Origin of the sequence: Mesorhizobium sp. M1E.F.Ca.ET.045.02.1.1, from assembly GCF_003952485.1 — a bacterium.
In the GTDB taxonomy this organism is placed as follows: Bacteria; Pseudomonadota; Alphaproteobacteria; order Rhizobiales; family Rhizobiaceae; genus Mesorhizobium.
The window spans coordinates 518042-575712 of record NZ_CP034447.1 but is presented as its reverse complement, the minus strand read 5'-3'; the positions used below and the strand labels follow the sequence as shown (position 1 = coordinate 575712).

General features: G+C 60.5%; 49 protein-coding genes and 6 pseudogenes (2 of these 55 running past the window's edge). 37 read left to right on the top strand and 18 right to left on the bottom strand.

Features of this window, described 5'->3' with window-relative positions; all coding sequences use genetic code 11:
• The 3 genes from EJ070_RS02670 to EJ070_RS02660 form a co-directional block, all read right to left on the bottom strand.
• Nucleotides 1-679: the 5' portion of a hypothetical protein gene (locus tag EJ070_RS02670; RefSeq protein ID WP_091600493.1), read on the bottom strand. 89 nt of this gene lie to the left of the window's left edge; the window shows 679 of its 768 coding nt (coding positions 1-679); it begins with the start codon at nucleotides 677-679; its stop codon lies off the left edge, out of view.
• 97 nt (nucleotides 680-776) lie between these two features.
• Entirely contained in the window at nucleotides 777-1625 is an 849-nt protein-coding gene (locus EJ070_RS02665; RefSeq protein WP_126089953.1) for a hypothetical protein, read from the bottom strand.
• Complete coding sequence (locus EJ070_RS02660; protein ID WP_091600491.1) at nucleotides 1626-1958, bottom strand: hypothetical protein; 333 nt, start codon at nucleotides 1956-1958, stop codon at nucleotides 1626-1628.
• Nucleotides 1959-2582: 624 nt separating this feature from the next.
• On the opposite strand from EJ070_RS02660, the gene EJ070_RS02655 reads away from it, so the two are divergent.
• The 7 genes from EJ070_RS02655 (at nucleotide 2583) to EJ070_RS02625 (ending at nucleotide 11464) form a co-directional block, all read left to right on the top strand.
• Nucleotides 2583-4484 (top strand): hypothetical protein, encoded by a 1902-nt coding sequence (locus EJ070_RS02655; RefSeq protein WP_091600490.1) that lies wholly within the window; start codon nucleotides 2583-2585, stop codon nucleotides 4482-4484.
• A 32-nt stretch (nucleotides 4485-4516) separates the two neighbouring features.
• Complete coding sequence (locus EJ070_RS02650) at nucleotides 4517-6028, top strand: hypothetical protein (RefSeq protein ID WP_126089952.1); 1512 nt, start codon at nucleotides 4517-4519, stop codon at nucleotides 6026-6028.
• 46 nt (nucleotides 6029-6074) lie between these two features.
• Nucleotides 6075-7103 carry a patatin-like phospholipase family protein gene (locus EJ070_RS02645; protein WP_091600488.1) on the top strand — a complete coding sequence of 343 codons (1029 nt, stop codon included), beginning with the start codon at nucleotides 6075-6077 and terminating at the stop codon, nucleotides 7101-7103.
• A 676-nt stretch (nucleotides 7104-7779) separates the two neighbouring features.
• Nucleotides 7780-8967 carry a DUF2235 domain-containing protein gene (locus EJ070_RS02640; RefSeq protein ID WP_091600486.1) on the top strand — a complete coding sequence of 396 codons (1188 nt, stop codon included), beginning with the start codon at nucleotides 7780-7782 and terminating at the stop codon, nucleotides 8965-8967.
• 679 nt (nucleotides 8968-9646) lie between these two features.
• Complete coding sequence (locus tag EJ070_RS02635; RefSeq protein ID WP_091600484.1) at nucleotides 9647-10036, top strand: hypothetical protein; 390 nt, start codon at nucleotides 9647-9649, stop codon at nucleotides 10034-10036.
• Nucleotides 10009-10500 (top strand): hypothetical protein, encoded by a 492-nt coding sequence (locus tag EJ070_RS02630; protein WP_091600483.1) that lies wholly within the window; start codon nucleotides 10009-10011, stop codon nucleotides 10498-10500. Before EJ070_RS02635 ends, EJ070_RS02630 begins: the two co-directional genes overlap by 28 nt.
• A gap of 565 nt (nucleotides 10501-11065) precedes the next feature.
• Nucleotides 11066-11464, top strand: coding sequence for a hypothetical protein (locus EJ070_RS02625; RefSeq protein WP_091600482.1), 399 nt, complete (start codon nucleotides 11066-11068; stop codon nucleotides 11462-11464).
• A gap of 1032 nt (nucleotides 11465-12496) precedes the next feature.
• On the opposite strand, the gene EJ070_RS02620 is transcribed toward EJ070_RS02625, so the two are convergent.
• Nucleotides 12497-14644 (bottom strand): S46 family peptidase, encoded by a 2148-nt coding sequence (locus EJ070_RS02620; protein ID WP_091600481.1) that lies wholly within the window; start codon nucleotides 14642-14644, stop codon nucleotides 12497-12499.
• Between the two features lie 602 nt (nucleotides 14645-15246).
• Between EJ070_RS02620 and EJ070_RS02615 the strand changes: the two genes are divergently transcribed.
• The 11 genes and pseudogenes from EJ070_RS02615 (at nucleotide 15247) to EJ070_RS02565 (ending at nucleotide 27032) form a co-directional block, all read left to right on the top strand.
• The gene (locus EJ070_RS02615) at nucleotides 15247-15744 is read left to right on the top strand and encodes an amidohydrolase family protein (RefSeq protein ID WP_342028483.1); all 498 of its coding nucleotides are present in this window, start codon (nucleotides 15247-15249) and stop codon (nucleotides 15742-15744) included.
• Between the two features lie 565 nt (nucleotides 15745-16309).
• Nucleotides 16310-16879 carry an FMN reductase gene (gene msuE, locus EJ070_RS02610; RefSeq protein WP_236473434.1) on the top strand — a complete coding sequence of 190 codons (570 nt, stop codon included), beginning with the start codon at nucleotides 16310-16312 and terminating at the stop codon, nucleotides 16877-16879.
• 25 nt (nucleotides 16880-16904) lie between these two features.
• Nucleotides 16905-18005: a dimethylsulfone monooxygenase SfnG gene (gene sfnG, locus EJ070_RS02605; RefSeq protein WP_091600500.1), complete on the top strand. Its 1101-nt coding sequence runs from the start codon at nucleotides 16905-16907 to the stop codon at nucleotides 18003-18005.
• Nucleotides 18006-18061: 56 nt separating this feature from the next.
• Entirely contained in the window at nucleotides 18062-18964 is a 903-nt protein-coding gene (locus EJ070_RS02600) for an ABC transporter ATP-binding protein (RefSeq protein ID WP_091600479.1), read from the top strand.
• Nucleotides 18964-19858 (top strand): annotated as a pseudogene (locus EJ070_RS02595) (branched-chain amino acid ABC transporter permease). The gene EJ070_RS02600 and the pseudogene EJ070_RS02595 overlap by 1 nt, the downstream one beginning before the upstream one ends.
• Before the next feature lie 3 nt (nucleotides 19859-19861).
• Nucleotides 19862-20910, top strand: a pseudogene (locus tag EJ070_RS02590) (branched-chain amino acid ABC transporter permease).
• Nucleotides 20911-20963: 53 nt separating this feature from the next.
• Nucleotides 20964-22295 (top strand): ABC transporter substrate-binding protein, encoded by a 1332-nt coding sequence (locus EJ070_RS02585; protein ID WP_126089951.1) that lies wholly within the window; start codon nucleotides 20964-20966, stop codon nucleotides 22293-22295.
• Between the two features lie 66 nt (nucleotides 22296-22361).
• Nucleotides 22362-23153, top strand: a complete 792-nt coding sequence (locus tag EJ070_RS02580; protein WP_091600476.1) for an ABC transporter ATP-binding protein — start codon at nucleotides 22362-22364, stop codon at nucleotides 23151-23153.
• Complete coding sequence (locus EJ070_RS02575; protein ID WP_095517101.1) at nucleotides 23150-24397, top strand: SfnB family sulfur acquisition oxidoreductase; 1248 nt, start codon at nucleotides 23150-23152, stop codon at nucleotides 24395-24397. Before EJ070_RS02580 ends, EJ070_RS02575 begins: the two co-directional genes overlap by 4 nt.
• A gap of 32 nt (nucleotides 24398-24429) precedes the next feature.
• Nucleotides 24430-25605 (top strand): annotated as a pseudogene (gene ssuD, locus EJ070_RS02570) (FMNH2-dependent alkanesulfonate monooxygenase).
• On the top strand, nucleotides 25602-27032 hold the full coding sequence (locus tag EJ070_RS02565; RefSeq protein ID WP_126089950.1) for an FAD/NAD(P)-binding protein: 1431 nt from the start codon (nucleotides 25602-25604) through the stop codon (nucleotides 27030-27032). Before ssuD ends, EJ070_RS02565 begins: the two are co-directional and overlap by 4 nt.
• A 440-nt stretch (nucleotides 27033-27472) precedes the next feature.
• Here the strand turns inward: EJ070_RS02565 and EJ070_RS02560 are convergent.
• Nucleotides 27473-28295: pseudogene (locus EJ070_RS02560) on the bottom strand (class I SAM-dependent methyltransferase); the annotation flags it as partial.
• An 811-nt stretch (nucleotides 28296-29106) separates the two neighbouring features.
• Here EJ070_RS02560 and EJ070_RS02550 point away from each other — a divergent pair.
• The gene (locus tag EJ070_RS02550; protein ID WP_236473435.1) at nucleotides 29107-29415 is read left to right on the top strand and encodes a helix-turn-helix domain-containing protein; all 309 of its coding nucleotides are present in this window, start codon (nucleotides 29107-29109) and stop codon (nucleotides 29413-29415) included.
• A gap of 377 nt (nucleotides 29416-29792) precedes the next feature.
• Here EJ070_RS02550 and EJ070_RS02545 read toward each other — a convergent pair whose 3' ends face one another.
• Nucleotides 29793-30389 carry an omptin family outer membrane protease gene (locus tag EJ070_RS02545; protein ID WP_091600473.1) on the bottom strand — a complete coding sequence of 199 codons (597 nt, stop codon included), beginning with the start codon at nucleotides 30387-30389 and terminating at the stop codon, nucleotides 29793-29795.
• 276 nt (nucleotides 30390-30665) lie between these two features.
• Here EJ070_RS02545 and EJ070_RS36915 point away from each other — a divergent pair.
• Nucleotides 30666-30910: pseudogene (locus EJ070_RS36915) on the top strand (hypothetical protein); the annotation flags it as partial.
• 15 nt (nucleotides 30911-30925) lie between these two features.
• On the opposite strand, the gene EJ070_RS02535 reads toward EJ070_RS36915, so the two are convergent.
• From EJ070_RS02535 to EJ070_RS02515, 5 genes and pseudogenes are all read right to left on the bottom strand, one after another.
• On the bottom strand, nucleotides 30926-32380 hold the full coding sequence (locus tag EJ070_RS02535) for a glutamate synthase subunit beta (RefSeq protein WP_023798073.1): 1455 nt from the start codon (nucleotides 32378-32380) through the stop codon (nucleotides 30926-30928).
• A gap of 143 nt (nucleotides 32381-32523) precedes the next feature.
• Nucleotides 32524-37272 carry a glutamate synthase large subunit gene (gene gltB / locus EJ070_RS02530; protein WP_126089949.1) on the bottom strand — a complete coding sequence of 1583 codons (4749 nt, stop codon included), beginning with the start codon at nucleotides 37270-37272 and terminating at the stop codon, nucleotides 32524-32526.
• Nucleotides 37273-37628: 356 nt separating this feature from the next.
• A complete protein-coding gene (locus EJ070_RS02525; protein WP_126095612.1) occupies nucleotides 37629-38741 on the bottom strand; it encodes a TlpA disulfide reductase family protein in 1113 nt (370 codons plus the stop codon).
• Between the two features lie 293 nt (nucleotides 38742-39034).
• Nucleotides 39035-39307 (bottom strand): annotated as a pseudogene (locus tag EJ070_RS02520) (pyridoxal-phosphate dependent enzyme); the annotation flags it as partial.
• Between the two features lie 8 nt (nucleotides 39308-39315).
• On the bottom strand, nucleotides 39316-39573 hold the full coding sequence (locus EJ070_RS02515) for a hypothetical protein (protein ID WP_091600625.1): 258 nt from the start codon (nucleotides 39571-39573) through the stop codon (nucleotides 39316-39318).
• Nucleotides 39574-40184: 611 nt separating this feature from the next.
• Here EJ070_RS02515 and EJ070_RS02510 point away from each other — a divergent pair.
• Nucleotides 40185-41114 (top strand): TauD/TfdA family dioxygenase, encoded by a 930-nt coding sequence (locus EJ070_RS02510; protein WP_091600626.1) that lies wholly within the window; start codon nucleotides 40185-40187, stop codon nucleotides 41112-41114.
• Nucleotides 41115-41994: 880 nt separating this feature from the next.
• Nucleotides 41995-42201, top strand: a complete 207-nt coding sequence (locus EJ070_RS02505; protein WP_091600627.1) for a hypothetical protein — start codon at nucleotides 41995-41997, stop codon at nucleotides 42199-42201.
• Between the two features lie 152 nt (nucleotides 42202-42353).
• Here EJ070_RS02505 and EJ070_RS36110 read toward each other — a convergent pair whose 3' ends face one another.
• Entirely contained in the window at nucleotides 42354-42542 is a 189-nt protein-coding gene (locus EJ070_RS36110; RefSeq protein WP_158302651.1) for a hypothetical protein, read from the bottom strand.
• A 482-nt stretch (nucleotides 42543-43024) separates the two neighbouring features.
• Here EJ070_RS36110 and EJ070_RS36910 point away from each other — a divergent pair, with 482 nt between their 5' ends.
• From EJ070_RS36910 to EJ070_RS37590, 5 genes are all read left to right on the top strand, one after another.
• Nucleotides 43025-43312, top strand: a complete 288-nt coding sequence (locus EJ070_RS36910; protein ID WP_236473615.1) for a multicopper oxidase domain-containing protein — start codon at nucleotides 43025-43027, stop codon at nucleotides 43310-43312.
• Between the two features lie 260 nt (nucleotides 43313-43572).
• Nucleotides 43573-43869, top strand: a complete 297-nt coding sequence (locus EJ070_RS36905) for a hypothetical protein (protein ID WP_236473614.1) — start codon at nucleotides 43573-43575, stop codon at nucleotides 43867-43869.
• A gap of 9 nt (nucleotides 43870-43878) precedes the next feature.
• Nucleotides 43879-44421, top strand: a complete 543-nt coding sequence (locus EJ070_RS36900; RefSeq protein ID WP_236473613.1) for a multicopper oxidase domain-containing protein — start codon at nucleotides 43879-43881, stop codon at nucleotides 44419-44421.
• Nucleotides 44418-44642: a DUF411 domain-containing protein gene (locus tag EJ070_RS36895; RefSeq protein ID WP_236372580.1), complete on the top strand. Its 225-nt coding sequence runs from the start codon at nucleotides 44418-44420 to the stop codon at nucleotides 44640-44642. Before EJ070_RS36900 ends, EJ070_RS36895 begins: the two co-directional genes overlap by 4 nt.
• Nucleotides 44643-44682: 40 nt before the next feature.
• A complete protein-coding gene (locus tag EJ070_RS37590; RefSeq protein ID WP_244529185.1) occupies nucleotides 44683-45465 on the top strand; it encodes a redoxin domain-containing protein in 783 nt (260 codons plus the stop codon).
• 250 nt (nucleotides 45466-45715) lie between these two features.
• Here EJ070_RS37590 and EJ070_RS02470 read toward each other — a convergent pair whose 3' ends face one another.
• From EJ070_RS02470 to EJ070_RS36885, 3 genes are all read right to left on the bottom strand, one after another.
• Nucleotides 45716-46132 (bottom strand): hypothetical protein, encoded by a 417-nt coding sequence (locus tag EJ070_RS02470; protein ID WP_063169404.1) that lies wholly within the window; start codon nucleotides 46130-46132, stop codon nucleotides 45716-45718.
• Between the two features lie 1055 nt (nucleotides 46133-47187).
• Nucleotides 47188-47316, bottom strand: coding sequence for a hypothetical protein (locus tag EJ070_RS37400; RefSeq protein WP_259980032.1), 129 nt, complete (start codon nucleotides 47314-47316; stop codon nucleotides 47188-47190).
• 93 nt (nucleotides 47317-47409) lie between these two features.
• Complete coding sequence (locus EJ070_RS36885; protein WP_245464791.1) at nucleotides 47410-47853, bottom strand: hypothetical protein; 444 nt, start codon at nucleotides 47851-47853, stop codon at nucleotides 47410-47412.
• A gap of 170 nt (nucleotides 47854-48023) precedes the next feature.
• Between EJ070_RS36885 and EJ070_RS36880 the strand changes: the two genes are divergently transcribed.
• A complete protein-coding gene (locus EJ070_RS36880; protein WP_236372574.1) occupies nucleotides 48024-48272 on the top strand; it encodes a tyrosine-type recombinase/integrase in 249 nt (82 codons plus the stop codon).
• A gap of 46 nt (nucleotides 48273-48318) precedes the next feature.
• Here EJ070_RS36880 and tnpB read toward each other — a convergent pair whose 3' ends face one another.
• From tnpB to EJ070_RS02450, 3 genes are read right to left on the bottom strand one after another with little or no spacing between them, the layout of a single operon-like run.
• Nucleotides 48319-48474, bottom strand: coding sequence for an IS66 family insertion sequence element accessory protein TnpB (gene tnpB / locus EJ070_RS37395; protein WP_084831567.1), 156 nt, complete (start codon nucleotides 48472-48474; stop codon nucleotides 48319-48321).
• Nucleotides 48471-48719 (bottom strand): transposase, encoded by a 249-nt coding sequence (locus EJ070_RS36870; RefSeq protein ID WP_236473611.1) that lies wholly within the window; start codon nucleotides 48717-48719, stop codon nucleotides 48471-48473. The genes tnpB and EJ070_RS36870 overlap by 4 nt, the downstream gene beginning before the upstream one ends.
• Before the next feature lie 54 nt (nucleotides 48720-48773).
• Nucleotides 48774-49247: a transposase gene (locus EJ070_RS02450; RefSeq protein WP_091600632.1), complete on the bottom strand. Its 474-nt coding sequence runs from the start codon at nucleotides 49245-49247 to the stop codon at nucleotides 48774-48776.
• Between the two features lie 409 nt (nucleotides 49248-49656).
• Here EJ070_RS02450 and EJ070_RS02445 point away from each other — a divergent pair, with 409 nt between their 5' ends.
• From EJ070_RS02445 to EJ070_RS02405, 9 genes are all read left to right on the top strand, one after another.
• On the top strand, nucleotides 49657-49932 hold the full coding sequence (locus EJ070_RS02445) for a hypothetical protein (protein ID WP_091600633.1): 276 nt from the start codon (nucleotides 49657-49659) through the stop codon (nucleotides 49930-49932).
• Between the two features lie 573 nt (nucleotides 49933-50505).
• Complete coding sequence (locus EJ070_RS02440; RefSeq protein WP_236372582.1) at nucleotides 50506-50673, top strand: hypothetical protein; 168 nt, start codon at nucleotides 50506-50508, stop codon at nucleotides 50671-50673.
• Nucleotides 50674-50784: 111 nt separating this feature from the next.
• Nucleotides 50785-51066, top strand: a complete 282-nt coding sequence (locus tag EJ070_RS02435; RefSeq protein ID WP_095517116.1) for an acyl carrier protein — start codon at nucleotides 50785-50787, stop codon at nucleotides 51064-51066.
• Nucleotides 51067-52275 (top strand): beta-ketoacyl-[acyl-carrier-protein] synthase family protein, encoded by a 1209-nt coding sequence (locus EJ070_RS02430; protein ID WP_126089948.1) that lies wholly within the window; start codon nucleotides 51067-51069, stop codon nucleotides 52273-52275.
• Nucleotides 52276-53129: 854 nt separating this feature from the next.
• The gene (locus EJ070_RS02425; protein WP_063169401.1) at nucleotides 53130-53720 is read left to right on the top strand and encodes a NodA family N-acyltransferase; all 591 of its coding nucleotides are present in this window, start codon (nucleotides 53130-53132) and stop codon (nucleotides 53718-53720) included.
• Nucleotides 53717-54376: a chitooligosaccharide deacetylase NodB gene (gene nodB / locus EJ070_RS02420; protein WP_091600617.1), complete on the top strand. Its 660-nt coding sequence runs from the start codon at nucleotides 53717-53719 to the stop codon at nucleotides 54374-54376. The genes EJ070_RS02425 and nodB overlap by 4 nt, the downstream gene beginning before the upstream one ends.
• 15 nt (nucleotides 54377-54391) lie before the next feature.
• Nucleotides 54392-55717 carry a chitooligosaccharide synthase NodC gene (gene nodC, locus EJ070_RS02415; RefSeq protein ID WP_091600618.1) on the top strand — a complete coding sequence of 442 codons (1326 nt, stop codon included), beginning with the start codon at nucleotides 54392-54394 and terminating at the stop codon, nucleotides 55715-55717.
• Between the two features lie 261 nt (nucleotides 55718-55978).
• Nucleotides 55979-56893: a nodulation factor ABC transporter ATP-binding protein NodI gene (gene nodI / locus EJ070_RS02410; protein ID WP_091600619.1), complete on the top strand. Its 915-nt coding sequence runs from the start codon at nucleotides 55979-55981 to the stop codon at nucleotides 56891-56893.
• Between the two features lie 3 nt (nucleotides 56894-56896).
• Nucleotides 56897-57671, top strand: partial view of an ABC transporter permease gene (locus EJ070_RS02405; protein ID WP_091600620.1) — the 5' portion only. The gene runs 14 nt beyond the window's last position; the window shows 775 of its 789 coding nt (coding positions 1-775); its start codon is at nucleotides 56897-56899; its stop codon lies off the right edge, out of view.

The window sequence follows — 57671 nt, the reverse complement described above, 5'->3', positions numbered from 1 at the left end:
TTTCCCCCAAGGCGAAGACACGAATACGCAAGTCTCTTTTGATTTTGATCGTCGCGCCCTTTTCAAAGTACTGGTTCTTGTGAACCTCGATCTCTTCCCCGTCGCTGACGGTAGAACATTTCAAACGGGGCAACTTCAGGCTAAGGGCCCCCGCGCCTTCGTCGCAGTCAATATGACCTACAACGCCATTGCGATGTTCCAGACAGTTCCGAGCCCTCTGAAGCGAGCGGTACTCCTCAAAGAAATCGAGCTTCGTCGCCAATTGCGCCTGCACGGCCAGCAGCAAATCTGGAAAATTGAGACTCGACGCCTTCTTTTCCGCCGCGAGATAAATGTCCTCGAACTCGCCCCAGGTCTCGACCTTGCGTCCTTCCCTCAAACCAAGCGTGTAGATGTAGGCTTGCTCGAGCGTAGCCCTCAGCCCCCTGGCCAGTTCCTGAAACGCCTTCCCCAATATCCACGCGCGATAAGCTAGCTTGGCCTTGGCTTGATCGGCGTGAGGCACGAAGCTCAGCCCGGAAAACCCGTCCCGAGGTAGATCGTTGAGATCTGTAGCCTCGATCGCTGACGTGCATACGGCCACCATTTCAGTCGCCAAGCGGATGGCCTGAAGCGCCGGCGCGATCACGCCGTCGCCGTTGAGGGTGACCGTTACACTGGGTTTGTCTTCTTCCGTCACGGCGTCAATGAATCCGTGTCGGCGATGCCGTCGCCCGTGTCGTGATGCCAAGGTAGGCTAATCTGCATGGGGCCATTTGTGCTCCATGGATTTAGCTTCACCACCTTAATTTTAGCTTTTGCACCCTTTTTCGGGCCGCAACTGCAGCCGCTTTTGTACTCCAGGTGAGTTGCTCGGCGGGGCCAAATGATTCACCGATTGGGGTCTGGGGTAAACGATCCCCTCCAGGCATTTTGCTGGTAACGACCCTTATTCTTTCACCCTGTTCGAGCGCCGCGATGTTGTCCAAAGCCGCACCCAGGCGAAATTCCATGACGTTCAGCATGTGCTTAACCCGCTCTTTGTCCGTGGTAGAGGGGAATGTCCGGCGGCCTTCGGAAAACGCTTGAGTTATGTCATCAAATTTCGCGTCTGTAGCCATCGCAAATAAGTCCTGTAGGAAGATGCGGTTGCGCCGTCCGGCCTGTAACAATCCGGGGGCACGGCGAGCATAGATCTTCTCGACCAAATCTGAGCAAAATGACGTTCGACTTGCCGCGTATTGCGAAAAACCCAGCAGGTAGTCATATCGCTGATAGCAAAAATAGAAGAAGTCATAAAACCAAGCACTTTGCTTGCTGATTTCGTGCTGGAGGGCGTCCAACGCGTTCTTGAATGACGGCTTTGGCCTCGCTCTCGGAAGTATGGAGGGTCGACGTAGGATGCGGAACTCTCCGGGAGCTAAGCTGTCGAAAATAGCTGACTCGGCGGCAATCATCACGCCGCTTTCTGGCGTTGCATCGGCCCAAATCCCGGAACCGACACAGACCATAACATGGGAGAATCGGGCCCCGTGCCTTCCAAGCGCTTTCTGCCCGATAACAATCAGCCGGCTCAACCAATCATGTTGATGAACGAACGCTATGTCGCCCACCTCGGAAAATGTGACGCCGGGAGGGATCGCCATTTAACGCCAATACGAGCGGCTTATGTAGGTGAGTGCAAGGCTTGTGAGAAACGCCACCAGCGCAACTGTCGCATAGATGAGGGCAGGGCTGGAAGTCGCGGCCGCTTCCGGCTTCAGGAGGGCGATGACCAGAGGATCGATTTTGCTGAACGCGTATCCGCTCAGAAATCCGTAAACGAGCTTTCCTAAGCTGGCAAACGCTTCGCGTTCACCATCCCCGTAAGGTGATATGAATATTCCGGCTGCCCATCCAAGGGATGCCCCGAGGGTGCCGCTGAGGAGACATGGGTAAAACAGTTCAGGCCTACTCGCATCGTAGTTCTTGGCGAACATAAAGAGGCATCCAAAAATCAGGATACTGGCGATCAAACCGACTATAAGATCTGAGCCATCGCCCCATTTTCCCCTTTCACGCCTGGCGCGCCGCTGATTGTCTGAGATCCTGGCGCGCTCATCTTCTGACAGTTGAGATGTCGACGGACTCGATAACTCAGCCATGACCCCCCTACGTCGTCTCCCGGTGGCCAGGCTTGCCTTGATCCAGCAATCAACGGCCTTGCTGCGTCACCCGCCGACGGAGCAGCTAGGGAAGACGATGCCTGCGGTTTCGGGGATTGATAAAGCGGCTTGAACGTCCTGAACAAGCGTTCAGATGGGATGCTACAGGTCAGCCCAGGAGTGCGAACGGTTTAGAAGAAGTGTGCGGACGGGCGGCGACGCGCTAGCCCGGTGATGACGACCCGAAAGCGACCGTTCTTCAGAAAGTAAACCGGCAGGGTCTGGTGATCGAGTGCTCCGGTTATTCCGATACGGCAAGAACATTTTCCGTTTTTTATGCCTGTAAGCGCGCCGGCCATTGACCCGATGTTTCGAGCATGTTTCTAATAGAGTGAGGGTGTAATCTCGGTAAGTATTTCAATCGGTAGTGTTTGAAATACTAGGGATGGGGGAAATGCCATGTCGGGGCAATATACGGCTCCGCCTGTTCGCCGGTTGCGGGTCTATGCCTTCGACCCGCAGGCTTCTACGTCGGCTGCGACTGCAGGCGTTAATGTTGCAACAATTAAAATACCTTGGGAGCAGAGCTGGGAGGAAGAAATTCAGCCCGGCCCCATCAATGACTACCTTGAAGTTATTGATATCGATCCGGTCAGCGGCCAATTTTATGAGCCGGTGGACCTCAATCACCCCTACCTCCTGGCTCAGGACGGCTTGGCCCCCTCGGAAGGCGATCCCCGCTTTCACCAGCAGATGGTGTTCGCCGTTGCAATGAAGACTATTCGAACTTTCGAACGGGCGCTTGGCAGGAGAGTCTTCTGGGCTCCGCGTCGCGTTCCCAACGGGCGAAAATACGAGCCGGTCTATAAATTGCGTATCTATCCCCATGCCCTTCGCGAGCCCAATGCTTATTACAGCCGGGAAAAGAAGGCCCTCCTGTTCGGCTATTTTCAGACGTCCGCGCACAGCGCCGGCGCCAAATGGGTGTTTACCGCGCTTTCGCATGACATCATCGTTCACGAGGTCACGCATGCTATCCTGGATGGACTTCACCGGCGGTTTGCTGAACCGACCAGCGTAGACAGCTTGGCGTTCCACGAAGCCTTTGCCGATATCGTCGCTCTGTTCTCACATTTTTCGCTTGAGGAAGCAGTCAGCGCCCAGATTGCGAAAGACGGCGGTAGCCTCGACAACCGCTCCCTCCTCAGCGGCCTCGCCCGGCAGTTCGGCGAGGCTACCGGCCGGGACGGAGCCCTTCGCGAGGCGATTGACGATCACAGTGGCGCTGCGCCCGTGATCTTGCGCGACGACATGACGGAGCCTCACGAACGCGGCGCGGTCCTGGTGGCGGCCGTTTTCGATGCTTTTCTGTCGATCTATGAGAACCGCACCGCTGATCTGCTCAGAATCGCCGGCATCAGACCCGGCATTGGTCCCGACCAGAACCTCCATCCAGACCTGGTCAAACGATTAACCCGGGAGGCGAGCAAGGCGGCGGAACACGTGATGCGAATGTGCATCCGCGCCCTCGACTACCTGCCGCCAGTAGACGTCCGCTTTGGCGATTTTCTCCGGGCAATCATAACGGCGGACTATGACCTGGTGCCCGATGACGTGCTTAATTATCGGCTCGCCATCATAGAAGGGTTTCGGCGGCGCGGTATCATCCCGGAGGGCTGTCTCTCTTTGGCTGTCGACAGTTTGTTGTGGGAGGCGCCGGTCCATCATCTGGCGGCCGATTATGACGATTTGGACCTGGATTTGGAGCCAAAATTCGATCGGACGACGGCAATCAAGGCCGCTGAGGAGAACGCGGAGAGCGTGCATTGGTGGATCCTGGGATCGGAGAGCTTTCGGACCACCGAGGATAAGCCATGGCAAGAGGTGTGCGGAGTAGTCTTCCGACGAGGTTTGATCTCGTATGACGACCGCGAGACGATACTGAGCCGGCCAGGGGACCCGAAGGGATTTGCTCCGCCCGTGGAAATTCATTCTGTAAGAACCTCCCGGCGAACAGGACCCGACGGCCAGGATCTCCGCCAACTTATCATTGAAATTGTACAGCAGCGGCGCGGCTTCTACGATCAGAACGAACAGGAGCTTCAAGACAAGCACGGCGATAACCCGTCGGGCGCGGACTTTGTGTTCCGCGGTGGTGCCACACTCATCTTCGACCTTCGGGAGGGTCACCTGCGTTACGCAGTCCGAAAGCGAATTAGTGACGATGCCCGGCTGGAGCAACAACGCGATTTCCTTGCGGGTTACCGCTTCGGCTCGACTGCGTTCGGTTATGGACTGCAAGGGGGATCGACCGGCACTGCGTTGGACGAACCGTTCGCTCTGGTGCACCGGGGAGGTTAGGTGTGGGGATATTGAAGCTCTTGAGGATCAGGATGTATCGCGGCATCTTGGGCGATTGCTTCCTCATTCGCACCACGTTGGACGACGGCGGCGCGGAGTTGGAGCGATCCATACTTATAGATTGTGGGGTCCTCCAGAACGTTGCCGCTGGAGCCGATCTGATCGCCAAACTTGACCCGAAGGTCGTGAACCGGATCGGTAAAAAGCGCCTGTCCGAAGTTGAGGCAGGCCCGGCCCGCATTTCAGCGATCGCGAAAGACGTCCTGAAGACCGTCGGCAACCGGATCGACCTGCTGGTCATAACCCACGAGCACTACGACCATCTGTCCGGGTTTGCGTTCGAAAAAGGCGCATTCCTTGACGGTGCGGTTTCCATCGGCCGGCTTTGGATGGCTTGGACCGAAAACCTGAAAGATCCGCAGGCTCAGGTCCTAAGGGCACGATTTTCGAAGGGAAAGCAGGCTTTGGCGGCGGCGGCCACGCTGGCGCAAGGCGATGCGCATCCCGGCTTGCGAACGGCAGCGGCGCTTGCCGCTTTCGCCGGGCCAGTCGCCATAAACGGGCTAGGTGCATCGGGCGTCTTCGGGACGGCCGAAATCATGCAAATGCTGAAGGATAAAGCTGGTGCCGATTCAACATCTTATCTTGAGCCTGGACAGGTCATTGACCTCGACGAGTTCAATATCAAGGCCTTTGTTCTTGGCCCGCCTCGAGATGAAGTTTTGCTGCGAAAAGACACCCCATCCAAGGGACAGGCGAAGGAGGTATATCTGACGCGTCTGGACGCCGCCGCGGCGGCGGAAAGCACAGTAAATGCCCAGCTCTCGCTTCTTGCCAATCGAACCGACACAGTCCTGCCTTTCTCGGCCGTTTACCAAAGACCCCTGAAAGAGAAAACCCGTCGCAAGAAGGCGACCAAGTCGGGGGTCCGCAAACTGTATGACGCTCCGGCCGAAAAGTGGCGTAGGATTGACAGCGACTGGACAGGCTCCATCGAAGCTTTGGCCCTGAAGATGGATTCGGATACAAACAACACCAGCCTGGCACTGGCGTTTGAACTCCCCGATGGCCAGGTATTGCTGTTTCCCGGAGACGCCCAGGTGGGGAATTGGCTGTCTTGGAATGACCAGACCTATCCTCCCGCCGCGAAGACTATGTCCTCGGGCAAACCTGTCACCGCAGAGGACCTGTTGCGCCGGACAACCTTTTACAAGGTCGGACACCATGGGAGTCATAATGCCACGGTCAAAGCGCTCGGTCTGGAGCGCATGGTCGACCCACGACTAGTAGCCGCGATACCGGTCGTAGAGGCGGTCGCGGCCATTCAAGGTAAGGGTCGAGCGGAACCTGGAAGCGGGTGGAGGATGCCGTTCGAGGAGCTTTACAAGGCGTTGCAGGAAAAGACCAAGGGACGCATCGTTCAGGGCGACGGTAATCCAACCGTCGAAAAACGAGCTTTCCGAAACAACCCGACGTCAGCAAAGCGGCCGGTCAAGATCGAACACAGCGATCTTTTTGTTGAGATGACGTTCGACCTTTCATGATGCCAGCTGCTCGGGTCGGCGGGGAATTCTCAATGGGGGGTATACGATGGTCGTTCTAATCAACGGCGAAACCAAGAAACTTGGAATTGCGCTCTCGGGGGGCGGGTTTCGTGCTGCCGCGTTCCATGTAGGGACGTTTACGGCTCTCCAGGAACTCGACTTACTCGACAAGCTTGATCTCATCAGCTGCGTGAGCGGCGGGAGCGTGGCAGGCGCCTACTTGGCGCTGAATTGGGGCAAACAGGATGTGCTGAAGGGCCTTTCGGACTATCTGCTGACAAAGTCGATCGCCGTCTCTTCGATCATCGGAGGTATCCTGGACCCCTTCGAAACACGCCTGGAGAAGCTTGGCGCAAGCTACGATCGGGATCTGTTCGCGGGTGCACGGCTATCCGCTCTCAGAGATGGTCCACGAATCTATCTCAACGCCACCAACCTGGCCACCGGCAACATGTTTTTCTTTGTTGCAGGCAAGGCATTGGCGCCCGGAGAAGACGCTGGAGAAACGATGGGGGAGCACGAGAGCGGCACCGCGAATGCGAGTAACTATCCAATCAGCTTGGCCGTGGCAGCATCCTCGGCTTTCCCGCCCGTGTTTCCCCCGCTACGGCTCAATGCCGACATCTATCCCAATTCCCTGAGCGAATACGCGACGCTGAGCGATGGAGGCATTTACGATAATCTGGGCGTGAACCCGTTGATGCGAGCGCGGCGCAATCCCGTCGATGTGTGTTTTGTAAGTGATGGCGGCAAGCCGTTCGCCGTGTCCCCTCATCCGACGGAGTCCGGGACAATCGTGCTCAAGGAGGCGATCAACATCATGATGGAGCAGGTAAGAGGTCTTCAATTTGCTCGTCTGCAATTGTCGTACGACGCGAAAAAGGGCCCGAAACCCATCTGGTTTTCAATCGACAGCCGGGTAGGCGAGGAACGGCCTGGCGACGCCGCTTTCGCCTCGCTGGTGGCAACAGATTTAAAGAGATTGGAGGCCGAAGAGCATGAGGTTTTGGTGCGACATGGTCGGGCCCTCACGATGGCACGCGTCAAATCCTATGCACCGGAACTCCTTAAGTAGCAAAGTGTCAAACGCGCCGCCTTGCCGCTTACCCGACACGGACTGCAAGGACGTTATCGTTGGATATATCGCCTCATATTCTATCCAGGACAAGCAGTCCTCAACGCCAAGTGCCTGCCGCGGCGAGATTTGTACCCTCAGTCTCTACATCAGGGACAGCAAGCTCGACTGGGACATCCAGAAGCAAATTTCAGGCACTGGCAAGGCCATCTTCGTGAAGACCTTTGGTGAGCCCGACCCCGAGACCAAGTGATGCGCCATAGTGCCTCCAAATGGCCGCTGCTCTGGGCTGTCGGCGCCGCCATTCTCATATCTGCTCCGGCAAGGGCCCAGGAAGAACCAACGCAACCGAACCCGACACTGAGGTTCAAGCTCGACCGGCGCGACGGGTGCTTCCGCTACATAGGCGATGCCTGTCGAATTCATCGGCCGCTTCAAGACCGGGAGCTACGTCGGCGTGTCCATGATCACCATCGGCCGGCCCACGACCAGCAGCCGCGACTACTCGATCTTGTTCGCGCCTCGTGCCGCTTGGGGCAGTTCAGCCTTTGTCACCATCTGTGGCCGCGTTACCCCACCTTCTTAGCAACCGGACAGAATCTCCGGAGGGCGCTGACTTAGGACCGCTGGACAGCCGCCATATGTCGTGGTCTGTCTTCCTTTTCAAGGAAGCGAAATGGAATCATTATCGGCAGCGGGACCGGGTAAGAAGCGGCTGGCGGTTTTCCTTGATGGAACCTGGAATTCCGTGTCGGACAACACCAATGTCTGGCGCTTGCGCGCCCTGTGTTCAACGAAAGACACCGGAAACCCAGCCCAGCTCGCCTACTATGATATCGGGGTGAACGGAGTCATTGGCGGAGCCTTTGGGAAGGGGCTGCTCAGGAATATCCTTGATGCCTATGAGTGGCTGGTCGAAAACTACAACGATGGTGACGACATCTTCGTGTTCGGCTTCAGCCGTGGCGCCTTCACTGCGCGTTCTCTGACAGGCTTTATCACCAAGTGTGGCCTGTTGAGGCCGGGTGCCCCGTTAAGCGTCAACCAGTTGTTCGCCCGGTACCGCCGACGCGACGCGCTGACCGTGTGGAAGCTTCATGACGACTTGGTCGCAGGCCCGCTGAAGGCCTCTGCCCTGGAAGAACGCTGGATGCTGAAATACTCCCGCCGCGTGCCGATCAAGCTGGTGGCCGTCTGGGACACTGTCGGCGCGCTCGGCATTCCCGCGTTCAGCTGGGAAGGCATCAGTCGGACCAGTTTCCGATTTCTGGACACGGGCTTGAGGGTGCCAATCGAGAATGCGTTTCACGCCCTTGCCCTCGATGAGCATCGCAACAGCTTCATGCCGACGTTATGGACGAAGAGAATCCCTACCGATCCCCAGGCGGTGATCGCACCGCCGCGTCCCTACAGCAGTGTCGAGCAGCGTTGGTTTGCTGGCGCCCACGGTAATGTGGGCGGCGGATACCCGAATGATCTGCTTGCACAGGCTCCTCTCAGCTGGATCATCGAAAAGGCCCGGTCCCACGGTCTCGCGTTCAGGAGCGACATCGAGGTGGACGACGGGGCCCTCGACGCTCCGATTTCAGACTCTTACCGGGAGTTCATGCGCGGCTCCTACGCCATCCTCAGCAAGAGGCATCTTCGGCCCATTGCATCCCCTCCCGGCCGGGACCCGGATGCGACGTACATCAATGTCAATGAGACGATTGATGGCTCGGTCTTCGAGCGGTATCGCCATTCGTCAAGCTACCGGCCCGCCAATTTGGTTGAGTGGTCGACTCGCAAGGGCGTCGATCTTGACGCGGTGATGGGTTGGGTCGATGCCGAACAGCCTGGAAAGGCGGTTGGCGAGATCCACTGACCGCTGAGTGGCGTGCAGTGCCGCCGTCTGCTTCCAGGATCTGGCCGTTCCGGCTGACATGCAGAGCGCGAAAGATGCGCCGTGGGCGGAAATGGAGTAAACGTCGTCCACCTAGATAGTAGATGCTTTGCGCTCTGCCTCAGACGGGAGGGGGAGCGCGAGGGGCGGGCCAGGGGCACGCTCGCCTGGCCTTGGCGGGTTCGATACCGGCTCGAAAGACATTCCGGACGCATTCAAGGTCGGGGCATCGCTGCCCTGACCTTGAATGCGAACCGTGCTTAGTCGGCGGCGATTGCCATACTTTCGCTTTCTACTTTGACCGTCGCCCGCAACGCTGCGGGAAGCCAGCCCTTGCCGTCCAGTTCCTTCTCGGCCTGCAAGAAGCTTCGGGTTTCGGGGCGCGTTCCACCGTCGGCCCACGACTTGCAAAAATGTTTGAGGATGCCTTCTCGCAAAAAGGAACGTCGGCTGGCAGGCCCGTGGCCCGGGACTGGGTGGCTGCCTTGGCCGAACTTGAAGCGAACCTCAAGCAGTGCTCCGCCAATTCCAGCCACTGGTCACTTGGCTCATCGCCGTGCCCTTGGTGCAAAATGGAAGGCGCCACTGGCGTCCCGCTGTTCTCAACCGTTGTTCCCGCCAGCGGGGCGACGCTTTTCGATATCGCCGGATTCCAGCGCAGGTGGACGCCATCCCGCATCCCGGGCCGGTGCCGACCGTCCCCGAGAAGAATGTGACACCAGATCCCAACGCCTTGAAGCTCAAGGGGCACGCGCGCCGCACCAACTTCCGGGCAGGAGTAGCGGCCGCAGTAGTCGGCGTCGCTGGCTTGATGATGGCGCAGATCTGGGTGCTGGGCATTGCCTTGGGGGTTTTTCTGGGGTTGAGAGGTTTCTTGAACAGGGACAGTGAGGCTGCGGAATACCGGCGCATCGCCGGCGAGGCCGCCACCCAGTGGAAAAACGCGCAAACCACGTGGATGCAGAGAGCCGGGCCGGATGCCTTCGACAGGCAAAAAACGGTGCTCGCCGGGCTCAGGCGCGAATGGGACATCTTACCTTCCAAACGGTAGCCAGGATCTCGGAGCTCGAGCGCAACCGCCGTCAGGCGCAACTGCACCGGTTCCTGGACAACTTTGAAATCTCATCGGCAAAGATCGAGAGCATCGGACCGGGAAAGAAACAGGTCCTGGAGTCGTATGGCGTCGAAACAGCGCTCGATGTCGAGAGGAACAAGCTCTACAGCGTGTCCGGATTCGAACCCAAAACGGCGCAGAAGTTGTTAAATTGGCGAAGGTCCGTCGAAGCCCGCTTTGTCTTCGATCCCTCACGCGCGATCGATCCACGCGATATCGCGCAGATTGACCAGGATATTCTCGGCGACCGCAAGCGGCTGCAGGGCGCCTTGGTTCTCGGTCTTGAGCAACTCAAGCAGACAAGAGCCCAGATTCTTGCCGCCCGTGAACACAGTCGCCCGGAAATGGAGCGGTTGGCATTGGATCAGTCGTCGGCAAACGTTGCCGCGATTTCAGGTTGAGACGGCTAACGCTGGATCGCCAATCAGGCTCGGTGGGTTTTGGCATACCTTCATCACCCCGGGTTGCGCGTCAGTGTGAAATACCCATTTCACCTTGTTGGAGGCCTCGACGATTTTGGCCGGTCGGAGCGCTGACTCGAAGGAGAGGTGAACGGCGGCTTTGCGCCTCATTCCAGCCGCTCGAATTGCCCAAGCCATTTCCTGAAAGCTGCCGATCCAGGGGATCCGTCTGGACGTCGATGGCAAGGGTGGTGGACGTACGGCTTCGCCACCAAGCAGGCCGCAACGGATTTCAGGATGTTACGGGTTAGGCGGTGACCCTTGGGCCACTCATGCAGCCATGTCTCATGCTGTCTCGAATCACGTTGTTGACGGTGCAAGCATCGCCGTCAAATCGCTCAGTCCGAGCGTGGCGGGCGCGCAACACTCAATCAGGTATAGCAGTCGCTAGGGCTATATGCATTTAGTGACACGGCCACCCGATCTTTGCGGTCGCAAGTCTTTACCAAGTGTCGTTTCTCGGCAAGGCTGATCATTGAGGCACTCACGCCGCGAGGATTGAAGAATGCTTAACCAGGCAGAAACACTCTACCCATCTCTGACCCCTCTTGCGGTCCAGGTCCGCTGGAAGGTTCCAACCGAATTTCCGGCGTGCCCGGACGAATTCACCGACGACGCCCTTCTTCTTTATGAATCGCGCCTCTCTTTCGGAAGTATCTTCGCGCGCAACCAGCTCTCCACGAGCCTCGTCGTCGACCGGAATCTCAAGGACGATGACCTGATCGTACTCACTCATTTTGCCGGCGACGCCATAAAGAATTGGGCAGTGGCCCACATTTCAATCCATGATGGCCTTTTCCATCACCGAAGCGAATTCACCTTCTTCAGTCTCAAGGGCGCTCTGAAGCACTTCTGCGAACTAGCTGGAGAGGACCTTGGCGACTCGATCGATGACTATTGCTGATGACGTATCAGCTGATGTCGATGCAGAAATGTTGCTGCATATTGACGATTCCGGTTGAGCGTGGGTGTCGAGTGTGAGCGATGACCTTGTGACGTCGGTCAGGTTCGAAGTCATGGTGCCAAGCAGTATCAATAAGGATGATGCCGGAGGGGCCAAGATGGAACATGAGAACCTGCTAGTCGTCGGTGCCGACTTCTCGAAAATGCGCACGCGCTGAATACGACGTGGTGATCTGCAGACCGGAGGTGCGTTTGAGTTCCATATAGACCTAAACTCGCTATAAGATACGCATCATGCGTTGGAGTTGCACCTCCGGGCTGTGCGCAACGTCGTGGCGGATGACTCCTTTCTACCCAGTGGTCCGCAAAGCCGCCTGTCAGCTTGCGGGCCCAACGCGGTCATTTCGGAACATGCAAGCAGACTAAATAGCGATTGGAACTCAATAACCACGCGGCCACAGCGTTCATGGTTTGTACTTCTAAAGTCGCATAATTGGCAGACTGGAACATGGAACTTGGGTCGCGAGGTGGATCAAATGCGTTACGCAGGGTCGCAGAACGCGCAAGAGACATTGCAGGTCATCTATAATCGAGCTGTCGGCCCAGCCGACTTCCTATTCGTGCCAGTGAGCAATGGCAATCGTACCAGCGACAGCACCCATTGCTCGCTGCTGCTCGTTGATGGCCGCAACCCGGAGCGGGTCGCCTATCACCACGACTCCTCCCGGACAGGGCCACAACGACGAGCCTGCAAACCAGCTCGCAAGGGTGCTGAACGGCACCTTCGAGGCAGCCCCCATGACCCGACAGCCGAATGCTTATGACTGCGGCGTGTTTGTGTTGGCACGTGGGCGCCGATTGGACAATTGATGGCCGGGCAGCGGCGCCGGGTCGCTGCGACGACCTCGTCGCCGACCGGCAGGCGCTGCAAGACCGGCTGAGGCGGCGCTTCCACACGGGATTTGTCTAAAATTCCAAGGGGGATTTGTGGAGGTATGACGCCGACAGGCCGCCTACCGCCAGACTACCCCGCTCATGAACGCGACGCCGGCAGCACTCCCATCTCCTTGAGCAACCAGGCAGCGCCGTCAATCTTGTCCATGGTCCAAAGCATGAAGCGACTGTCGACATGGATGCTTCGACTGCGGTCTGCGGCATATGCCCAATCGGAGATCACTCCATCGAGCGTGCCATCAAAGGCGAGACCGACGAACTCGCCGCGCCCATTCAGCGTGGCCGAGCCGCTATTGCCATTGGTAATGTCGACCGTGGACATGAAGTCGACCGGCAAAGTGCCCAGCTCCGGCGCGACATAGGGGCCATAATTCTTGGCCCGGATCGCAGCGACGGCGGCGGCGGGCGCATCAAACTCGCCCTTGCCAGTGTGCTTGGCCAGAAGTCCCTCAGCCGTGGTGAATGGCGTCCAGATCTGCCCGTCGCGTGTTCGCCCCGACACCTTGCCCCAGGTGATGCGCAGCGATCCATTCGCGTCGGGATACACCGGCCGGCCAATCGCCTGCCAGTAGGCGCGCAGGCCCTGCATATAAGTCGCGCGCGCCGCCTGCGCTCGGCCAGCGCGGTCCTTCGCCGCGCGCTCCGCAGCTATGTCGCCGGGATAGAGCGCGACCGCCAGCTTGATGAAAGGATCGTCCGACGCCTCGAAGGCAGCAGCCCGCTTGTCGAGCCAGCCGAGCCGCGTGGCCGTGTCGGCGAGTTTGGTTTCTGCATAAAGTCGGTCAAGGCCGATTTGGTCCAGAGCCGTTTCGAACGCAGTATCGCGGTCCTTTGCGTCTAGCCGGCGATATTCATCGAGCGCGGCCTCAAATAGCTTGCGATCGATGTCGGGCAGGTAACCGCGTTCGATCTGCGTCAGTTGATCCACGGTCTGGTTACGGTCACGATCCTGAAAGCCGCGTTCGCGGTCTTCATCGAGCTTCTCGTGCTCCTTGGCCCAGCGATACAGAGTGCGCGCGGATGAGAGCATTTGCGCGCGGTTCAGCAGCGCCTGGCGCAGCCCCTCGAGCGAGGCCTGGCTATTCTCGTCCACCATGGCGCCCAGTTCGCCGATCGCTGCGCCATAGCGCGCCTGCCGCGCGGGATCGTCGGCGACCCAGTCGAGATAAGCTTTCTCCTCGATAGCCTTGCGCACGTCGAGCCCGATCGCATTGGCCCCGGCGAGATCGCCCGCCAACTTCTTCTTGTAGTTTTCCACGCCTTGCAGGATGGAGGCGTAGCGGATCTGCGCTTCTCGATTGCCTGCCGTGGTTTGGTTTATCTGGGCCGCATAATCCGACAGCAAATGCTGCAACAGCGGTTCGTACCGCGCGAAATTGAACCGTACTTCATCCGCCGTGCGGAACCGATTGGTTTCTCCGGGAAAGCCGACGACCATGACGAAATCGCCGTCTTGCACGCCTTTAGAGGCAATGCGCAGCCAGCTCTTCGGCCGGTAGGGCACGTTGTCGCGCGCATAAGGCCGGGAGGAACCATCAGGAGCGACATAAGCGCGGTAAAAACCGAAGTCGCCTGTGTGGCGCGGCCACGTCCAATTGTCCGTTTCGCCGCCGAAGTTACCGATGCCGAGCGCGGGCGCATAGACTAGGCGCACGTCCTGAATTTCGAGCTTCTGCTGGAGATAGTAGGAGGCGCCGCCATAATAGGACTCCACGTCGCAGCGGCGATTGGGCTGTTCTTCACATGCGGCGATCAGCGCCTTCCGGTTCCTGTCGAGCCGCTCATAGCGGGCAAAGCCGTTCAGCTTGTCCGATACGCCCTTGAGCATGTCGGCGGTCACATCACGGATATCCTCGATCACATAGATGCGGCTGCCGGGCACCGCGGGTAATTCTTCACCAAGGCTTTTCGCTAGAAATCCCTTGGTGAGATAGTCTTGACTCTCCTTGCTGTTGTACTGGATCGATTCCAGCACGCAGTGACGGTTGGTCGCAACCAGTCCTTGCGGACTGACGAAGGAAGCTGAACATCCGCCCAGTGATACGATCGCGTTGAGCGGGGCAGTGTCTAGACGGCTGAGCTGCGCGGGATCAAGCTGGAGTCCATTCGCGCGCATGGCCGCGCCAAGTTCCGTAATCTGGGCCGGCATCCACATGCCTTCGTTCGCCGACGTCCAGAGCAAGTTCATAGCGGTGGCTTGGGCCAAACGACTAAAATTCGAGTTCATGCTGATCTCGTTCCCATTCTGTGTATTGTTCTCCGCTGATCTGGATCGATGAGCTATCGGGCTGACCGGCGTCCGCAAGCGCCTGCGCGGCAGCCACTGGGTGAAGAGTGAGTGGACGGTCAACACAAAAATCTGGGTGACGCTCCCCTCACATTGTATCGGCAACGTTTGCGGATCATCCGTTGCACTAATCGTGCCAAAGGATGCCTGAGACGCCCTTCGGGTCCCGCGGAGAAGTCATTCGAGACGCCTCTAACAATATCTCCCGCATTGCGGGCCGGCCATTGGAGCGCCTCGTCAATAAAGCTTTCAATCACCTACGTGGTAAGGGCCTTGCGTGTCCGACCTCCGACATTTGGGTCCGACCTCCGACATTTGGTTGTAGACCCGACACTCTCGTCCTCGCTCGCGACGAAGCCCACTGCCGAACAGCCGTCGTTAATTGTGAGAATGCGTGCTATCGTTTCTGTTACGTGCGGTGTTGCGCGAGGACGAGGGTGCGAGGAGTGCCCGGACTTCCCCTTGCCGCAAATCCGCTCGGCGCTTGGCGACATAACCCGGCGGACTATGTGCGCGAGTGCCGGCGTGAGGCGCGAAAGTAAATCTGGGATGAAACGTCGACCATCCGAATCGAGCATGGAAACCTCATCAAAGCGACAACCGCCAACCGGGTTCGCGAGGCAGGCGCGTTCGTCGTCCCGACGAACATCACCTTTGCTGTCGTCGCTCGGGACGGAGCCAGATACGGCATGTCCGCCGAATCCCTTGAAAAGGTGAGCTTCGTTCTCGATGCCGGCTTGTCGGCGCTCGAAACGCTTCAAAGCGCTGGCGTGACCATGGGCTACGGCTCCGATCTGCTTGGCCAGATGCATAGGCACCAATCAGAGGAATTTCTTCTGCGCGGCCGCGTTCTCAAGCCTCGGGACGTGATCCGATCCGCGACGGTGGATGCTGCCCGCGTGCTCAACATGGAAGGCCTCATCGGCACCATCGCGCCTGGCGCTCACGCAGATCTCATCGCCGTCTACGGCAATCCGTTGAAGGACCTCGCGATTTTGTCCGATCCCGCCCGGCTTCGAAAGATCATCAAGGGCGGGTGAGTGGTGAAGAATGAATAACCAGACGCAGGTAATCCGTTGCCATTCAGGGGAATTACGCAACACATATACAGGCAGGAGCACAACAGAACGTATTGAGCAGCTACCGATGGTTCCGAAGGCATGACGCTGCGATTGCCGCCTTCGTGCTGCCGGTGCTCAAAACTCTCAATCGTCCCTGACCAGCCTTGAAATCTCGGCGCTAATATCGGCTCCTTCGTAGGGCAATGCCTGAGGACGTTTCTCGCACGCCTAGCCGTCATAATACACGCGCTCATTTGATTGCGTGGCATCGGTGGAGAGCGCTGTCACAAACGGCTGGACGACATTCCTCATATCGCGCCGGCGGAGCCTGTTTTCACCAAAGTCGAACTCGCGGGTGACGCCTACGGCCCCTGCCAAGTTAATCCCATTTGAGATCGAATGCGGTGGGCGTGCCGCTCCTAGCAGCGCCGTTTTTCCCATTGACGTGAAAACATCAGAACAAAGTACCTTATGTCTACAGATTTCGTAGAATATCGTTTGGTTTCGGTGGTGGCCTATGGCGCATGTGTGGGAGATAGATGACTTGGCACGATTATCGGTTCTTGGAATATCCGGCGGTGTAAGCAACCCGTCCCGCACCACGGCGGTCGTCAATGCGCTGGTCAAGGCGGTCGCGTTGCGCCTGCTTGCCGACACCGGTCTGATTGAGATCACGGAGGCAGCACCGTCGCTTTTCGCCGGACTATCCCGCGGCGCACTTGGCGCATCTGGAGAAGCGATTATCCAGCGTGTCGAGAAGGCCGATTTGCTCGTGGTCGGAACGCCTGTCTATAGGGCTTCCTACACTGGCGCTCTCAAGCACCTGTTCGACCTGGTCGACTATCGCGCGTTGACGGGCAAGACCGTGCTTCTCGCGGCGACCGGCGGGAGCCCATACCATGGCCTGGTGCTCGAACATCAGCTCCGGCCATTGTTCGGCTTTTTTGGCTCTGTCACCGTCCCTACGGGCGTCTACGGCACGCCCGACGATTTCGTCGATGGCGAAATCGTCGGCGCAGCCATCATCGAGCGTATTGCAAGGGCCGCTACCGACGCGGTCTCCTTGCTCAACTCAAGTCACGCAAATGCCGCCGTCGCCACCCGCGTCGGCTGAGCCAATCAACAGGGGAAACGACGACATGAGTTCGCATTCCGACGCCATCAAATTCGCCTACTGGGTCCCGAACGTCTCCGGCGGCCTGGTCATCTCCAACATCGAGCAGCGGACGGGTTGGGATATCGACTACAACCGCAAGCTCGCCCAGATTGCCGAGGCCAACGGGTTCGACTATGCGCTGAGCCAGATCCGTTTCACAGCCGGCTATGGGGCCGACAACCAGCACGAATCAGTCTCGTTCAGCCATGCCTTGCTTGCCGCGACCACAACGCTGAAGGTCATCGCAGCGATCCTGCCCGGTCCGTGGAACCCTGCGCTGGCGGCCAAGCAGATCGCTACCATCAACCACCTGACCAATGGCCGCGTCTCCGTCAATGTCGTCAGCGGCTGGTTCCGAGGCGAGTTCGCCGCGATTGGCGAACTCTGGCTCGATCATGACGAGCGCTATCGCCGGTCGGAGGAATTTATCCGAGCGTTGCGCGGCATCTGGACGGAAGACAGCTTCACGCTGAAGGGCGATTTCTACCGCTTCACCAACTATTCCATGAAGCCGAAGCCGATCGAGCCCTTGCCCGAGATATTCCAGGGCGGCTCGTCGCGAGCCGCTCGCGACATGGCGTCTCGTGTCTCCGATTGGTATTTCACCAACGGCAATACCCCGGAGGAGATCCGGAAGCAGGTCGACGACATCCGCACCAAGGCGAAAGCCAACGGCCACAAGGTTAGGATCGGCGTCAACGCTTTCGCCATCGCCCGCGAGAGCGAGCAGGAAGCGCGCGCCGTGCTCGACGAGATCATCGCCAAGGCGAATCCGGAGGCGGTGCAGGGCTTTGCCGATCAGGTCAAGAATGCCGGCAAGGCCTCGCCGGAAGGCGAAGGCAATTGGGCGAAGTCGTCCCTCGAGGATCTCGTTCAGTACAATGACGGCTTCCGCAGCAATCTCATCGGCACGCCGGAACAGATCGCCGAACGCATCCTGAAACTGAAGGACGCCGGTGCCGACCTGATCCTGCTCGGCTTCCTGCATTTCCAGGAAGAGGTCGAGTTCTTCGGCAAGCGCGTCATTCCTCTGGTGCGCGAACTGGAAGCAGCTCGCGACAGGGAGCTTGTCGCCGCGGAATAGGACGGGCGCGGCCCACGGGGCCGCAGCCGACACGCCTTCAAAAGCAGGAATGTTTCATGATTGGTGCTTCGCTGGGAGCGGCCGCATACGAGCGCGCGTCCGAAATTTCCGCCATCCTCGCGGTGGCTAACCCCGTCGGCGACAGGCGTCTGGCACGCCTGTCGTCACGGCCGGATGTGGTTCTCGCGCTGAGCGGGATCGGCATTTCCTTTGGCGGGGTCAAGGCGCTGAGCGATGTTGATCTCGAAGTGGAAGTCGGCGAGATCCGCGCGGTGATCGGCCCCAACGGCGCCGGCAAGTCCTCACTGATCAACATCATCAGCGGCCTCTATCACGCCGACCGCGGCAGGATTGCGATCGGCGGGCAGTCCTTCTCCCGGGTGCCGGCGAGCCGTCTAGCACGGCTCGGCGTTGCGCGAACCTTCCAGAACCTGGCGCTATTCGGCGGTCTGTCCGTGCGCAACAACATCGCGTGCGGCCGCGTCCACACCAGGCGCGCCAGTTTCGTCGAACATATTGCAGGTCTGCCACGCGCCCGGAGCGAAGATGCGGGAATCGCCGAAAAGACCGATCAGATAGTCGCCTTCCTGCATCTCGAAAGCGTCGCCGACCGCCTCGTCGCCACCTTGCCTTACGGCCTGCAGAAGCGGGTCGAGCTGGCGCGCGCGCTGGTCGCCGAGCCGAAGCTGCTGCTGCTCGACGAGCCGATGGCCGGCATGACGGCGACCGAGAAGGCCGAGATGGCCGGCTTCGTGCGCGCCGCGCGCGACCGGCACGGCGTCACCATCATCCTGATCGAGCACGACATCGGCGTCGTCATGGGCCTCTCCGACCGCGTCGCCGTGCTCGACTACGGCCGCAAGATCGCAGACGGGACGCCGGCCGAGGTCAGGGCCGATCCGGCAGTGATCCGGGCCTATATCGGCACCGCCGAGGGCGAGAATGGCGAGGACATCTGATGAGCTACTATGATTTCCTCTTCGTCATCGAAGTGCTGGTCGGCGGCCTGCTCTCTGGCGTCATGTATTCGCTTGTCGCCATAGGTTTCGTGCTGATCTACAAGACGTCGGGCGTGCTGAACTTCGCGCAGGGGTCGATGGTGCTGTTCGCAGCGCTCACCTTTGTCAGCCTCGTCGAACGCGGCATCCCCTTCGCGCTTTCGCTGCTCATCACCTTCGCGGTCATGGTCGCGCTCGGCTTCACCATCGAGCGGACCGTGCTCAGGCCACTGGTCAACCGCTCGCCGATGACGCTGTTCATGGCGACGCTGGGGCTCTCCTACACCATCGAAGGTGCCGCCCAGCTTATCTGGGGCACGCAGGTGCACGGGCTCGACCTCGGCATCGACGACACCCTTCGAGGTCGGCGGCATACTGATCTCATCCTTCGACCTGCTGGCGGCGGCGATCGCCGCCGCCATGGTCGCAGGCCTCAGCGCCTTCTTCTATTGGACGCGGATCGGCCTTGCGTTTCGCGCCGTCGCCGACGATCAGTTCGCGGCCCTCGCCGTCGGGCTGCGGCTGCCTCGCATCTGGGGCACCGTGTGGACGGCGGCCGGCTTCGTCGCGCTGGTCGCCGGACTGTTGTGGGGCGCGCGTCTCGGCGTCCAGTTCTCGCTGTCGCTGATCGTGCTGAAGGCGCTGCCGGTGCTGGTGCTTGGCGGCTTCGATTCCATCCTCGGCGCCATCGTTGGCGGCCTCATCATCGGCGCCAGCGAGAAGCTGGCCGAGGTCTATCTCGGCCCGTTCGTCGGCGGCGGCATCGAGGGCTGGTTCGCCTATGCGCTGGCGCTGGTTGTGCTTTTGGTGCGCCCCTCCGGCCTGTTTGGCCAGAAAACCGTCGAAAGGGTCTGAACCATGGCCGTGCAAGCTCTCGACGCCGCAAGGCTTCCAGTCGACTGGGCGAAACTCGTTCAGAAGCTGGCGTTGGCGACCGCCCTGTTCGTCGTCGCCTACGGCGTGGTCCCTGCCTATGCTTCGGGCTATCTGGTCGAGGCGATCCTGCTGCCATTCCTGGCGCTCAGCCTGGCGGCGGTCGGCCTCAATTTGCTGACCGGCTATTGCGGCCAGCTCTCGCTTGGCTCTTCCGCCTTCATGGCGGTGGGCGCGTTCGGCGCCTACAATTTCAACCTCAGGGTCGAAGGCCTGCCGCTGGCGGTGACCATGATCCTGGCCGGAATTTCCGCCGCCGGCTTCGGCGTCGTGTTCGGCCTGCCCAGTCTCAGGCTGCGCGGCTTCTACCTCGCCGTCTCGACGCTCGCCGCCCAGTTCTTCGTGCAATGGGCGCTGACCAAGTTCGGCTGGTTCTCCAACGACAACCCGTCCGGGGTGATCTCGGCGCCGCACCTGGCCGTCGCCGGTCTTTCGCTCGACAGCGCGACCGGCCGCTATTTGCTTTCGGTCACCACGGTCATGGTGCTGACGGCCCTCGTCTGGCGCTTGGTCAACAGCGCGACCGGTCGCAACTTCATCGCCGTGCGGGACAACGAAACCGCCGCACGCGTCATCGGTGTGCCGGTGCTGCGAACCAAGCTTCTGGCGTTCGCCATCTCGTCGTTCATCATCGGTATCGCCGGCGTGCTGTGGGCCTTCACCTATCTGCGCACCGTCGAGCCGGCAGGCTTCAATCTCGACCGCTCATTCCAGATCCTGTTCATCATCATCATCGGCGGGCTGGCCTCGATCCGTGGCGCGTTTTGGGTGCGGCGTTCATCGTTGTCCTCCCGCTCTTTCTGTCCCGGCTCGGCGCATTCCTGTTCGGCGGCCTGTTCGATTCGGGCGTTCTCGACATGAGCCAGCGCATCGTGCTCGGCGCCATTATCATCATCTTCCTCATCGCGGAACCGAGCGGGCTGTCGGCCCTCTTCGACCGCCTCAAACGACGGATCGGCTCAAGGTCCAGCTGATTGCCGCTCAACTTCCTCCTCCGCTCGGACCAACCCATCAGGAGACGTAAGCAATGACCTTCTTCAGTCACCTAAGAAAAGCGGCGATCGCCACGGCCTTCGTGCTCGGCGCGACGGCGGTTCACGCCGAAGAACAATACTTTCCCCTGCAGAGCTACCGTGTCGGTCCGTATGCGGCCGGCGGAACCGGCTTTTTCGGTGGCTTCATCGACTATCTCAACCTGATCAACATCCGCGACGGCGGCGTCAATGGCGCCAAGCTGGCCTGGAGCGAAGGCGAGACGCAATATGAGGTCGAGAAGGGCGTCGAGGTGTATGAACGGTTGAAGAGCAATCCCGGCATCGCTGCCTGGAATCCACTCTCGGTCGGCATCGCCTATGCCATGATCGATCGCATCACCGACGACAAGGTGCCGCTGATCACCATCAACCACGGCCGCACAGACACGACCGACGGGCGGGTGTTCCCTTACGTCTTCCCGCTGCTGCTCAATCCTTACAGCGAGACCTCCGGCATCGTGAACTACATCGCGTCCAAGGAAGGAGGCCTCGACAAGCTCAAGGGCAAGAACATCGTCGTGCTCTATCACGGCTCGCCCTATGGGAAGGAGACGATCCCGATCTATGAGCTGCTGTCGCAGAAATACGGCTTCGAGCTGTCGCAGATCGAGGTGCCGCATCCCGGCAACGAGCAGCAGGCGCAGTGGCTGACCATCCGGCGCGAGCATCCTGACTATGTCGTGCTGCGCGGCTGGGGCGTGATGAACCCCGTCGCCTTGAAGACCGCGCAGAAGACAGGCTTCCCGGCCGATCACATCATAGGCAATGTCTGGTCGAATTCCGAAGAGGATGTCATCCCCGCCGGCGATGCCGCCAAGGGCTATACGGCCATCACCACCCAGGCCTCGGGTGAGCGGTATCCGGTGGTCCAGGAGATCGTCAAAACGGTCTACGGCGACGGCAAAGGCAATCTCGAGGACAAAAGCCGCATCGGCTCGGTCTACCACAATCTCGGCATCGTCAATGGCATCCTCAATGTCGAGGCGGTCCGCATAGCACAGGCCAAGTTCGGCAACCGCACGCTGACCGGCGACGAAGTGCGTTGGGGCTTCAAGCATCTCAAGCTCGATCCGGCGCGCGTCGAGGCACTCGGCGCCAAGGACCTGTTCCACTCGATCAACGTCTCCTGGGACAATCACGAGGGTGACGGCTACGTGACCTTCCAGCAATGGGACGGCAAGAAGTGGAATGTCGTCTCCGACTGGATCGCTCCCGACTGGAAGCTGCTGCGTCCGATCATCGAGAAGTCGTCCGAGGCGTATGCCAAGGAAAAGGGCATCAAGATCCGCACGGCCGAGGACGCCGACGCGGTGGTCAGCAACTGAATTTGGTATGGTGCGGCCGACAAATCTGGCCGGCCGCGCCATCCACCTTCCCGAGCGGAGTCATCGATGTCCATCCCGGAATACCCGATACTGTCAGTTAGCAGCGTGGAGGCTGTCTACAACGGCGCCATCGCCGCCCTACACGGCGTCGACTTGTTGGTTGGCAGGGGCGAGATCGTCGCGCTGCTCGGCTCCAACGGTGCCGGCAAGACGACACTGCTGCGCGCCGTATCCAATCTCCTCCCGGCCGAGCGCGGCGCCATTACCGCCGGTCGGATCACCTTCGGTGGCGAGGATGTTTCAAGGGCAAGCCCCTCGCACCTAGTCCGCAGCGGCCTTGTCCAAGTCCTCGAGGGCCGGCATTGCTTCCGCTCGCTGACGGTCGAAGAGAACCTCTTCACCGGCGCGCTCGGACGCTCGTCCTCTCGCACGGGCGTCAAGGCGGACCTGGATCGTGTCTATTCACTTTTCCCAAGGCTCGCCGAGAAGCGGCGAACCCGGTCCGGCCTCACTTCCGGGGGCGAGCAGCAGATGACGGCTATCGGCCGGGGTCTGATGTCGCGGCCGAAACTCTTTGTTCTGGACGAGCCGTCGATGGGGCTGGCACCGCTGATCGTCGACGAGATCTTCAGCGCCCTGAAACGGCTCAACCGCGACGAAGGCCTTTCGATCCTCGTTGCCGAACAGAATTCGGCGGTCGCGCTGAAATACGCCGACCGCGCCACCGTGCTCGAGAACGGCGTCAGCGTGCTGGAAGGATCGGCTGCCGACTTGCGCCAGCGCACCGATATCAAAACCTACTACCTCGGCGGCGCGCCGCTTCCACCGCAACATTTTCCCAAGGAGACAGCAGCATGACCATCCAATCCAGGCAGGCGTCGGATAGCCGCAGTGCCGTCCCGCCGGTCGAACGACCCTCTGCCAAGGCGCATGTGATCAAGGCCGATGCCGAGGCAATCGCTGTCGCCGAAAAACTCGCCGCCGAATTCGCCAGGGATGCCTCCAAGCGGGATCGTGAACGCATCTGGCCGAAGGAAGAGCTCGATGCGTTTTCGCAGAGCGGCCTGTGGTCGATCAACGTGCCGAAAGCCTATGGCGGGCCGGAGCTCTCCTATGTGACCCTGTCGAAGGTGATCACCATCATCTCGGCGGCCGATCCGTCGCTCGGCCAGATTCCGCAGAACCATCTTGGCGTCGTCGCCGCTATCCGCACCGTCTCCGACGAGGCGCAGAAGAAGCTGCTTTTCGCTGAGGTGCTGTCCGGCACGCGCTTCGGCAACGCGTTCTCCGAGTTCGGCTCCAAGCGCGCGGCCGACTTCGAGACAAAGTTCGTCGACGCCGGCGACCATGTCGTGGTCAACGGCCAGAAATTCTATTCGAGCGGTGCTCTGCTTGCCCATCTGGTTCCGATCGTGGCGCTCGATGACGAGGGGCGCGCCTGGTATGCCATCGCCGATCGCGGCGCGCCCGGACTGACGGTGATCGACGACTGGTCGAGCTTCGGACAGAAGACGACTTTGTCCGGCACGGTCCTGCTCGACAATGTCAAGGTGCCCAAAACGCATCTTGTCCCCGGCTACAAGGGCTATGACAGGCCGACGGCCGACGGCGCCATCTTCCAGATCATCCAGGCCGCGGTCGATCTCGGCATCGCCAAGGCGGCGATCGACGAGACTGTCGGCTTCGTGCGCACCAAGTCGCGCGCCTGGATCGACAGCGGCGTCGATCATGCCTGGCAGGATCCTTATACGATCCAGGCGATTGGCGACCTTCGCCTGCGGGCCAACGCGGCAGAGGCGGTTCTGGAAAGGGCCGGGCTTGCGGTAGATCGCGCCGTGGCCGACCCGAACGAGAAGACCGTCGCGGAAGCGCAGATCGCGGTTGCCGAATCCAAGATCCTCACGACAGAGATCGCCATCATTGCCACGAACAAGCTGTTCGAGCTCGCCGGCACACGCTCGACGCTGGCCGAGCACAATCTCGACCGGCACTGGCGCAACGCCCGCACCCACACGCTGCACGATCCGGTGCGCTGGAAATACGCGATCCTCGGCAACTACTACCTCAACGACGTAAATCCGCCGCTCCATGCCTGGAGCTGAGCGAAGCGCCTCCAAATCACAGAGGACCATTCATGAGCATTGCCACTCCCGACAGGATCAAGGTCCTGTGGTTTCTGCCGACTCATGGCGACAGCCGCTATCTCGGCACCTCAGAGGGGGGGCAGGGCGGTCGACTTGCCCTATCTCACCCAAGTCGCGAAAGCCGCCGATGCCATCGGCTACTATGGCGCGCTGCTGCCGACAGGACGCAGTTGCGAAGATAGCTGGGTCGTGGCGTCGGCGCTGGCACCGCTGACGCAGCGGCTTCGCTTCCTTGTCGCCGTCCGGCCGGGCCTGCAATCGCCGACGCTAGCCGCGCGCAGACCTCGACGCTCGACCGCATTTCCAGCGGACGGCTGCTCATCAACGTCGTCACCGGCGGGGATCCGGTCGAGAACAAGGGCGACGGCATCTTCCTCAGCCATGACGAGCGCTATGAGGTGACGCGGGAATTCCTCGACATCTACAAGGCGGTGCTTCGCGGCGAGACCGTAGCGTTCGCAGGCAAGCACTTCCGTATCGAGGACGGTCGCCTACTGTTTCCGCCCGTGCAGACGCCACATCCGCCGCTCTATTTCGGCGGCTCGTCCGATGCCGCTAACGCGGTCGCCGCCGAACAGATCGACAAATATTTGACCTGGGGCGAACCGCCGGCGGACGTCGCGGCAAAGATTGCCTATGTGCGCGGTCTTGCCGAGAAAGCCGGGCGCCAGGTGACCTTCGGCATCCGGCTGCATGTCATCGTCCGCGAGACCAATTATGAGGCCTGGGCCGATGCCGACCGCCTGATCAGCCGCCTGGACGACAACACGATAACCGAGGCGCAGAAGGTTTTCGCGCGCATGGATTCCGTCGGCCAGTCGCGCATGAGCCGGCTTCATGGCGGCCGCCGCGACAAGCTCGAAATCAGTCCGAACCTGTGGGCTGGCGTTGGCCTGGTGCGCGGCGGCGCCGGCACCGCCCTGGTCGGCGATGCGGCGACAGTTGCGGAACGGATCGACGAATACCGGCGCATTGGCATCGATAGCTTTATCCTGTCCGGCTATCCGCATCTGGAGGAGGCCTATCGGTTTGGCGAACTGGTGTTGCCGTTGTTGCCGCTCGATCATGAAATCTCGACGCGCCCGACGGCAGTGAACATGGGACCGTTCGGCGAAACGGTGGCCGGCGACCATCGGCCTTCGGCACTGCGCGCGAGTCAGTCTTGAGCGCCAGAGACTTGGGCAGGGGACCGGTCGTAGCCATCATCGGTGGCGGCTTTTCCGGTGCGGCGACCGCGTTTCATCTTGCGCGGCTGCTGCCCGCCGGTGCTGCCGATATCGTGGTCGTCGAGCCCAGAGAGGGGCTCGGCTATGGTCTGGCCTACTCGACGGCCGATCCTTCACACCGCATCAATGTGCCGGCGTCGAGAATGACGCTGATCTCCGGCCAGGACAGCCACTTTGCCGATTGGCTGGAGCAGACCGGCGCGATTCTCGACGATGCCGAGGCTATTGCCGCAAATGGAGCACTCTACCCACAACGACGCGTTTTCGGGCGCTACGTGGAATCTTATCTCCAACCCTTTCTGTTCGGCAAAGTGATCCGTCATGTCAGGTCCGCCGTCGCGTCAGTCGAGCTTAGTGGCCAGGGCTACATCCTGATTCTCGCTGATGGAAGGACGCTCGCAGCCGACGCCCTAGTGATTGCGGCGACGCATCCGCCACCGGCCTTGCCATCGGCCCTGCGGTCTGTGGCTGCTGCTGCCCGGCTGGTGGCCAATCCCTATGATCTCGGAGGGCTGCAAGCGATCGGCCGCGACGACCAAGTGCTCGTAGTCGGCACTGGATTGACGTCGGCGGATATCATTGCCACGCTGGACCGCAATGGGCATCGTAGCCGCATCGACGCGCTGTCACGTCATGGTTATCGTTCGCGCAGCCACGCGGTGCTCCCGGGCGACCCGATTGGTGATTTCATCAGTCTGCCTTCACGCAGCGCAACAGTGATGCTCAGACGCATCCGGGCCACGATCCTAGATGCCAAGCGTCGGGGCGAAGACTGGCACCCGGTCCTCGATGCCGTCCGACGTCAGGGACAAATCATCTGGCAGGCCCTGCCGCTCGACGAGCAACGCCGCCTCGTGCGCCATTTGCGCACGCTGTGGGATGTGCATCGCTTCCGCATCGCGCCACAGGTCGCGGACGTGCTCGATCGCCGCGTTGCCGAAGGCATGCTCGCCTATCGCGCCGCATCGATCGTCGGCGCCGAGCAGGTCGACGGGCGCATTCGGGTCACGCTGCGGCCAAGGCGCCAACCCACTCAGACAACCGAGACGTTCGACAGGGTGGTCGTCACGACCGGGCCGGCGCATGCCGATATTTTCCGGACCAACACAGCAATTGCCGATCTCGGGCGAATGGGACTGGTCCGGCTAGACCCGATTGGCCTTGGCCTGGCGACCGACAGCCAAGGCCGTGCGGTCAGCACTTCCGGCCGACCGACCGACAGCATTTTCGTCAGCGGGCCGCTGGCGCGCGGCAGCGTTGGCGAATTGATGGGAATTCCCGAAGTCACCGCGCATGCCGAGCGTATAGCCGCTGAAATCCACCAATGGCTTGGATACCAAACGGCGTTGCGTCGTAAGGCGTCGTGAAGCTGCAAACACGATGAGGCTATCCAGATGACACTCACCGAGCGTATTGCGAAGGTGGAAGCCCATCGTGTCGTAAATAGGCCACTGGTCGCGTGCCGCTCCTGGCGCTTTTAGCAGATCCGCTCGACCTCGGAGGTGCCGATCTCCATGCCCAGACTTCGCACCGGCGTCCACCGCTTTGATGACGATCCGAGACGATCAGCCCACCGCGGCGGGTCGAGAAAGCACTGGGCGGGAAGACGCCTACAGCGAGGCTGCTCGCCTTGTGGCCGCAGAGAGGGAAAGAATCTGCCGCCGGACATCGACTTCAGTGGTTTAGAGAAGGCGGCTCGGCAGCGACCTCTGCGTGAACCCAGACGCCTTGAAAAGCCCGATGCGTCCGGATTTTGGCGGTGATCTTCATCAAATGCGATGAGCTGCAATTTCTGGCGACGGCCACGCTAAGGGCGGGCCTCCAGCACCATGTTGAACGGTGTCTCCGCGGCGCGACGCAATCGCTTGAAGCCGCCACCGGTCACCACCTTGCGCAGCCTCGCCTCACCGGCCTGGGCTCCAAGCGCGAGCCCGACTTCCTGCGACACGGACGCGGGCGTGCACACGAACGTGGAAGCGGCATAGTAAACGCGTCCGACGGGATTGAGGTTCGCCGCCAGATGATCATGCGCGAACGGCTCGACGATCATCCACGTGCCATCCGGCTTGAGCGATCCGTGGACATGGGTGGCGGCGCCCGTCGGGTCGCCCATGTCGTGAAGGCAATCGAAGAATGTGACGAGGTCGTAGGTTCCGGGATAGCTCTTGGCGGCGGCGACGTCGAACCGCGTGTTGACGCCGACGCCGGCTACCTCGGCCGCCTTGCGGGCGCGCTCAATCGAAGGGGCATGATAGTCGAAGCCGACGAAGCGCGAAATTGGGGAAGGCCTGTGCCATGAGCACGGTCGATGCTACCATGACCGCATCCAACATCCGCGACGTCCACGCCGCGTTCGAGCTTCTCGACGACGCCCTCCAAGGCCGGCAGCCAGGAGTCGATCAGATTGGCATTGTAGCCTGGACGGAAGAACCGTTCCGTACCGCGAAACAGACACGCGCTATGATCGTGCCACCCGACGCCATTGCCGGACGGAATGCCTGCCTCACCTTTTCTTCATCGAGCCACAGCGCGGACAGGAACTCGAATGCGCCTGCCATGAAGGCCGGGCTGTCTTCATCGGCGAACACCAGCTCTTGCTCGGCGTTGAGATAGAATTTGTCGCTCGCTTCGGTGGTCGGGAATGACAGCCACCTCCATGCCGTTGAAAAGCAGGAAATCCGTCACGTTGCCCTCGTCGGTAACCGGCGGAGCCGGAGTGGTCGTCACCAGGGCAAGCCCTGTCGCAGCAGGTATCCTAGGGCAGCCCGTCAGAACATCGATGACTCCGGTTGTGGTGCCGGGGCGGGCGATCAGGGGCCAAGTGATTGTTCCGAGGCGGCTGTATGTTGTGGTAAGGTGATCATGCGAATTCTTGTTGGTCGGTCACGTGTTTTGCGGATGACCCGCATGTACTGTGCCAAATGAGAAAACCATTCAAACGCAATCCAGTAGATCTGACTGTATCCGACATTGTCGGAATTTGGACATCGCCGAACGCGAAGCGCTCGGGGCTTGTGACGATACTTGAGCGTGCTGCTTCGGAGGAGGGATGCGCCTCGAACCGGCCGCGAGGCCTTTTTCTGGCAACGGATATTCCGGCCGGGTTAGGCCGCGAGGAAAGCGACGGTGAATAAGAGGTAGAGGACCAACCGTTTTGAGCGGGTAGTTGCCGTGTTGCGCCCCCACGCAAAGGCCAGCACCACGGAGCAGTATTTCTGGTGGCGACACTACAACGCCTTTAAGTGCCGGTTACCCGTTTTTACCCGATGCTGGATACGACTACAACGACTCCTTCCCGAGCCTGCGTGCGGCGCTTACCTGGAAGATGGAAGCCGGTCAGATCGCAACGGGGGAGGGCGGCCAGATCTGGGCAATCCCGCATGCATTTGAGAACATCCAGCTGTTCTACCGCCTGTTCCCGCCAACGGCGGAGATCACGCCGTGTCACCCCAAGCACTTAAACCCAGCGTGCCGATGGCAGCCGAAGGACCTGGCGCGCGCGCCTCGTCCGGTTCGGCTTCGCTGGAGGGGCGTTCCATCGACTGTTTCAGCCTTGCAATCATCCAGGCGCTGGCCAAAAGCCAGATGGAGCGCCGGCTCAGGAACCGGCGCAAAAACTCGAGCCTGCCGGCGCTGATCGAGCTGGTGCTGGCGCGGCCGCTGGTGTCGGCAGGTCTGGTCGCGGCCGAGCTGAAAATTAGCCAGCGTGCTGCGCTCGGGCTGGTGCCGAACTCGGCATCCGTGAGGTGACCGGCAGGGGCGCTACCGGACGTGGGGCCCCGTTTAGCTGCGGCGGGCTTTGGCGAAAGCGACAGCACTGATGATTTTTGCTGTACGCTCATTCTCCCTCATCTGCGCGTTGACAGAAAACCAGCAGCCGAGGGTCACTGCACGCTGTGCTCCCGCGATTTCCGGAAAACCAATGAAGAACGACTTTGATCTATCGCGCGGGACGTATCATTCAACCATGTCGAGAACGGGCGTGACGGCACGTACACTATGGACCAGAGAACTTTGTCTGGCGACTTTGCGCACGCCTGCAGAACTCTTCGGAAAACTTCCTTCTGTTGATCCAATGATCGTAATGAGCTGGAGTGGCATCGCCGCTCTCCCCGGTTCTTGCTCTCTCAGTTGAACTTGATGCTGGCCTGCACGAACACGCCGTAGCGCTTTGCCTTCCAATCGTCGGCCTGCGGGGAACCACGACCGCCCATTGCCTCTTCGAAATGAGCCGTGCCGTTATTCGCCACGGCCCAGTAGCGGGCGCCGACGCCGATGTTGAACAAATCCGTGACCTTGTAGTTCAACACCGCCTCGAGCTGGACGCCATGCCCATCGCCGTCTTCGGGAATTAGCTTGATCTTGGGGCGCATGTGGTGCTGATCTTTGCCGTCGAGCCGCGTGAAGAGGAACGCCACGTCACCAGAAAGGCTGAGTCGCGCGGTGAGTTGCGTCTGCCCGGCCAAGCCGAGTCGCAGCGAATGCCAATCGTTGTCCTGGCTGATGAGGTTGACGTAGGTCGGGACGGTTGGCACACAGGTCCTCCAGTTGGTCGCCTGCTGCGTGCAACCGAAAGCGTCGTAGCTCTCGTGCCAGAAATTGTTGCCAACAAAAGCACCGATGCGGTAGCGCGGCGCGTTCAAGAAATTATATCCAAGATCGGCGGTGAAATAGCTGACGCCGCCCCCGCGCTGATCACTGAATGTGTTTGAGTAGCCCCCCATTTCCGTAAGAAGTCCTCGTCATGAGAAAACCCTCCCTGATGCCGCCGGCACCGAGGAGGCCTTTACGAAAATGCCAGTCGGATTGTGGATCGCGTTGAAGAAGACTTCACTCGAATGCGCGTCTAGATCGTCATAGGTGAGCCGCGAGACCGGTGACGTACCTTTATGATTGTAAAGGTCCTTCGATGCTTGCCGGTACTGGGCCAGTAGCGTAGTCCACCCTCGAACGAAAAGACTGAGGCCTCCGCCCCGGCTACCGACGCCGACTCGAAATCACCGGCACTCGACGGCGGTTCGGAACTCCTCGGTGCCGCAGCGCCGGCCAAGCCGGGCCCGGTGAAAAATTCGTCGTCGAGGGCAAGGCGCCCGCTGCTTCGCCCGGCCGCGCCGACGATTTTTCTTGGCCGCCAAGGCGGCAGCCTGCGGCCGCGGCCACAACCGAAACGACCACGGCGATCGTCCGTAAACCTGCCCCCGGGACACCTGAAGGGCAAAGCGCCCTCAGATGGCCGCGGGAGTAGCGTTTCCAAACGGTCTCAGCGCGGCAGCACGCTCGATCCCATCAGCGCCTCGTCGATCGAACGCGCTGCCTGACGGCCCTCGCGGATCGCCCAGACGACCAGCGATTGACCGCGGCGCACATCGCCCGCTGCATAGAGCTTTTCGACGCTGGTCTTGTAGTCGCGATCATTGGCCTCGACGTTGTTCGAGCGGCGGCTGTCGATGGCGATCTTCATCTGGCCAGCCAGTTCCGACACTGGCCCGACCGCGGCCGGCCCAGCAAAGCCGATAGCGATGAAGGCGAGATCCGCGCGGATAACGAATTCCGTGCCGGCGATCGGCTTGCGCTTTTCATCGACCTCGCAGCATTTGACGCCGGTCAGCGCGCCGTCCTCGCCGATGAATTCGAGCGTCGCCACCTGGAACTCGCGTTCGGCGCCTTCCGCCTGCGAGGACGAGGTGCGCATCTTCGTCGCCCAGTAGGGCCAGACCGAAAGCTTGTCTTCCTTTTCCGGCGGCTGCGGCCGGATGTCGAGCTGGGTGACACGAACGGCGCCTTGGCGGAAGGCGGTGCCGACGCAGTCGGACGCGGTGTCGCCGCCGCCGACGACGACGACATGCTGGCCGCCGGCGACGATCGGCGGCGACGGCCACGCCACCGACTGGATCGGCTCGCCGCCGATGCGCTTGTTCTGCTGCACCAGGTAAGGCATCGCGTCATGCACGCCATCGAGATCGTCGCCGGGAATGTTGGCCGGGCGCGGCGTTTCCGAACCGCCGCAATAGAGCACCGCATCATATTCGGCGAGCAGCTCCGCCACCGGCTTGTCGACGCCGACATTGATCCCGCAATGGAAGCTCACGCCCTCGCCTTGCATCTGCTCGATGCGCCGGTCGATATAGTGCTTCTCGATCTTGAAGTCGGGGATGCCGTAGCGCATCAGCCCGCCCGGCCGGCTCTCGCGCTCATAGACGTGAACGTCGTGACCGGCGCGGCCAAGCTGCTGGGCGGCCGCCATGCCGGCCGGCCCCGAGCCAATGATTGCGACGCGCCTGCCGGTTTTCCTTTCCGGCGGATAGGGCCGGATATGACCGGTTTCATAGGCCTTGTCGGCGATTGCTTGCTCGATCGTCTTGATGGCGACCGGAATGTCCTCGAGGTTCAGCGTGCAGGCTTCCTCGCAAGGCGCCGGACAGATGCGGCCGGTGAATTCCGGGAAATTATTGGTCGAATGCAGGTTGCGGATCGCATTGTCCCAGTCGCCATTGTAGACGAGGTCGTTCCAGTCCGGGATCTGGTTGTGGACCGGGCAGCCGGTCGGCCCGTGACAGTATGGAATGCCGCAATCCATGCAGCGCGCGGCCTGTTTCTCGACCTCCTTGTCCGACATCGGCAGCGTGAACTCGCGAAAATGCCGGATGCGGTCGGAAGCCGGCTGGTACTTGTGCACCTGCCGGTCGATCTCGAGAAACCCTGTTACCTTGCCCATAGTCCAGTCCCTGCTGTCCAGATGGCGCGCTCGACGTCGCACCCGTTAACCTCATAAGGCAGCCATGGCAACCTTCAGTCCGAGGCCAGGATTGTTGATGAAGGCATCGACCGGGAAGCTTTGCTTCCCGGAAATCCCAATACCTATTCCGCCGCAACGCCCATGCGCATGCGTTCCATTTCGATCAGCGCGCGGCGGTATTCGACCGGCATGATCTTCCGGAATTTCGGCCGGAAAGTCGCCCAGTTGTCGAGGATCTCGCGGCCGCGCACCGAACCCGTGTAATGAACGTGGTTCGAGATCAACTGATAGAGCCGCTCCTCATCATGGCTGGTCATGTCGCCGGACACGTCGACGCGGCCTTTGTGGTCGAGGTCGCCGCCATGATGGAGCAGTTTCTCCATCAGGTCGTCTTCCTCGGGAACGGGTTCCAGTTCGACCATCGCCATGTTGCAGCGCTCGGCGAAATCACCCACCTCGTCGAGCACATAAGCGACGCCGCCCGACATGCCGGCGGCGAAGTTGCGGCCGGTCTGCCCGATGACGACGACAATGCCGCCAGTCATGTACTCGCAGCCATGGTCGCCAACACCTTCGACGACGGCGGCGACGCCCGAATTGCGAACCGCAAAACGCTCGCCGGCGACGCCGCAGAAATAGGCCTCGCCCTCGGTCGCGCCGTAGAGCACCGTGTTGCCGACGATGATCGACTCCGCGGCGACGATCTTCGTGTTCTCCGGCGGGCGGATGACGATGCGGCCGCCCGACAGGCCCTTGCCGACGTAGTCATTGGCCGCACCGACCAGCTCGAACGAAACCCCACGCGCCAGGAAGGCGCCGAAGGACTGGCCGGCGGTTCCGGTGAGTTTTACCGAGATCGTGTCCTCGCGCAGGCCCTTGTGCCTGAAGCGCTTTGCCACTTCGCCCGACAGCATGGCGCCGGTCGAACGGTCGACATTGCGGATCGGCAGCTCGATGCTGACCGGCTGCCTGGCTTCGAGCGCCGGCTTGGCCAACTCGATCAGCTTGCGGTCGAGCACGTCGTCGATCGGATGCTTCTGCCGCTCGGTCCAGTGCACCGCCTCATGCGGGGCATCCGGCTTGAAGAACATCCTGCTGAAATCGAGCCCGCGCGCCTTCCAGTGCTGGATCAGCGCCCGCTTCTCCAGGAGTTCGGTGTCGCCGATGATCTGGTCGAGATGGGTGTAGCCCATCTCGGCGAGCAGCGCCCGGACCTCTTCCGCCACATAGAAGAAGAAGTTGATGACGTGTTCCGGCGTGCCCTTGAAGCGCTTGCGCAACACCGGATCCTGCGTCGCGACGCCGACCGGGCAGGTGTTGAGATGGCACTTGCGCATCATGATGCAGCCGGCCGCGATCAGCGGCGCGGTCGAGAAGCCGAATTCGTCAGCGCCAAGCAGCGCGCCGATGACAACGTCGCGCCCGGTGCGCAGGCCGCCATCGACCTGCAGCGCGACGCGCGACCTGAGGCCGTTGAGCACCAGCGTCTGGTGCGTCTCGGCAAGGCCCATTTCCCACGGGCTGCCGGCGTGCTTGAGCGAGGTCAGCGGCGATGCGCCGGTGCCGCCGTCATAGCCGGAAATGGTGATGTGATCGGCGCGCGCCTTGGCGACGCCGGCCGCAACCGTGCCGACACCGACTTCGGAGACCAGCTTGACCGAGACATCAGCCGCCGGATTGACGTTCTTGAGGTCGTAGATGAGCTGCGCCAGATCCTCGATCGAGTAGATGTCGTGATGCGGCGGCGGCGAGATCAGGCCGACACCGGGCGTCGAATGCCTGACCTTGGCAATGGTGGCATCGACCTTGTGACCGGGCAACTGACCGCCCTCGCCGGGCTTCGCGCCTTGCGCCACCTTGATCTGCATCACGTCGGAGTTCACCAGATACTCCGCCGTCACGCCGAAACGCCCGGAAGCGACCTGCTTGATCGCCGAACGCTCGGGGTTCTTGCCGCCGTCCGGCAGCGGCAGGTAACGGTCAGCCTCTTCGCCGCCCTCGCCGGTGTTAGACTTGCCGCCGATGGCGTTCATGGCACGGGCCAGCGTGGTGTGCGCTTCCCTGGAAATCGAGCCGAAGGACATCGCCCCGGTCGAGAACCGCTTGACGATATCGGCAGCCGACATGACCTCGTCGAGCGCGACCTTCTTGCGCCCGGTTTCTTCGGCCAGCCTGATCTTGAACAGGCCGCGAATGCTCTGCGCCCGCGCCGTCTCGCTGTCGATCTGAGCGGAATAGTCCTTGAACGTCTGCCACGATCCCTGGCGCACGGCGTGCTGCAGGGTGGCCACCGCATCGGGCGACCAGATATGCGCTTCGCCGCGCATGCGGAACATGTATTCGCCGCCGACCTCGAGGCTGTTGCGCAGCACCGGGTCGTTGCCGAAGCCGTCGGCGTGGCGGCTGACCGTTTCGGCCGCGATCTCTTCCAGCCCGACGCCTTCGATCAGCGTCGCGGTGCCGGTGAAATATTTTTGCACGAAGTCGGTCTTCAGCCCGATGGCGTCGAAGATCTGCGCGCCGCAATAGGACTGGTAGGTCGAGATGCCCATCTTCGACATCACCTTGAGAATGCCCTTGCCGATCGACTTGATGTAGCGGGAGACGACCTCATTGGCGTCGACTTCGGCCGGCAGCTCGCCGCGCTTGTGCATGTCGAGCAGCGTGTCGAAGGCGAGATAGGGATTGATCGCCTCGGCGCCATAGCCCGCAAGGCAGCAGAAATGATGCACCTCGCGCGGTTCGCCGGACTCGACGACCAGCCCCACCGACGTGCGCAATCCCTTGCGGATCAAATGATGGTGGACCGCCGCCGTCGCCAGCAATGCCGGGATGGCGATGCGGTCCGGCCCGAGCTGACGGTCGGACAGGATGATGATGTTGTAGCCGCCGGCGACCGCCGCCTCGGCGCGCTCACACAGCCGGTCGATGGCGCCCTGCATGCCGGCCGCGCCTTCGTTCGAAGCATAGGTGATGTCGATCGTCTTGGTGTCGAAACGGTCCTCGGTGTGACCGATGGAGCGGATCTTCTCAAGATCGCCATTGGTCAGGATCGGCTGGCGCACTTCGAGCCGCTTGCGACGCGAATTGCCGACGAGATCGAAGATGTTCGGCCTCGGCCCGATGAACGACACCAGGCTCATCACCAGTTCCTCGCGGATCGGGTCGATCGGCGGGTTGGTGACCTGGGCGAAGTTCTGCTTGAAATAGGTGTAGAGCAGCTTCGATCTGTCCGACATCGCCGAAATCGGCGTGTCGGTGCCCATCGAGCCGACCGCTTCCTGGCCGGTGGTCGCCATCGGCGACATCAACAGCTTGGTGTCTTCCTGGGTAAAGCCGAACGCCTGCTGGCGATCGAGCAGGCTGACGTCCCTGCGCAGCGCCCGCGGCTCGACCGGCTTCAGGTCTTCGAGGATGAGTTGGGTGTTGGCGAGCCAGCTCTTGTAGGGATGCCTGGTCGCGATCTCCGACTTGATCTCCTCGTCGGAAACGATGCGAGCCTTCTCCAGGTCGATCAGCAGCATGCGGCCGGGCTGCAGCCGCCACTTCTTGACGATCCTTTCCTCCGGCACCGGCAGCACGCCGGCTTCCGAGGCCATGATGACGCGATCGTCGTCGGTGACGATGTAGCGCGCCGGGCGCAGCCCGTTGCGGTCGAGCGTGGCGCCGATCTGGCGGCCGTCGGTGAAGGCCACCGCCGCCGGCCCGTCCCACGGCTCCATCAGGGCGGCGTGGTATTCATAAAAGGCCTTGCGATCTTGATCCATCAGCTTGTTGCCGGCCCAGGCCTCAGGGATCAGCATCATCATTGCGTGAGCGAGCGAGTAGCCGCCCTGCGTCAGGAATTCGAGCGCATTGTCGAAACAGGCGGTGTCCGACTGCCCCTCATAGGAGATCGGCCACAGCTTGGAGATGTCGTTGCCGAACAGTTCGGAATCGACCGAGGCCTGCCGCGCCGCCATCCAGTTGACGTTGCCGCGCAGCGTGTTGATCTCGCCATTGTGGGCGACCATGCGATAGGGATGCGCCAGCTTCCACGACGGGAAGGTGTTGGTCGAGAAACGCTGGTGGACGAGGATCAGCGCCGTCTCGAAACGCGGATCGGTCAGATCCTTGTAATAGGCGCCGACCTGATAGGCCAGGAACATGCCCTTGTAGACGATGGTCCGCGATGACATCGACACGACGTAGAAGCCATTGTCGACGCCCTTGGTCTCTTCGTGGATACGACCGGAAATGACCTTGCGCAGGATGTAGAGCCGCCGTTCGTAATCGTCGTCGCTCTCGATCTCGGCGCCGCGACCCAGAAATACCTGCCGCTGGACCGGTTCGGAAGCAGCGATATCAGGCGCCTTTGACAGCGATGAATTGTCGACCGGCACGTCGCGAAAGCCGAGCAGCGGCTGGCCTTCGAGCTGCGCGACCTCGGCGATGATGCCTTCGATATGCGCCTGAAGCTCAGGATCGCGCGGCATGAACACATGGCCGACGGCGTAATGGCCGGGGTTGGGCAGTTCGACGCCCTGGCTGGCCATCTCCTCGCGGAAGAAGCGGTCGGGAAGCTGCACCAGCACGCCCGCGCCGTCGCCCATCAGCGGGTCGGCGCCGACGGCGCCGCGATGCGTCAGATTTTCGAGCACCGCCAGGCCGTCCGTGACGATCTGATGCGACTTGACGCCCTTCATATTGACGATGAAGCCGACGCCGCAGGCATCGTGCTCGTTGCGCGGATCGTAGAGGCCGTGGGCGGCGAACCCGGTAGGGGTCCGCCCGATCCTGGTCAGGCCAGTGGCGATGGACGGATTTTTGACGGCTGGCGCTTTCGTCTGCGCGGCCGGGCCGTTCGTCGCAGATGGCGTCACTTCCGTCATCGTCCTGTCCTCCGTTCTTGCCTGGCGCAGAGACAGGCGGTCGGCTGCGTCCCCCGTCTTCCCCGCCTGTGGGCGCAGGTGGATCGGTGGGCAGCGCCGAGCTGGCTGAGTAACCTTCTTCATGTTGCCAGCCTTACTCCAGTGCCATCTTTGACGGGTCCGGGAGACCCTTAGCGGCAGTATGTTTTGGTGAGTTGATCAGGCACGTCTTCTCCTTGCTCGGTCACGTGTTTGCGGTAACGGCGAGGCTGGGCTGGACGCCTGGGCCGACCTATTTGTACATCCACGTCAGGGAAATGGACGAATTGGCCAGTAAGCCATTCGCCCCTCTTTGGTTTCCTCCTTGGCCGCCCCTTTCACCTTTTGGGAGAATCCTCTTGCGGAGCCACACAGAGAGCGCCGTAACAAACCTTCTCACCCTTGTAGTTGGCCAGAGCCTGCAGCAACTCGGGTAGAAGGTGCTGTTTCAGGTCGTCCGAGATAGGCTCCGGACCCTCCAGCGCTTTCAGTGTCTGCTCGACCAACTCGATGGCGCGATCTTTGTTGCCGCTCTCATGATAGTACTGAGCGACCACCGGATAAGACAGGAACTTAGAGCCGCCGCCTTGCGGCAGTGCCACGATGTGTTTGGACAGCTCTTCGCCCATCGCGAAGCGCTCAGCAGACGGAAAGCCGGAATAATCAAAGCCCGGCGCGAAGAGTTGGTATAGCGCCCAATACATCCATCCCTCGGACTTTCTGTCGATCGCGTCGCGAACGAATTGGCGCATTACGGGCAAGCCGGCCTGCATGTCGCGCATTCTGTGAAGCAACAGATTGACATGACTCACGCGGAAGTTGAGTTTGTCCGGTATCAATGCGAGGCCTTCTTCAATCGCCGAGAGCGCCGTCTTCCAATCCTCGGCCTCCATTGCCGGCCGAAGTTTGTCGTATATGGGCTTGGTCAGCGCTTGTTCGCGCGCTATGGTTTCGCCTTCCGCAATCCGCTCCGTATCGGCGGATTTTGCCTGATCGCTGATGCGCCAGCTGCCGTTAAGCACCTTCGGCAAAACCTCATCGAGTTGCGTCGGATGACCGATAAAGGCGATGTGGCCGTCTCGGTCGACCACGAACGAGGTCGGGACCCCGTAAGAAAAGCTGGGCTCCATCCAAAGCTTGTCCATTTCGCCTGTGGAGTCGAATGCGATCCGATAGTTCAGATTCGGGAATTTTTCGGTCAACCAAGCGTCCAACGTGCTTCGGGCCTCGTCGGCCGTTGGAGCGTCTTCAGAAGCCGCGACTCCGACGATCTCAACGCCGTTGTCCTTGTATTTCTCCTGCAGCTGGATCAGATGGGGCATCCCGTCCACACATGGGCCGCACCAAGTTGCCCAAAATTCGACTATGCACACTTTGCCGGGCTCAAAGCTGGTGAGGGGCTCGCCACGCAGCCAGTTCTCGACTTTAATCGAAGGAGCCGGGGACTCCATCTGCAATACCACGTTGCGGTCCAAAGCTATTTCCAAAGGTTTCTGCACGAGCTGGTTTCCTCTCAGAGACGGCACACGGGTTCAGGGAGGAGCGGATCGCTCGTCTTGCCCCATTGAGTGCAGTCACAGTCACTCAGTCTCAAAAACCATGCCAACGCGCTCAGCGCGCAGTTAGCGCCCATTGCTTCGAAAAACCTCGACAGTGCCCAGATGTTGGTTGTAATGAACCTGACATTTGTCTGACGCTGTCAGCTTTTGGACACGCGATCACGCGCTTCGTGCCGCCAGAAGGTCAGGCCGAGCCCTGTGTTGCCAGCGGTCGCTTCGATGATTGTACCGCCCCGCGCGAGCTGGCCACGCTGTTCGGCATTAACGATCATCGACAACGCAATGCGATCCTTGATCGATCCGCCGGGATTCTGGCTTTCGAGCTTGACGAAGAGACGACACCTGCCGGTATCGAAGCTCTTCAGTTCGACGACCGGCGTCTCCCCAATCAGATCGAGCACTGACGCAAATGGCGGACGCAGGCGAGAGGACGCCTTTGTCGACGGTCGGCGGAACATCTCAAGGCTCATGCGGCTGCGGTCTCCAGAATGTCGGCATAGTGCCGTTGCGCAGCATCGGGATGCGAGCGCAGTCGGCTCTTCAGCAGTTGCGGAACAGTGGATTGTCGGGGTCGCTGGCGGGGCACCCGCTTCGGCAGCCGTTCAGGCGGCAGGTCAAGAAACCGTATGTCGGCATCAAGCCGCGCGCCGAAGAAGAAGGGAATCGAAACAGTGCCCTTCGAAAGACCCAGGGCAACGGAAATCATTGCATCGGGCGAGTTCATGCGCCTGAAGCAGCGCTGCCTGCAACTGCTTCATAGCGACAGGCGGGCGAGACTCTAGCGAGGCTTTCGCCGCTTGGTTGATTGAGGCTCTCGACGAAGCCACTAAGATTCGGCGGCCGATAATAGCTTGCTGCTCATTGGGACGTCGACCAACGCCGGGATTGAGAAAGGCAACCCTGCCCCACAAGGCGGGTGTCACACGTGCGGTGCGTCCGCTCGTCACGCCGGATGGTTTTTGAGACCTGGGTTCACGGCTAATCAGATGCACCCCTGTCGTCGTTTCGGTGCAGGCCGCCAGGGGGGCGTGTTGCAGCAGCTTGCAATTAGTTTCGCCAGTACGGGGCGTGCGAGCACGGGGCTGCACAATGAGATCATATGCCGGCGTGGGGACCAAGGTGTGGCGCAGCCTTAGAGAACTCAACACCGAGACCGGAGCAACGGAGACTGCTCTTTCGTCGAGCCAGTTTAAATTAGAACATTCTTTCTATAGTTTACATCAATTATCCTGTTCGATAGCTCTGTCGACTAGCGATGAGACTTTTCAACGCAGCGCGGACATCCGCTGGCCGGATGTGACTTGCTATCCCTTTCAAGATCAAACAGGAGAACCCATGAGCAATCCAGTCCTTGTCAACCGGACCATTCTTGACTCCGACGTTGTACCGCTGACCAGCCGTGTCGGAGCTGAAATCAGAGGCGTTCGCCTTGGCGGAGACCTTTCGGACGCAGCGATAGCAGCCATCAACCAGCTTCTTCTAAAACACAAGGTGATCTTCTTCCGCGGCCAGGAGCACCTCGACGATGCGGAGCAGGAATTGTTCGCGCGGCGTCTGGGTAACCTTGTACCTCATCCCACGCAGGGGCCGGCAGCCGGCACGGCCTCAATCCTCAATCTCGATTCCGGCCGTGGCGGTGGCAGGGCAGACCAGTGGCATACCGATGTGACTTTCGTCGATGCCTATCCGAAATTCTCGGTCCTACGTGGCGTCGTCATTCCGGCGGCGGGGGGCGACACGATCTGGTCCAACACGCACGCCGCGTACGAGAATCTGCCGGCGCCGCTCAAAATATTGGCGGACAATCTGTGGGCTATTCATAGCAATGCCTACGACTACGCAGCCGTGCGCCCGCGCGCCACAGCCGAAGAGAAGAGGCACTTCGAGGAAGTCTTCACATCGACGATCTACGAGACCGAGCATCCGGTCGTGCGCGTCCATCCCGAAACCGGGGAGAAGTCGCTGCTGCTCGGCAATTTCGTGCAGCGCCTCGTCGGCCTTTCCAAGAGCGATTCCGCCAAACTCTACGAGGTGTTCCAGTCCTACGTCACTGCCCCGGAAAATACCGTGCGGTGGCGCTGGCAAGTAAGCGACGTCGCTATCTGGGACAACCGTGCTACCCAGCATTATGCGGTCAACGACTATGGCGACCAGCACCGGGTTGTGCGTCGCGCTACGGTTGACGGTGACGTTCCGATCGGCGTCGACGGTCGCCGCAGTATAACCCGTGTCAAGGCAGCCAAGCCGGCGGCGAAGGCAGCCTGACCGTCTGAACAGGGTAAAGATGAAAACTTCGTATCGCCGCGGCCATATCGCGCTGCTTAACCGCCCCACAAAGCCTTATGATTTCCGAGAAGCAAGGCGAGTTGCGGGCTCGAGGCTTGGCCCGAAATCGAGGTCCTGCAGCGTGGCGCATGGCTCGAGTCGCTGCTCGTGGCCCCGCTGCAGCGGTACAGGTCCCCCACCGCCCCACCATCTCGCCCGCCCTGCACCTCGGATAGCGATCATTCACCGTTTGTTCATTATGATAGCGCACGATCATAACTGGACATGCTGGTAGCTCGTACATGCCTGAAGGCCCTGCGCGCCGACCCAGCGCCGGGGCCTTTTTACTTCCGCAAAATCGATTCCAGCAACGTGGGCACTTCGCAGGATGTCGCAATCCCGCGCTTGCGATGATACGCCGTACAGCGAATTGCGCGAGTCAAACGAATTTGGGTTCCTCAAATATAGAATCGTCGATACCGATCCTGATGGATCGAGCCTCGACGACGAAGTCAACCATCTTCAAACGGAATTATTCAACATTGCCGAGAGCTCCCGGTGTGCCGTCGAAGCCGACATTCGGGAGGTCAGCGGTCACCAACGATCATGGTGATCGCCAGCATCTTTCGTATTCACATGACCGTCGGCCTGGTACTTTCCCGAGGCCATGACATGAGTGGGTCTTCCAAGCACCGATTTGGCCCGGTAGGATTTGCAGGGGGCGCGGACAAGCGGATGAACAAACGGAATGATGCTGGAAAACTGCGCGCCTGCTGGGATTTAGCCGACCGTCGATAGGAACATAGCCCTGGTCGACGGCTTTCTGAAGGGCAAGAGTTTCGCCGACCTGGCTCAGGAACATGGCTTGTCGACAACGAGGGTGCGCCAAATCATCGAGAAGGCCGATCGGCTCGTGGGCGGCGGCATTCAGACCAAGACTGAAACGTCCAACGCCTCGCCTCGATCCGATTTCATGGTCGACTATCCCTATGTGTGCAAATTGGCCGAGAAGCACCGGCTGGGTAGCGTCACGCCGCATCATTCTTTGCGGAGCTGGAGCGCGCGGGATCGCCGGAGCGGCTGGTGAAAGCGGTTGCCGGGGCGCACGCCAACAACAACACGTGAGCTGGCGCCTCGTGTGGCAAAAGGAGAGGGCGAGAGCCCATGGCCTGCAATGAAGCGATCAAGCATTGCGATCGTGGAACCAAGCTGCCCAGTCGACCATCCGGACCGCGGCCTTCAATGCCAGCTCGCCTTGGAATCGGCCTTCCAGGAATTGGCTGAGCGCGCAGCGGAATCCGGCTGGACCGAGGAGATAGCCACGCGCTCCTCGAACTCGCCGGCGCGCGCCTCAGGAGCGACTCCGCCAATGACGAGACTGAGAGGACGATTAATCGTGCCAGGGCAACGAGAGAGCGGCAGGTTCAAGAAGCCTCGCCTGACCCGATAGGAACGTCGCTGCGCCAATAAAATTGGCGGTGAAGGCTGACCGCGGCCGAGTCGGGCAAGCGAGCGAAGTGCTGAAATAAGGGCGTGAGAATCCAAGACATCGTTTGTAGAGAGCATCGAGCTTCGCGAAATTGTGGTACAGGATCGACCGCAGGTGTTCTCGGAGCGCTCGCAGAACCCGGGATTCTTCCGCGGCACCCGCCAAGGCGAAGAACGGTCAGAGTTGCACGATAACGCTTAAAAGCGAGCCTTCCTCCGAAAGTCTGCGCGCGCAGTTCCACGGTCCGATGCGCTTTCATAGCTATTCCAATCGCCGCGCCCATTCTCTCCCGGATCAGGTCCAGCGGGTCTGCAGTGCATGCGCCCCCAAAGTGGACGCCATTGGGCCGGGTGAACCGGGCTCGATTGCGCGCCGAAGGCCCGTTCCAGGCCCGGAAATCCGGGTCCGTCAGGGCGAGCGCGTGCGGGTCGAGGTAGAGAACGGCCTTGCCGAGAAAACGACCGTGCACTGGCATCGCGTGCGTGTGCCACATGCCATGGATGGCGTGCCTCACCTCACGCAGAAGCCGATTGGAGCGGGCGAGCGCTTCGTCTACGAGTTCGACGCCGTCGACGTCGGCATCTGCTGGTATCACCCGCACCAGCGGAGCTTCGAACAGGTCGGGCGCGGACTTTATGGTCCGCTGATCATCGAGGAACCGAAGGCGGTGCGGGCCGATCGCGAGGTGACCTGGATGCTCGGTGACTGAGGGCTGACGAAATCTGGCGCAATCAGCGAGGATTTCGGCAACCGGCACGACATTCACCACAATGGCCGCGTCGGCAACACGGTTACCATCAATGGCCGCGTGCCGGATACCTTTGCGGTCAGAAAGGGCGAGCGCATCCGGCTGCGGCTGATCAACGCCGCCAATGCACGCATCTTCAGTCCCGACTTCACGGGTTTTCAGGCCGGCCGTCATCGCGCTCGACGGCCAGCCGGTGACGCCACACGCGCCGGAGGCGGGTGGTGCTGGGTCCCGCAATGCGCACCGATCTGATCCTCGACATGACGGGCAAGCCGGGCAGCCGGCTTTCGATCTTCGACCAGTTCTACGAGGGGCTGGAATATGAGCTCGTCGATCTTGTTTATTCCGACACTCCGCTTAGGGCACGTGTGCCTGATTGGCCGCTGACCCTGCCGACCATTCCGCTGCCGGAGCCGGACCTCGATACAGCGTCCCGCAACGAAGTCGTCTTCACCGGCGGCATGATGGGCGAGATGGTGGCGCAGGACATGGGTGAAAGCATGGGTCCGGGCGCATGATGCAGGACGATGAATTCCGGCACCGCCTGGTTCATCAACGGCGTCGCCGCCGACGAGGCCAATCACGACATGAAGCCGGGGCTGACGCTCTTGCGGAATAAGAGCCACGTCATCGCCACGACCAACGCAACCGCGTGGCATGATCCGATCCATCTGCACGGCCATTCCTTCCGGGTGATTTCCCGCAACGGCCAGCCCACCCCACGTCGCGAATGGCAGGACACGGCGCTGGTTTCGCCGCGCGAGAAGGTCGAGATCGCCTTCGTCGCCGACAATCCCGGCAATTGGATGTTCCACTGCCACGTTCTCGAACACCAGGCGGCCGGTCGCCTGACCAGTCCACAAGCCGAAGGAGAAGCAAAAATGTCCAATACCCTGATAGCTCTTGTCCTCGCCTCGATCCTGTCAGGCGCCGCTCCGGCGTTCGCCGGCGAAAGGACGTCACGCTCTACAAGAACCCGCAATGCGGCTGCTGCGAAGGTTATGCCGGCTATTTGCAGGAAACGGCTTCGCTGTCACCGTCAAGGCCGACGCACGACCTTTTCGCCATGAGCCGCGAAGAGGGCATTCCGCCGGAAGCCGATGGCTGCCTTCTCTCGTTCATCGACGGCTATGTGGTGAGCGGCCATGTGCCGGTCGGCACGGTCAACAAGCTCTTGACCGAGCGGCCCGACATCAAAGGGCATGACGCTGCCCGGCATGCCGATGGGCTCCCCCGGCATGAGTGGCACGAAGGAAGCGCCCTTCGAGATTCTCGAAATCCGGAAGTCTGACGGGACCGGCGGCGTCTACGCCACGGAATAGGAGGCTTCGATGATGGAATGCATGAGCGGCATGATGATGTTCGGCATGGGCCTGGTGTGGCTGCTTGTCGTCGTCGTGCTCGTCCTCGGGACGGCCGCGCTGATCAAGTACCTGTTCTCCAGCGGCGGCAAAGGAGAAGGGCGTCGGTCCTCTTATCGATGCGTGGCCGCGGCAGGCCTCGGATTGGTCTGGACATTGCCTTGGCTCGCCAACCGGATGGCCGGTGGCGGCGCCCCGGCCGCGGCGATAGCGCTAGGCAAGACGGTTTTAGCCAGGCGAAGGTCAGCGCGATTGGAAAGCCCGCTGCCTTCGGGACGCATGCCGGCGCCGGGACCGGCCGCGGTCGTCGGCGGCGGCTACCAGAGCGACATGCCGGGCTTCGGGAATGTCCTCACCGACGAGGAGATCCGGGCCGTTCTGGCCTTCATCAAAAGCACATGGCCCGAGCGGGAACGCGCCTATCAGGCAGATGAGCCGCCGGGAGCGGGAGCAGACACAGTGAGACCAATTCTAGCCGCGGAGCCCTCGAACGCCCCCAACCGGAATGCATTGTCCATGAAAGCGAAACCGTCGCTTGCGATTCAATTTCTGGCGCTGATCCTCGCGACCTCCGCGCTGGCCCACCATCCGGGCGCCGATCTCGACAAGATGAGGGACAGCGCGGAGAGGTTCTTCCAGGCGATCGACGAGCAGGCCGCGCCGCCTTTCGAACTGGCCGACGCGGACGGAAGGGCCGTCCGCCTTTCCGATTTCTCCGACAAGATCGTGGTGCTCTACTTCATGACGAGGTAACCTTGGAAGAAGAAGGCGACGGCCACTGGCGGCAGGATGGCAAGCACGCTGGCCGCAAAAAGCGGCCCATACTCATAGAAGCGGGCCGGTTCTGTCGCAAATCGTGCTTTTGGCCACAACTGGACGCTTTCGCGCGCTTATGGACCAGCTCACATGTCCAACAACGCAAGCAGATGACAGGGCTCGACGTGCCCCGGGGTGGCGCCCTACTTCCACGCTCGCACTGTCACACTCCCGCCGAAAGGCGGGTTTAGTGAGTTATGGCAGTGACTGTGCCACCAGTCCAAACGTCGAGTTTCGCGGCAACTTCGACGCTTTCCTTAGCTGACTTGCCCAAAACCAGCGCGGCCAAAGCATACTGCTTGCCGCTCCCGATGGCATAATATTCACCTTTCACGGGATCACTTGGCAGCCAATTGCCGTCCAACAATACGGCTTCCCCATTTTTGCGCACTATCAGCGCCTCAAATTCAAAATTGTCGTCGTTGCGCGGCACAGGAATATCAGAAACATCCATGCCCTTCTCAACCCAGTCTCGAACGGCCTTTGGAATACCCAAGGACGAAGAGGAAACGCCGATGAGTGTGCCGTCGCATAAGCGAAACACCTTCGTTTTCTCACCGACGGATACTGAGTCAAAACCCAAGGCTCGGCCGTCGCCAGCCATGGTTCCGTTCCTGTAAGCTATTGTTGTCATTGGCACCCTTCTATCGCTACATCAAACTTCAGGACCTTGCGCATGTCCCCTGTGTCAAGGTCACTGACCCACGGCCTATTTGCCTGATACACGATACAGGCTGCGCTCCTTGAGTTCGCGCACGGGTGGCCGTCATCTTGCCGCCTTCGCGCAATGCCTTGAACAGGCCGAGTCTGTCCCCCAGCGGGAATGACAACCACCTCCATGTCGTTGAAAAGCAGGAAATCCGTCACTTTGCCTCGTCGGTAACGGGCGGAGCCGGAGCGGTCGTCACCGGGCAAGCGCGGTCGCAGTAGGTATCCTGGGCAGCCCGTCAGACATGGATGGCTCCGGTTGTGGTGACGGGGAGGGCGATAAGCAAGTTCGGGCCAAGTGATTGTTCCGCGGCTGTATGTTTTGGTGAGGTGATCATGCGACTTCTTGTTGGTCGGTCACGTGTTTGCGGATAACCAGCATGCGCTGTGCCAAATGAGAAAACCATTTAAAGTCAATCCAGCAGATCTGACTGTATTCCGACATTGTCGGAAATTGGACATCGCCGAACGCGAGCGCTCGGGGCTTGTGATGATACTTGGGCGTGCTGCTTCGGAGGAGGGATGCGCCTCGTACCGGCCGCGAAGCCTTCCTGCATTTAAGGCGCCAGATCAATTGAACGCGCATACCAGTCAGCCGTCCCGTCGTTTAGTCCAAATGGCGATCCATCTCAGCGCGCTCACGCCATCCACCTTTCTGCGCGACCCAAGCTAAACACGCTCGGCGATGATTAGGATACCTACTACATCTGGACCCGCCCGGACCCGCCCGGCCTTGCTCGCCTGCGAGACTTGAGGCGTTCGTCGATCGGATAGAGGTTTCGATTCAGGAGACGTGCTTCGTGATGCGGCCATGATAGGCCGGTCCCTCACCGACTGCCGCACGCTCGGAAGAAGCCAAGGTAGGCGACAAGCCTCTGTGGATCGCTGAAGCGCCGAATGTTGCCGATTGCCGCGGCAACGTTCGCACCCACGGTGACGGAGGCAACGTCATCAGGCGACGGATTGTCGGATCCTAGTGGGCACCACCGCGATATCCGCCTCGACCACCGTCAACGCCTCGTTGATCTGATTGATCAAGCCGAGGTGGCACTCGATGGCGGCGCGCTCAAGGAGCAGCATGAGTTAACACCTACTCCTAGCGCCGCTCCTGGAGTCCTATTTCCGCCGGCGCCTGACGAAGCAGCGCAATGCGACTCCCGCGACCGTGGCCAGCTATCGCGATGCCTTGCGCATGCTGATCCTCTTTGCCGCCGCCCGATTGCGGAAGAAGCCGGGGGCGTTGGCGCTCGAAGAGCTGATCGAGATCCCGTTCTCGCTTTTCTCGACGAACTCGAGGAGAAGCGGAACAATTCCGTCACCACGCGCAACGCCCGCTTGGCCGCGATCCGATCTTTCTTCCGCCACGTCGCTGCCGCCGACCCGGCATCCTTCGGCGTCGCCCAACGCGTGCTGACGATTCCCATTAAACGGACGCACATTGACGTGACGTACCACCTCACCACGGCCGAAGTGGACACCCTCATCGCGGCGCCAGATCCAAAGACGCCCCGTGGTCGGCGCGACCGAGCCTTTCTGCTCTTTCTTGGCACGAACCGGCGCCCGGCCTCCGAAGCCACCGGCGTCAACGCAAACGACCTTCAGTTGGAGCGGCCGCACCCACAAGTGCTGCTGCGCGGCAAAGGGCGTAGAGACCGCGTCGTCCCCATTGCTAAGGACCCGGCTGCGGGCGCTGACATCCTTGTTGAGCGAGCGCGGGATCGCCCATCACGAGCCGCGACCGATATTCCTCGGCGCCCGCAACGAGCGCCGGGCCTACCAGACCGGCTTTGGCCGACAAGCCCATATCGCCGCACATCTTCCGGCACTCCCTCGCCATGAAGCTTCTCCAGTCCGGCGTGGACCTTTTGACGATCCAAGCCTGGCTCGGGCATGCACGGGTCGCCACGACCCACCGCTATGCCACAGCGGATGTAGAGATGATGCGCAATGGACTCGAGAAAGCGGGCGTCACCGGCGATCACGGCGTGCGTTTCCGACCAAATGACTCCGTTCTGCAACTGCTGAACTCCATCTGAATGTTTATGTGGCGGAGGCAAGCTGGGTTTGGCCGGTCCGAAGGGGTCAGGGCGGCTCCGCCACATAATCTCGCCCGACGCATAAATGCGGATCCCGGCCCAATGTCTCCTGAACCTGCAGAGCGAGACGCTGCATTCCGCGACGCATATCGGTCCGGCCCACCGCCAACCAGATCCGCACCTGGCTCGGGACCGGGATCATGAAACGCCCCGCGCCTTCACCATCGCCGCTGCCAGTGTTGGCGGCGTGGTCAGTGGAATCCGCAGCCGCACCTTGCCGGCGACGTCCAGCTCGATCACCACTGGCGGCGGGAGCGGCTGGGCGCGTTCGTCAAGAACGTCTTCAGTTGCCGGCTGCCCGGTCTCAGGTCGAAACAGCTCGTTGCGCCAGTATCGGCTGCTGGGCGCGACGCTGTTCGCTGTGTCACAGGAAGAAAGGAAGGTCACCTTGGAGCTCAGGTCAGCCGCCCCTCGGGCTTTTTGCCTATGGCGGCAAAGGGCTCAAGCAAGCCCGAGCTTTTTCCTGAGCTCGGCGTTTTCTTTCCGGAGCCGGTCAGCGAGGAGCTTCTTCAGACGGGCGTTCTCTTCTTCAAGCTTCACAAGATCCTTGAGCTCATCGCTCTGTGTTGTCTGCCCAGCAGCCCTTTTCCAGTGATAGTACGTCTGTTCCGATATTCCAGCGTTCTGAACGGCTGCCTTGATACTCTCTCCCCGTCCGATCTGCTTCTCGATCTCGCCGAGCTTCTGGGCACGCTCGTTCTCAGAGTAATTTCTCCGCGCTGCCCGGACTGTAGGCGAAGCGATCGCTTTAGATGAAGACGCCTGAAGAGCCGAGCTGGCGGCTCTGGTTCGTATAGCACCTGCGCGCTGCGCGGTCCGCTTCCGCGTCTTCGGCGCCTTTGTATCGGGTGTCTGTTCCTTCACGGGCACCTCGCCTGCTGCCTGGGTTGCCTCAGTTTCCTTAAGGTTGGACATCAGAAACTCCCTGCGATTTCAAACATCTATTCTAGCACGCAGCATCTAGAACTTATGGGCTTTGTCAACTGCGGCCACAAAACCGTGCTCGCCAATGTCGCCGTCCGACGCGTTAACATGATGCCAGTAACTGCGGCAATGCAATCGGTTCGCAATCCGCAACAAAGAGTATCGGCTGGATGTGCACGACGCCCCAGTCTCTGAAACAGCGTAGCCGCCCGGTAAGAGCCGCTTTCAGTCTGCCTTAGAAACAAGGTGGTCGGTCGCCACTCCCGCGCATACTATCCGTCTACTCTTGCTCCTCGCACGGCGCCAGGTCCTCGTCATCGATGCCGGGCAGCGTCGCAGCGGCTAAGCCAGCCACTCGCATTGCTCCCTGACAGGATGGTGCCGATCCTGCTGAGATCGCATGCTGGCGCGACGTTGCTTTGCGGCCACCGTCGCGCCTGCCCGTGAACTGTTCGCGCCTGTGCTCATGCTCGCCTTGACACCCTCGATGGGTCCATCCGGGATGGTCAACCATCCGGAACATAGCGGGCAGGCGGGCATCTTCACCAGCAGTCTCTGTGTCGCTCTCGTGGCGGCAAACAAGATCGAGGCTGGCGGGGTGATGATCAACGGTCCTCGAACCATCGATTTTGATCGCGGTGGCCGTTCAGTGTGTTCAAACACGAGGCGCCGTTAGACGGCACCGCAGCATCATAGCGAAGTGCCATGCAGGACGACTCCCTGCAGCATCGTCTCGCGCAGCCAAACACTTGCCGGATCACTGTTGTGAACGGCCGGACGTTTGACGGCCTGTGACGCGAAAAGGCAGCGGAAGATCTAGCATTTATGGGGGAAATGTTTTTTCGGAGTGCTTGACCCGCAGGAAGGGCATGACTGCCTATCGCCCGACCCGGCAAGGCCGCACTCATGACCGGCTGGGCTCGGATCCTGCATGCCGCGCCCGTGAGGTTACTTGTCGGAAGTGCGTCGAGCACAACGACGAGATGTAGTTCACGATCTTTGAAACGCGTGGTCAACTATCCAAAGTGTGGATGCCTTTCATCGAAACAAACGATTTCATCAATGTTGTGGAATCCTGCATGGGCAGAAGCACCTGACGCACACCGATGCCCCACTGCCTCATGGCGTGACGAGCGTCTTAAGAACTGCCCGAAAGGAGAACTTTCATGCGCTCTACCGGGCAGTGGAGTGCTGGGAAAGGGAGTTGCAACTGACCGGCCATGTCAACTGTCCGACTTCTTCCGAGCCTATGGACAGACTGGGAACCTTCCACGCAAAGCCATTCGAAAGCGGCCGCAGTTGGGCCGGCGCGAGACCGGAAGCCCGCGCAATCGGCTACGACGCGCACGGTGTAGCGGCTCACATCGTCATACTGCACCTACGCCACACACCGGCCGGACCTGATCCGGCTTTATGAGCATTGGGCTTTGTCAGTCGCACAAGCGTGATGGCTTTCGCGACGCGGCGCGCCTCAGGAACTGAGCCGCGGGTCCGGGTCGAAACGCGGGAAAGAAAGACAGGAAACAGAATGGCCGATCAATTCGCAACGGACGTCATTGCCCTGATCAAGAAACGCGCCGAGTCGGAGAGCGGTGAGGGAATGCCTGCGTCATTCGTCGGCGAGATAACAATCGCCACGGAACTGGACGCGCTCGGGTTCGATTCGCTGGGTTTGGCGGACGTCCTCTGGGATGTGGAACAGGCCTACGGCATCAAGATCGACATGAACACGGCCGATGCCTGGTCGAATCTCAAGAATGTCGGCGACGTCGTGGACGCCGTCCGCGGCTTGCTTGCGAAGGAGGCTTGAATGGACAGGCGCGTCGTTATCACCGGAGTGGGCGGCCTGTGCGGACTGGGCACTGACGCCGCCTCTATGTGGAAAGAGATGCGCGAAGGCCGCTCCGCCATCGGCCCGCTCGCCAATTCCGAGCTTCATGACCTGGAGGGCATGACCGGCGCTGAGATCAAGGCGCTGCCCGAGCACGACATCAACCGGGGGCATCTCATCTCCATGGACCGCTTCAGCTTGCTCGCCGTGCTTGCAGCGCGCGAAGCCATGCGGCAGGCCGGACTTTCCTGCGACGAAGGGAATGCCCATCGCTTCGGCGCGACAGTGGGCGTTGGATTTACCGGTTCATACGCAACAGAACAAACTTACCGCTCACTGCTTTTGGGTAGCGCAATCCGTGCTGAACTCTTCACTGGAGTAAAGGTGATGCCCAGCGCCGCTTCCGTCCATCTTAGCTTGCGCCTCGGCTTGCGCGGGCCGGTGTTCGGGGTGACCTCCGCATGTGCCTCGGCCAACCATGCGATCGCCTCGGCGGTGGATCAGATCAAGCTGGGCCGGGCCGACGTAATGGTTTCCGGGGGCAGCGACGCACCCTTCGCATGGGGCGTGCTGAAAGCATGGGAAGCAATGCGCGTGCTTTCACCCGATACCTGCCGGCCCTTCTCCGCCGATAGGAAGGGCCTGGTGCTGGGCGAGGGTGCGGGCATGGCCGTGCTGGAAAGCTACGAGCATGCCACGAGGCGTGGTGCCACAATTCTTGCCGAGATCGCCGGCGTCGGCCTTTCCGCCGATGCCTTCCACATCGCCGCGCCATCTGTCGAGGGGCCAGCGTCGGCGATGCGCGCCTGCCTTGCCGATGCCGGGCTGAATGCCGAGAACGTCGACTACCTCAACGCGCACGGCACCGGTACCAAGAGCAATGATCAGACTGAAACGGCGGCGATCAAGCGTGTGTTTGGAAACCACGCTTATTCGATGTCCATCTCTTCCACCAAGTCCACGCACGCGCATTGCCTCGGCGCAGCGAGCGCGCTTGAAATGATCGCCTGCGTGATGGCAATCCAAGAGGACGTCGTGCCGCCGACCGCCAACTATCGCGAGCCAGATCCCGCTTGCGACCTCGACATCACGCCCAATGTGCCGCGCGAGCGCAAGGTGCGCGTCGCCATGAGCAACGCCTTCGCCATGGGCGGCACGAACGCAGTTCTGGCATTCAGGCAGGTGTAGAAGCCATGCAAGACGCCTCATTTGAGGTCACCTGTCGTATCTAGCTGCTTGCCGGACCACTATGTGAAGCGAGCGCTATTGGCTGCCTCTGCGATGCGGGAATTGGCAGCGGACGTCTCACGATCAAACAGGCATCTGCTTGTAGAATTCTTTTAATCGTGAAGCGGCGCGAGTGCGCTATCCGTTGAGGTGAGCAAGGCCGGCGCCCTGGGTGAGCTCTGGTGTCGGGTGGTGGAAAGTACAGGGGGAGCTGTGTGGCCACCTCTTTCTCGGCCTCGACGATGTGCGAAGGAGCCTGTGCGGCGAACGGGCCGACGCCCCAGGCTCAGAACCTGGGCGAACCTAACTCCCGCCAAAGGACAGCCCAGAGCTGGATACACGAAAAAGATACTGAACCCGCGAATCAGATTCTGATCAATCGTCGTGTCTGAGCTCCGCTCGGGCTCTTACGGAGATAATCGAGCGGCCCGGCAACGGCCGCGCGTGCCGCGGGCGTGAGCTTTGCGCTTCGTCAGAAGTGCCTCGAGCGTGACGACGATAATTGACCAGCCATATGGAACGCATTCGCCCAGTTATCCAAAGCGTGGATACCTTTCATCTAAACAAAGGATTTTACCGTTTTTGCTGCAGGTCCCATAGAAGCGCTTCAAGTTGGAAAGATAGGTAGTTCCGATGGTTGCGTTGGATCCGAGGAGCATCATCTGGTGTGCGGGGCGTACAAAGTCAGTCGCATCTGCATTGCGGCTTGGTCTTTCGGCGGTCTCCACAAGTTACGCCCCGTTGGGGCGACGCCAATTATTTAACCAATGCTTGGACATTTATCTCAACCGGACAGCTACAAGGTGAGGTCTTCCATGCGCCCGAATGTCGAGTGGAAGTTGTGCTGGGAAAATGAGTTGCAACTGGCCGACCATGTCGAACTCTCCGACTTTTTTCGAAAGACCTATGGACGGACTGGCGCCTTCAACGCGGAGCCATTCGAAGGCGGCCGCAGTTGGGCCGGCGCGAGGCCGGAATTCCGCGCAATCGGCTACGACGCGCATGGGGTAGCGGCTCACATCGGCATGCTGCGGCGCTTCATCAAAGTTGGCGAGGTCGACTTGATCGTCGCTGAATTGGGCCTGTACGCGGTTCGTCCGGATCTTGAAGGGCTCGGAATCGGTTTTTCGATGCGCGTGGCGTACCCAGTGCTCCATCAGTTGGGTGTTCCATTCGCTTTCGGCACGGTTCGGCACGCGCTGCGAAACCATGTCGAAAGATTCTGCAGAGCCGGCCTCGCGAACATTGTGTCGGGCGTTCGCGTACGGTCGACCCGTCCAGACGTGCATCCCGACCTGCCGCCCACGCGCCTGGAAGACGTACTCGTGTTGGTTTCGCCGATCGGACGCTCGATGGACGAGTGGCCGTCCGGTACCCTGATCGACCGGAACGGTCCGGAACTATGAAGCCTCTGGACTACATATGCGAAGGGCAGAGTGACAATGCCGATGGCATTGCAGAGCGCAGCGTCTATCTGACGTTTGACGACGGTCCCAATTCATTTTTCACACCGCAGATACTCAATGTGCTGGCGCAACATCAGGTGCCGGCGACCTTCTTCGTTGTTGGGGCCTACGCGGCCGACGAGCCGGAACTCGTTCGCCGAATTATTACAGACGGGCACGGTATAGCCAACCACACGATGACTCATCCGGACCTGGCTAAATGCGGGCCCGTCGAAGTCGACCGCCAGATAGTTGAGGCAAACAGAGTCATAGGGATGGCTTGCCCGCAGGCCATGGTTCGGTACTTTCGTGCACCGTATGGCATCTGGACCGAAGAAGTAATCGCTGCATCAGCGGGTGCGGCATTGGCGCCCGTCCATTGGTCCATTGATCCACGCGACTGGTCTCGCCCCGGCGTTGACGCCATCGTCGACAGAGTGCTCGCCGATATCCGGCCGGGCGCAATCGTGCTGTTGCACGACGGGTGCGCTCCCGACGAATTGCAACCAGGCAATCAAGCCAGTCTGCGCGACCAGACGGTGACAGCGTTGTCACGCCTAATTCCAGAATTGCACGGCCGCGGATTTGTAATCCGATCACTTCCTCAACATCCCTGAACAAACAGAGATCCTATGGACCTTCTCACCACAGCCAGTACTGTTGCCGTTTCGTCTTATGCGGTGCTCTCGACTGTTTACAGAGGCATGCAAGCGGTCTACTCCCAACCGGAAAATGTTACGCCGCCGTCGGAAAGCTTGTTCGGATCCGACCGTTGGCCGAGCGTGGATGTCATCATCCCCTGCTACAATGAGGACCCGCGCACACTCGCGGCGTGTTTAGCTTCCATCGCAATTCAAGATTACGCCGGAACATTTCAGGTCTATCTGGTTGACGACGGTTCTGGAAATCGTAATGCCGTCATCCCGGTACATCACGCCTACGAGGGCGACCCGAGATTCAATTTCATTCTGCTCCGCGAGAATGTTGGCAAACGCAAGGCGCAGATCGCCGCCATCCGCCGCTCATCTGGAGATTTCGTGCTCAGCGTCGACTCTGACACGACACTTGCGTCCGACGTGATCACGAAGCTTGCAGTAAAAATGCGGGATCCCATGGTCGGAGCGGCCATGGGCCAGCTGACGGCATACAACCGCAGCGACACTTGGTTGACCCGATTGATCGATATGGAATACTGGCTGGCTTGCAATGAGGAGCGCGCGGCGCAAGGTCGCTTTGGTGCGGTCATGTGCTGCTGCGGCCCATGTGCAATGTACCGCCGGTCTTGTCTCCTTTCTCTGCTGGATCAATACGAGACGCAGCTGTTCAGGGGGAAACCAAGCGACTTCGGTGAAGACCGTCATCTTACGATCCTCATGCTGAAAGCAGGCTTTCGAACCGAGTACGTTCCAGGTGCCGTCGCGGCGACAGTCGTTCCGGACAAGATGGGACCTTATTTGCGCCAACAACTCCGCTGGGCACGGAGCACTTTCCGGGACACGATGCTTGCGCGAGGTCTACTGCGTGGCCTGGATCGCTATCTAACTTTGGATGTGATGGGAGAGAATCTCGGCCCATTGTTGCTCGGCATCGCGGTAGTAACGGCGCTCGGTGAGCTACTATTTTCACATACAGTAAATTGGTGGACGGTGCTGGCTATTGTCACCATGACCATAATCAGATCTACGGTGTTATCTTTCCGCACTCGGCAGCTTCGATTCATCGGCTATTCAATGCACGCGTTAATCAGGATATTCCTGTTGATCCCCTTGAAGGCTTACGCCCTGTGTACATTGAGCAATAGCGATTGGCTGTCGCGTAAAAGTGTTCCCCTGCCCAACAGAAGCACAAAGGAAATCACAAGCGCGACGCCGCTTGCCGGAGCAAATGCTGCGGGCAATTCTGGAATTGCGGAGTCACTTCATACTGCAGATCTTTCGCTCACAGCTGGTGAAGTCTGACGGCCTTGCAGCGCCGGGTGACCGAGTAAGTTGTGTCAGTCGACACGTGGTGAAGCTTGTCGAGTTACCTATGGTCAGAACGGGAACTATCTGGAAGCGACACGTGGCATCTTGACGTTAATTCTTTGGCGGAAGCGATACACGCGTCGCTCCGGCCGCGACTTTCCAAAGGTGCCATCTCAAGGCGGTGGCCTGCTCTGAACCAGATTCGTAAGTAAGCTGCCGGTGGCCAATCGGACTCATTCCGCTTGAGATAGACGCATGTCCAATGTAGCAATCGACCTTACCGGCGTAACCAAATTATTCGGAAACAAGCTCGTTGTGGACGGGCTGTCCTTCACCGTTGCATCGGGAGAGTGCTTCGGTCTGCTGGGGCCGAACGGCGCAGGCAAGAGCACGATTGCGCGTATGCTCCTCGGTATGACCCGGCCTGACGCGGGTGATATAACAGTCCTCGGTCTACCAGTGCCGGCACGCAGCCGCTTGGCCCGCAAGGGCATAGGCGTGGTCCCGCAGTTCGACAATCTCGACCTGGAATTTACGGTACGTGAGAACCTGTTGGTGTTCGGGCGCTACTTCGGCATGAGAACAAGAGAGATCAACGCCGTCATCCCACGGCTCCTCGAGTTCGCTCGCCTTGAGAGCAAGGCGGATTCACGTGTCGGCCTGCTATCCGGCGGGATGAAGCGGCGCCTGACGCTGGCACGTGCTCTGATCAACGACCCCCAGTTGCTTGTGATGGATGAGCCCACGACCGGCCTCGACCCGCATGCCCGCCATCTGATCTGGGAGCGACTTCGTTTCCTGCTGGCGAGCGGAAAAACGATCATTTTGACCACCCATTTCATGGAAGAGGCTGAGCGGCTTTGTGATCGGCTGTGTGTTCTCGAGCGGGGACGCAAGATCGCCGAGGGCAGTCCTCATGCGCTGATCGACGAGTACATTGGGTGCAACGTGATCGAGATCTTCGGCGGCAATCCACAGGAGCTGATTTCGCTGATCAGGCCGTACGTTCAGCGTATCGAGGTAAGCGGCGAGACGCTCTTTTGCTATGCGCCTGATCCGGAGGATGTGCGCATCCAGCTTCGCGGTCGAGCGGGTCTGCGTATTCTGGAGCGTCCACCCAGTCTGGAGGACGTTTTCTTGCGGCTAACCGGACGTGAGATGGAGAAGTGAGCAATGGGTGAACGTCTTGCGGCCGCTCTACCCGCCAACGCCTGGAACTGGATCGCGGTGTGGCGCCGCAATCATTTGGCATGGAAGAAGGTGGCATTTGCTTCAATGCTCGGCACCCTTGCTGATCCGATGATTTACCTTTTCGGGCTCGGCACTGGCCTTGGACTGTTGGTAGGCCGCATCGAAGGTGCATCCTACATCGCTTTTCTGGCAGCCGGCATGGTTGCGACAAGCGCGATGACAGCATCGACCTTCGAAACAATTTACGCGGTTTTCGGTCGAATGCGCGATCAGGGCACTTGGGAAGCAATCTTGCACACACAACTTACCCTCGGCGACATCGTTCTCGGTGAATTGACCTGGGCAGCCACAAAGGCCTTTCTGGCCGGTACGACAATTGCGATTGTTGCCGCCGCGCTAGGTTATGCCGCGTGGACGTCGGTTCTCTACGTGCTGCCGGTCATCGCTCTCACCGGGTTCGCCTTTGCGAGCCTGGCCATGCTCGTCATCGCGCTCGCGCCCAGTTATCACTATTTTATTTTCTATCAGACGCTTGTCATCACACCTATGCTGTTCCTTTCGGGCGCGGTTTTTCCAGTCGGCCAATTGCCAGGAGTGTTTCAGCAGATTGCGGCCTTCTCGCCGCTGGCGAATTCTATCGATCTAATCCGTCCGGTGATGCTCGGCCGCCTGGGCGACAATGTAGGGCTGCATATAGGCGCACTTTGCATGTTCGCTGTATTGCCTTTTTTTGTGTCGGCTGGACTGTTTCATCGAC

Coding starts and splice junctions, on each gene's coding strand:
- EJ070_RS02665 (WP_126089953.1), bottom strand. CDS start 1,625: ATGGCGATCCCTCCCGGCGTCACATTTTCCGAGGTGGGCGACATAGCG.
- EJ070_RS02660 (WP_091600491.1), bottom strand. CDS start 1,958: ATGTTCGCCAAGAACTACGATGCGAGTAGGCCTGAACTGTTTTACCCA.
- EJ070_RS02655 (WP_091600490.1), top strand. CDS start 2,583: ATGTCGGGGCAATATACGGCTCCGCCTGTTCGCCGGTTGCGGGTCTAT.
- EJ070_RS02650 (WP_126089952.1), top strand. CDS start 4,517: ATGTATCGCGGCATCTTGGGCGATTGCTTCCTCATTCGCACCACGTTG.
- EJ070_RS02645 (WP_091600488.1), top strand. CDS start 6,075: ATGGTCGTTCTAATCAACGGCGAAACCAAGAAACTTGGAATTGCGCTC.
- EJ070_RS02640 (WP_091600486.1), top strand. CDS start 7,780: ATGGAATCATTATCGGCAGCGGGACCGGGTAAGAAGCGGCTGGCGGTT.
- EJ070_RS02630 (WP_091600483.1), top strand. CDS start 10,009: ATGGGACATCTTACCTTCCAAACGGTAGCCAGGATCTCGGAGCTCGAG.
- EJ070_RS02625 (WP_091600482.1), top strand. CDS start 11,066: ATGCTTAACCAGGCAGAAACACTCTACCCATCTCTGACCCCTCTTGCG.
- EJ070_RS02620 (WP_091600481.1), bottom strand. CDS start 14,644: ATGAACTCGAATTTTAGTCGTTTGGCCCAAGCCACCGCTATGAACTTG.
- sfnG (WP_091600500.1), top strand. CDS start 16,905: ATGAGTTCGCATTCCGACGCCATCAAATTCGCCTACTGGGTCCCGAAC.
- EJ070_RS02600 (WP_091600479.1), top strand. CDS start 18,062: ATGATTGGTGCTTCGCTGGGAGCGGCCGCATACGAGCGCGCGTCCGAA.
- EJ070_RS02585 (WP_126089951.1), top strand. CDS start 20,964: ATGACCTTCTTCAGTCACCTAAGAAAAGCGGCGATCGCCACGGCCTTC.
- EJ070_RS02580 (WP_091600476.1), top strand. CDS start 22,362: ATGTCCATCCCGGAATACCCGATACTGTCAGTTAGCAGCGTGGAGGCT.
- EJ070_RS02575 (WP_095517101.1), top strand. CDS start 23,150: ATGACCATCCAATCCAGGCAGGCGTCGGATAGCCGCAGTGCCGTCCCG.
- EJ070_RS02545 (WP_091600473.1), bottom strand. CDS start 30,389: ATGGGGGGCTACTCAAACACATTCAGTGATCAGCGCGGGGGCGGCGTC.
- EJ070_RS02535 (WP_023798073.1), bottom strand. CDS start 32,380: ATGGGCAAGGTAACAGGGTTTCTCGAGATCGACCGGCAGGTGCACAAG.
- gltB (WP_126089949.1), bottom strand. CDS start 37,272: ATGACGGAAGTGACGCCATCTGCGACGAACGGCCCGGCCGCGCAGACG.
- EJ070_RS02525 (WP_126095612.1), bottom strand. CDS start 38,741: ATGGAGTCCCCGGCTCCTTCGATTAAAGTCGAGAACTGGCTGCGTGGC.
- EJ070_RS02515 (WP_091600625.1), bottom strand. CDS start 39,573: ATGAACTCGCCCGATGCAATGATTTCCGTTGCCCTGGGTCTTTCGAAG.
- EJ070_RS02510 (WP_091600626.1), top strand. CDS start 40,185: ATGAGCAATCCAGTCCTTGTCAACCGGACCATTCTTGACTCCGACGTT.
- EJ070_RS36900 (WP_236473613.1), top strand. CDS start 43,879: ATGAATTCCGGCACCGCCTGGTTCATCAACGGCGTCGCCGCCGACGAG.
- EJ070_RS36895 (WP_236372580.1), top strand. CDS start 44,418: ATGAGCCGCGAAGAGGGCATTCCGCCGGAAGCCGATGGCTGCCTTCTC.
- EJ070_RS37590 (WP_244529185.1), top strand. CDS start 44,683: ATGATGGAATGCATGAGCGGCATGATGATGTTCGGCATGGGCCTGGTG.
- EJ070_RS02470 (WP_063169404.1), bottom strand. CDS start 46,132: ATGGCTGGCGACGGCCGAGCCTTGGGTTTTGACTCAGTATCCGTCGGT.
- EJ070_RS37400 (WP_259980032.1), bottom strand. CDS start 47,316: ATGCTGCTCCTTGAGCGCGCCGCCATCGAGTGCCACCTCGGCTTGATC.
- tnpB (WP_084831567.1), bottom strand. CDS start 48,474: ATGATCCCGGTCCCGAGCCAGGTGCGGATCTGGTTGGCGGTGGGCCGG.
- EJ070_RS02450 (WP_091600632.1), bottom strand. CDS start 49,247: ATGTCCAACCTTAAGGAAACTGAGGCAACCCAGGCAGCAGGCGAGGTG.
- EJ070_RS02445 (WP_091600633.1), top strand. CDS start 49,657: ATGCTGGCGCGACGTTGCTTTGCGGCCACCGTCGCGCCTGCCCGTGAA.
- EJ070_RS02440 (WP_236372582.1), top strand. CDS start 50,506: ATGGACAGACTGGGAACCTTCCACGCAAAGCCATTCGAAAGCGGCCGC.
- EJ070_RS02435 (WP_095517116.1), top strand. CDS start 50,785: ATGGCCGATCAATTCGCAACGGACGTCATTGCCCTGATCAAGAAACGC.
- EJ070_RS02430 (WP_126089948.1), top strand. CDS start 51,067: ATGGACAGGCGCGTCGTTATCACCGGAGTGGGCGGCCTGTGCGGACTG.
- EJ070_RS02425 (WP_063169401.1), top strand. CDS start 53,130: ATGCGCCCGAATGTCGAGTGGAAGTTGTGCTGGGAAAATGAGTTGCAA.
- nodB (WP_091600617.1), top strand. CDS start 53,717: ATGAAGCCTCTGGACTACATATGCGAAGGGCAGAGTGACAATGCCGAT.
- nodC (WP_091600618.1), top strand. CDS start 54,392: ATGGACCTTCTCACCACAGCCAGTACTGTTGCCGTTTCGTCTTATGCG.
- nodI (WP_091600619.1), top strand. CDS start 55,979: ATGTCCAATGTAGCAATCGACCTTACCGGCGTAACCAAATTATTCGGA.